At 74.7% G+C, this 56,011-nt stretch carries 50 protein-coding genes and 2 pseudogenes (1 of these 52 cut by a window edge); 18 read left to right on the plus strand and 34 right to left on the minus strand.

Annotated elements, in window-relative coordinates; all coding sequences use genetic code 11:
• The first annotated feature begins 399 nt into the window (after positions 1-399).
• Entirely contained in the window at positions 400-987 is a 588-nt protein-coding gene (locus AB0M03_RS07460; RefSeq protein WP_363489469.1) for a hypothetical protein, read from the plus strand.
• Here the strand turns inward: AB0M03_RS07460 and AB0M03_RS07465 are convergent.
• A complete protein-coding gene (locus AB0M03_RS07465; RefSeq protein ID WP_363489471.1) occupies positions 974-1,558 on the minus strand; it encodes a GNAT family N-acetyltransferase in 585 nt (194 codons plus the stop codon). The two genes, AB0M03_RS07460 and AB0M03_RS07465, sit on opposite strands and share 14 nt — an antisense overlap.
• Before the next feature lie 519 nt (positions 1,559-2,077).
• Here AB0M03_RS07465 and AB0M03_RS07470 point away from each other — a divergent pair.
• Positions 2,078-2,377, plus strand: a complete 300-nt coding sequence (locus AB0M03_RS07470) for a hypothetical protein (RefSeq protein WP_363489473.1) — start codon at positions 2,078-2,080, stop codon at positions 2,375-2,377.
• 16 nt (positions 2,378-2,393) lie between these two features.
• Here the strand turns inward: AB0M03_RS07470 and AB0M03_RS07475 are convergent, their stop codons facing one another.
• The 7 genes from AB0M03_RS07475 to AB0M03_RS07505 all read right to left on the minus strand — a co-directional run bounded on the left by AB0M03_RS07475 (position 2,394) and on the right by AB0M03_RS07505 (position 11,085).
• Complete coding sequence (locus AB0M03_RS07475; protein ID WP_363489475.1) at positions 2,394-3,248, minus strand: protein phosphatase 2C domain-containing protein; 855 nt, start codon at positions 3,246-3,248, stop codon at positions 2,394-2,396.
• 74 nt (positions 3,249-3,322) lie between these two features.
• Positions 3,323-3,826: a methylated-DNA--[protein]-cysteine S-methyltransferase gene (locus AB0M03_RS07480; protein ID WP_363489477.1), complete on the minus strand. Its 504-nt coding sequence runs from the start codon at positions 3,824-3,826 to the stop codon at positions 3,323-3,325.
• 144 nt (positions 3,827-3,970) lie between these two features.
• A complete protein-coding gene (locus tag AB0M03_RS07485) occupies positions 3,971-6,415 on the minus strand; it encodes a SpoIIE family protein phosphatase (RefSeq protein ID WP_363489479.1) in 2,445 nt (814 codons plus the stop codon).
• 123 nt (positions 6,416-6,538) lie between these two features.
• Positions 6,539-7,060, minus strand: a complete 522-nt coding sequence (locus AB0M03_RS07490) for a hypothetical protein (protein ID WP_363489481.1) — start codon at positions 7,058-7,060, stop codon at positions 6,539-6,541.
• A 134-nt stretch (positions 7,061-7,194) separates the two neighbouring features.
• Complete coding sequence (locus tag AB0M03_RS07495; protein WP_363489483.1) at positions 7,195-8,712, minus strand: alkaline phosphatase; 1,518 nt, start codon at positions 8,710-8,712, stop codon at positions 7,195-7,197.
• 206 nt (positions 8,713-8,918) lie between these two features.
• Positions 8,919-10,121, minus strand: a complete 1,203-nt coding sequence (locus AB0M03_RS07500; protein WP_363489485.1) for a serine hydrolase domain-containing protein — start codon at positions 10,119-10,121, stop codon at positions 8,919-8,921.
• Between the two features lie 67 nt (positions 10,122-10,188).
• The gene (locus AB0M03_RS07505; protein ID WP_363489487.1) at positions 10,189-11,085 is read right to left on the minus strand and encodes an alpha/beta hydrolase; all 897 of its coding nucleotides are present in this window, start codon (positions 11,083-11,085) and stop codon (positions 10,189-10,191) included.
• 117 nt (positions 11,086-11,202) lie between these two features.
• Here AB0M03_RS07505 and AB0M03_RS07510 point away from each other — a divergent pair, with 117 nt between their 5' ends.
• From AB0M03_RS07510 to AB0M03_RS07525, 4 genes are all read left to right on the plus strand, one after another.
• Complete coding sequence (locus AB0M03_RS07510; RefSeq protein ID WP_363489489.1) at positions 11,203-12,243, plus strand: helix-turn-helix domain-containing protein; 1,041 nt, start codon at positions 11,203-11,205, stop codon at positions 12,241-12,243.
• A 193-nt stretch (positions 12,244-12,436) separates the two neighbouring features.
• The gene (locus AB0M03_RS07515; RefSeq protein WP_363489491.1) at positions 12,437-12,658 is read left to right on the plus strand and encodes a hypothetical protein; all 222 of its coding nucleotides are present in this window, start codon (positions 12,437-12,439) and stop codon (positions 12,656-12,658) included.
• Positions 12,659-12,723: 65 nt separating this feature from the next.
• Positions 12,724-14,079 (plus strand): dipeptidase, encoded by a 1,356-nt coding sequence (locus AB0M03_RS07520; RefSeq protein WP_363489493.1) that lies wholly within the window; start codon positions 12,724-12,726, stop codon positions 14,077-14,079.
• Between the two features lie 24 nt (positions 14,080-14,103).
• Positions 14,104-15,225, plus strand: a complete 1,122-nt coding sequence (locus tag AB0M03_RS07525; RefSeq protein WP_363489495.1) for an aminopeptidase P family protein — start codon at positions 14,104-14,106, stop codon at positions 15,223-15,225.
• Positions 15,226-15,254: 29 nt separating this feature from the next.
• Here the strand turns inward: AB0M03_RS07525 and AB0M03_RS07530 are convergent, their stop codons facing one another.
• Positions 15,255-15,626, minus strand: a complete 372-nt coding sequence (locus AB0M03_RS07530) for a hypothetical protein (protein WP_363489497.1) — start codon at positions 15,624-15,626, stop codon at positions 15,255-15,257.
• 180 nt (positions 15,627-15,806) lie between these two features.
• Between AB0M03_RS07530 and AB0M03_RS07535 the strand changes: the two genes are divergently transcribed.
• Positions 15,807-17,507 carry a SpoIIE family protein phosphatase gene (locus AB0M03_RS07535; protein ID WP_363489499.1) on the plus strand — a complete coding sequence of 567 codons (1,701 nt, stop codon included), beginning with the start codon at positions 15,807-15,809 and terminating at the stop codon, positions 17,505-17,507.
• A 9-nt stretch (positions 17,508-17,516) separates the two neighbouring features.
• Here AB0M03_RS07535 and AB0M03_RS07540 read toward each other — a convergent pair.
• Together AB0M03_RS07540 and AB0M03_RS07545 are read right to left on the minus strand one after the other, a co-directional pair.
• A pseudogene (locus tag AB0M03_RS07540) lies at positions 17,517-18,611 on the minus strand (ATP-binding SpoIIE family protein phosphatase); the annotation flags it as partial.
• A gap of 228 nt (positions 18,612-18,839) precedes the next feature.
• Positions 18,840-19,382, minus strand: a pseudogene (locus AB0M03_RS07545) (ATP-binding cassette domain-containing protein); the annotation flags it as partial.
• A 561-nt stretch (positions 19,383-19,943) separates the two neighbouring features.
• On the opposite strand from AB0M03_RS07545, the gene AB0M03_RS07550 reads away from it, so the two are divergent.
• Positions 19,944-20,135, plus strand: coding sequence for a hypothetical protein (locus AB0M03_RS07550; RefSeq protein ID WP_363489501.1), 192 nt, complete (start codon positions 19,944-19,946; stop codon positions 20,133-20,135).
• A gap of 14 nt (positions 20,136-20,149) precedes the next feature.
• Here the strand turns inward: AB0M03_RS07550 and AB0M03_RS07555 are convergent, their stop codons facing one another.
• A complete protein-coding gene (locus AB0M03_RS07555; protein ID WP_363489503.1) occupies positions 20,150-21,079 on the minus strand; it encodes an aminoglycoside phosphotransferase family protein in 930 nt (309 codons plus the stop codon).
• A 96-nt stretch (positions 21,080-21,175) separates the two neighbouring features.
• Here AB0M03_RS07555 and AB0M03_RS07560 point away from each other — a divergent pair, with 96 nt between their 5' ends.
• A complete protein-coding gene (locus AB0M03_RS07560) occupies positions 21,176-21,400 on the plus strand; it encodes a hypothetical protein (RefSeq protein WP_363489505.1) in 225 nt (74 codons plus the stop codon).
• Positions 21,401-21,419: 19 nt separating this feature from the next.
• On the opposite strand, the gene AB0M03_RS07565 is transcribed toward AB0M03_RS07560, so the two are convergent.
• Entirely contained in the window at positions 21,420-22,199 is a 780-nt protein-coding gene (locus tag AB0M03_RS07565) for a peptidoglycan recognition protein (protein ID WP_363489507.1), read from the minus strand.
• Between the two features lie 348 nt (positions 22,200-22,547).
• Between AB0M03_RS07565 and AB0M03_RS07570 the strand changes: the two genes are divergently transcribed.
• Positions 22,548-23,555 carry an endonuclease/exonuclease/phosphatase family protein gene (locus tag AB0M03_RS07570; RefSeq protein ID WP_363489509.1) on the plus strand — a complete coding sequence of 336 codons (1,008 nt, stop codon included), beginning with the start codon at positions 22,548-22,550 and terminating at the stop codon, positions 23,553-23,555.
• A 125-nt stretch (positions 23,556-23,680) separates the two neighbouring features.
• Positions 23,681-25,147, plus strand: a complete 1,467-nt coding sequence (locus AB0M03_RS07575; RefSeq protein WP_363489511.1) for a S28 family serine protease — start codon at positions 23,681-23,683, stop codon at positions 25,145-25,147.
• 69 nt (positions 25,148-25,216) lie between these two features.
• Here AB0M03_RS07575 and AB0M03_RS07580 read toward each other — a convergent pair whose 3' ends face one another.
• The 5 genes from AB0M03_RS07580 to nhaA all read right to left on the minus strand — a co-directional run bounded on the left by AB0M03_RS07580 (position 25,217) and on the right by nhaA (position 31,987).
• Complete coding sequence (locus AB0M03_RS07580; RefSeq protein ID WP_363489513.1) at positions 25,217-26,029, minus strand: hypothetical protein; 813 nt, start codon at positions 26,027-26,029, stop codon at positions 25,217-25,219.
• A gap of 272 nt (positions 26,030-26,301) precedes the next feature.
• Positions 26,302-27,159 carry a YhjD/YihY/BrkB family envelope integrity protein gene (locus tag AB0M03_RS07585; protein WP_363489515.1) on the minus strand — a complete coding sequence of 286 codons (858 nt, stop codon included), beginning with the start codon at positions 27,157-27,159 and terminating at the stop codon, positions 26,302-26,304.
• A 213-nt stretch (positions 27,160-27,372) separates the two neighbouring features.
• Positions 27,373-28,395, minus strand: a complete 1,023-nt coding sequence (locus tag AB0M03_RS07590) for a YihY/virulence factor BrkB family protein (RefSeq protein WP_363489764.1) — start codon at positions 28,393-28,395, stop codon at positions 27,373-27,375.
• Positions 28,396-28,470: 75 nt separating this feature from the next.
• A complete protein-coding gene (locus AB0M03_RS07595; protein ID WP_363489517.1) occupies positions 28,471-29,958 on the minus strand; it encodes a DHA2 family efflux MFS transporter permease subunit in 1,488 nt (495 codons plus the stop codon).
• 142 nt (positions 29,959-30,100) lie between these two features.
• Positions 30,101-31,987 carry a Na+/H+ antiporter NhaA gene (nhaA, locus tag AB0M03_RS07600; protein WP_363489519.1) on the minus strand — a complete coding sequence of 629 codons (1,887 nt, stop codon included), beginning with the start codon at positions 31,985-31,987 and terminating at the stop codon, positions 30,101-30,103.
• Positions 31,988-32,139: 152 nt separating this feature from the next.
• Between nhaA and AB0M03_RS07605 the strand changes: the two genes are divergently transcribed.
• Positions 32,140-33,006 carry a hypothetical protein gene (locus AB0M03_RS07605; RefSeq protein ID WP_363489521.1) on the plus strand — a complete coding sequence of 289 codons (867 nt, stop codon included), beginning with the start codon at positions 32,140-32,142 and terminating at the stop codon, positions 33,004-33,006.
• Positions 33,007-33,091: 85 nt separating this feature from the next.
• Entirely contained in the window at positions 33,092-33,274 is a 183-nt protein-coding gene (locus AB0M03_RS07610) for an antitoxin (protein WP_363489523.1), read from the plus strand.
• A 144-nt stretch (positions 33,275-33,418) separates the two neighbouring features.
• Here the strand turns inward: AB0M03_RS07610 and AB0M03_RS07615 are convergent, their stop codons facing one another.
• The 3 genes from AB0M03_RS07615 to AB0M03_RS07625 form a co-directional block, all read right to left on the minus strand.
• Positions 33,419-34,240, minus strand: a complete 822-nt coding sequence (locus tag AB0M03_RS07615; RefSeq protein ID WP_363489525.1) for an SDR family oxidoreductase — start codon at positions 34,238-34,240, stop codon at positions 33,419-33,421.
• A 187-nt stretch (positions 34,241-34,427) separates the two neighbouring features.
• Positions 34,428-35,327: a hypothetical protein gene (locus tag AB0M03_RS07620; RefSeq protein WP_363489527.1), complete on the minus strand. Its 900-nt coding sequence runs from the start codon at positions 35,325-35,327 to the stop codon at positions 34,428-34,430.
• Complete coding sequence (locus AB0M03_RS07625) at positions 35,324-36,370, minus strand: SPFH domain-containing protein (RefSeq protein ID WP_363489529.1); 1,047 nt, start codon at positions 36,368-36,370, stop codon at positions 35,324-35,326. The genes AB0M03_RS07620 and AB0M03_RS07625 overlap by 4 nt, the downstream gene beginning before the upstream one ends.
• Positions 36,371-36,591: 221 nt before the next feature.
• Here AB0M03_RS07625 and AB0M03_RS07630 point away from each other — a divergent pair, with 221 nt between their 5' ends.
• Entirely contained in the window at positions 36,592-36,972 is a 381-nt protein-coding gene (locus AB0M03_RS07630; RefSeq protein WP_363489531.1) for a hypothetical protein, read from the plus strand.
• Positions 36,973-37,051: 79 nt separating this feature from the next.
• Here the strand turns inward: AB0M03_RS07630 and AB0M03_RS07635 are convergent, their stop codons facing one another.
• The 6 genes from AB0M03_RS07635 to AB0M03_RS07660 all read right to left on the minus strand — a co-directional run bounded on the left by AB0M03_RS07635 (position 37,052) and on the right by AB0M03_RS07660 (position 44,599).
• A complete protein-coding gene (locus tag AB0M03_RS07635; RefSeq protein ID WP_363489533.1) occupies positions 37,052-38,608 on the minus strand; it encodes a serine/threonine-protein kinase in 1,557 nt (518 codons plus the stop codon).
• Positions 38,605-39,381, minus strand: coding sequence for a serine/threonine protein kinase (locus AB0M03_RS07640; protein ID WP_363489535.1), 777 nt, complete (start codon positions 39,379-39,381; stop codon positions 38,605-38,607). The genes AB0M03_RS07635 and AB0M03_RS07640 overlap by 4 nt, the downstream gene beginning before the upstream one ends.
• 147 nt (positions 39,382-39,528) lie before the next feature.
• The gene (locus tag AB0M03_RS07645; RefSeq protein WP_363489537.1) at positions 39,529-40,728 is read right to left on the minus strand and encodes a PP2C family protein-serine/threonine phosphatase; all 1,200 of its coding nucleotides are present in this window, start codon (positions 40,726-40,728) and stop codon (positions 39,529-39,531) included.
• Positions 40,729-40,833: 105 nt separating this feature from the next.
• The gene (locus tag AB0M03_RS07650; protein WP_363489538.1) at positions 40,834-41,433 is read right to left on the minus strand and encodes a DUF1349 domain-containing protein; all 600 of its coding nucleotides are present in this window, start codon (positions 41,431-41,433) and stop codon (positions 40,834-40,836) included.
• Positions 41,434-41,496: 63 nt separating this feature from the next.
• Positions 41,497-43,407, minus strand: coding sequence for a protein kinase (locus tag AB0M03_RS07655; RefSeq protein WP_363489540.1), 1,911 nt, complete (start codon positions 43,405-43,407; stop codon positions 41,497-41,499).
• Positions 43,408-43,636: 229 nt separating this feature from the next.
• Positions 43,637-44,599: an NAD-dependent epimerase/dehydratase family protein gene (locus tag AB0M03_RS07660; protein ID WP_363489542.1), complete on the minus strand. Its 963-nt coding sequence runs from the start codon at positions 44,597-44,599 to the stop codon at positions 43,637-43,639.
• A gap of 172 nt (positions 44,600-44,771) precedes the next feature.
• Here AB0M03_RS07660 and AB0M03_RS07665 point away from each other — a divergent pair, with 172 nt between their 5' ends.
• The 3 genes from AB0M03_RS07665 to AB0M03_RS07675 all read left to right on the plus strand — a co-directional run bounded on the left by AB0M03_RS07665 (position 44,772) and on the right by AB0M03_RS07675 (position 48,730).
• Positions 44,772-45,479: a TetR/AcrR family transcriptional regulator gene (locus AB0M03_RS07665; RefSeq protein ID WP_363489544.1), complete on the plus strand. Its 708-nt coding sequence runs from the start codon at positions 44,772-44,774 to the stop codon at positions 45,477-45,479.
• A 164-nt stretch (positions 45,480-45,643) separates the two neighbouring features.
• Positions 45,644-46,543, plus strand: a complete 900-nt coding sequence (locus AB0M03_RS07670; RefSeq protein WP_363489546.1) for an aldo/keto reductase — start codon at positions 45,644-45,646, stop codon at positions 46,541-46,543.
• A gap of 606 nt (positions 46,544-47,149) precedes the next feature.
• The gene (locus tag AB0M03_RS07675; RefSeq protein WP_363489548.1) at positions 47,150-48,730 is read left to right on the plus strand and encodes a M4 family metallopeptidase; all 1,581 of its coding nucleotides are present in this window, start codon (positions 47,150-47,152) and stop codon (positions 48,728-48,730) included.
• A gap of 168 nt (positions 48,731-48,898) precedes the next feature.
• Here the strand turns inward: AB0M03_RS07675 and AB0M03_RS07680 are convergent, their stop codons facing one another.
• The 5 genes from AB0M03_RS07680 to AB0M03_RS07700 form a co-directional block, all read right to left on the minus strand.
• Positions 48,899-49,801, minus strand: coding sequence for a hypothetical protein (locus tag AB0M03_RS07680; protein ID WP_363489550.1), 903 nt, complete (start codon positions 49,799-49,801; stop codon positions 48,899-48,901).
• A 148-nt stretch (positions 49,802-49,949) separates the two neighbouring features.
• Positions 49,950-50,330 carry a hypothetical protein gene (locus tag AB0M03_RS07685; RefSeq protein WP_363489552.1) on the minus strand — a complete coding sequence of 127 codons (381 nt, stop codon included), beginning with the start codon at positions 50,328-50,330 and terminating at the stop codon, positions 49,950-49,952.
• Between the two features lie 200 nt (positions 50,331-50,530).
• Positions 50,531-50,944 (minus strand): cytidine deaminase, encoded by a 414-nt coding sequence (locus AB0M03_RS07690; protein ID WP_363489554.1) that lies wholly within the window; start codon positions 50,942-50,944, stop codon positions 50,531-50,533.
• Positions 50,945-51,097: 153 nt separating this feature from the next.
• Complete coding sequence (locus tag AB0M03_RS07695) at positions 51,098-51,661, minus strand: DUF305 domain-containing protein (RefSeq protein WP_363489556.1); 564 nt, start codon at positions 51,659-51,661, stop codon at positions 51,098-51,100.
• A 67-nt stretch (positions 51,662-51,728) separates the two neighbouring features.
• Complete coding sequence (locus AB0M03_RS07700) at positions 51,729-53,042, minus strand: DUF1996 domain-containing protein (protein ID WP_363489558.1); 1,314 nt, start codon at positions 53,040-53,042, stop codon at positions 51,729-51,731.
• A 309-nt stretch (positions 53,043-53,351) separates the two neighbouring features.
• Between AB0M03_RS07700 and AB0M03_RS07705 the strand changes: the two genes are divergently transcribed.
• Entirely contained in the window at positions 53,352-54,326 is a 975-nt protein-coding gene (locus tag AB0M03_RS07705; RefSeq protein WP_363489560.1) for an MBL fold metallo-hydrolase, read from the plus strand.
• 4 nt (positions 54,327-54,330) lie between these two features.
• Here the strand turns inward: AB0M03_RS07705 and AB0M03_RS07710 are convergent, their stop codons facing one another.
• Positions 54,331-55,224 (minus strand): protocatechuate dioxygenase, encoded by an 894-nt coding sequence (locus tag AB0M03_RS07710; RefSeq protein WP_363489562.1) that lies wholly within the window; start codon positions 55,222-55,224, stop codon positions 54,331-54,333.
• Positions 55,225-55,321: 97 nt separating this feature from the next.
• Positions 55,322-56,011 carry the 3' portion of an endo alpha-1,4 polygalactosaminidase gene (locus AB0M03_RS07715; RefSeq protein WP_363489564.1) on the minus strand. The gene runs 258 nt beyond the window's last position, so 690 of the gene's 948 nt are visible here — the last part of the coding sequence; the start codon falls outside the window, past its right edge — the gene reads right to left on this strand; its stop codon occupies positions 55,322-55,324.

The following is a 56,011-nucleotide window of genomic DNA, read 5'->3' on the forward strand; positions in this document are numbered from 1 at the left end:
GCCAGGCGGTCCGCCGCACTGGTTTCGAAGGTAGGGACCCACCACCCACGAAACAAGGTTCGACCACAAACCAGCAGGTCAGGACACCGTTACCGCGGGTATCCGGCTTCGGAGAACCCCGAAGGCACGGGCCCGAGGACCGCCGGAGGCCCGCCGATGTGACCGGCGCCACCCGGATTCCGGCGTGAGGCGGGGCACATTGTCGGCGCTCGGTGAAGGCCCGCCGACACCCCGCGAGCATCCGGCACCCCGGTCGGCGCCTCCCGGATGGCCTGGGTCACACCGACTGCGCACGGTGGTGTTCCGGCTGCTCAGCGGTGCCGCGGCGGCCCTCCGGGCGGTGCTGCGGGGCTCCGTTCCGGGTCCGCCCTGTCAGTGGCGGGCCCTACCGTCCCGGCCATGGGCATCTACCTGGTCGACATCGGGACGGCGGACTGGTTCGGCAGCCACGAGGGCGGCTGGGCCGGGACCGCCACCGCACTGGACGCCGAACTCCTCCGGCGCGGCCTTCCCCCGTACCGCCCCGCACCCTCGGCGCCCGGCGTCGGCCCGCGCACCGGCACGGACTTCGAGGAGAAGATGAGCCCGCCCGTCGAGGGCTTCGTCCGACTGTGCGAGGCGCACCTCTCCCCCGCCGAGACCGCGGCGCTCCACGACTGGACGGTCCTGGTGCCCGTCCCCCTCGAAGCGCCCGTCACGCTGCCGATCGGCTGCGCCTTCGACGACGAGACCGTGATCGCCGGCGCCCCCGCCTCGCTCGCCGCCGCCGAGCGGCTGGCCGCGGCGATCGGGCTGCCGCCCGAGACCCCCACGGCGAGCAGCAACCTCCGGATCACCTCCTGGTTCCTGGACGGCCCGGCCGCCGCCCTGGCCGGGACCCGCCCGGGCCCGTGGAGCGAGGACCTGTCCGCCGCCTTCCACACCGCCGTCCACCTGCGCGCCGCCCAGTACGTGCTCCGCACCGGCCGCCCGATCACCTACTGCTGACCGGGCCCTCCCGGCGGGCCCACTCCTGCCGCGTCAGCGCGTACTCCACATCACCGTGCTCGGCACCCTCGATGTACTCCGGCCACTCCTCGAAGAACGTCCGGACGAGCACCAGCCCGGCCTTCTCCAGCACCCGGCGGGAGGCGGTGTTGACCGTCATCGTGGTGGCCACCACCCGCTCGGCCCCCAGGTCGCGGAAGGCCGAGCCGACCATCGCCCGCGCCCCCTCGGTGGCGAGTCCTCGCCCCCAGCAGGCGGGCCGCAGCCGGTAGCCGAGCTCCGTTCCGCCGGCCAGGCCGCGGCTGGCCGCCGGGCGCAGCGAGAACCACCCGAGGAAGCCGCCGGTCGACCTCGCGACCGCCGCGAAACAGCCCGCCCCGGCCGGGAGTTCGCGGTACTCGCGGAGCAGGGCGGGCAGCGTGTCGTGCTCCGTGACGGCGCGCGGGACGGGGCGGCCGTCGTCGATCCGGCGCATCACCCCGGGGTCGCCGTGCAGGGCCGCGAGGTCGTCGAGGTCGGCCTCGGTGAAGGGGCGGATCAGCATGCGCTCGGTCTCACGGTGGTTCGGCACCGTGCGATTCGACCACCGGCGCCGGGCCCGGGCAACCGGATTCCCCGCCCCTGCGGGACGTTCGCCCTCCGCAGATCCGGTGGCCGCGGGCCGGGCGCGCCGCCAGGATGCTGCCATGCAGCAGCCGGTCTTCGTCCTGGTCCACAGTCCGTCCGTCGGCCCGGCCACCTGGCGGCCGGTGGCCGGGCAACTGGCCGCGGCAGGGCGCCCGGTGCACGTCCCGTCGCTGCTGCACGTCGCCGAGGGCGGCCCGTTGTACTGGCCCCGGATCGTCGACGCGGTCCGCGACGGTCTCACGGGCGTCCCCGCCGATGTGCCGGTGGTCCTGGTGGCCCACAGCAATGCAGGCCTGTTCCTGCCGGTGATCCGGGCGGGCCTCGACCGTCCGGTCGCCGCCTCGGTCTTCGTCGACGCCGCGCTGCCGGCCCGGGTCGGGCCCACCCCGGTGGCCCCGCCCGAACGGCTGGACGTCCTGCGCACCATGGCCGTCGACGGCCGGCTCCCCCGCTGGACGGACTGGTGGGACGAGGGGACGTCGCCCCGATGTTCCCCGATCCGCAGCTGCGGCGGACGGTCACCGAGGAGCAGCCCGCACTGCCGCTCTCCTACTACGAGCAACGGATCCCCGTCCCCGCGGGCTGGGACGACCACCCGTGCTCCTACCTGCTGTTCGGCCCCCCGTACGAGGACGTGGCCGCCGAAGCACGCGACCGCGGCTGGCGGGTGGCGCACCTGCCCGGCGCCCATCTGCACCAGATCGTCGATCCGGCCGGCACGGCCCGGCTGGTCGTCGGGCTGGCCGCCGCCCGCCGACCCTGAACCGCCGGGACTCCGCTCAGGACGGACCCGGCGCCGCGGGCCGGGCCGGCGCGGCGGCCGCGACCGGGAGGAGCAGGGCGGTGACGTTGTCCTGGCCGCCGGCGGCCAGGGCGTGTTCCACCAGCGCGCGGGCGGCGGGCAGCAGGCCTCGCCCGGGGCGGGCGTCCGGCCGGGGGCCGGCCGCGTCCCGGAGTTCGCCGACGGTGGGCAGGTAGCGCGACAGTCCGTCCGTGCACAGCAGCAGCCTGCCGGGCACCGGCGGCCGGTAGCTGCGCACCCTCGGTACCGGCTCGCCCGCATCGGCGCCCAACCAGGCGGCAAGGACGCCGAGTTCGCCGCTGTCGTCCTCGGTGAGCGCCATCCCCGGACCCTCGTCGGGCAGCCAGTACGCCCGGCTGTCGCCGACCCAGGCGCTCCAGATGCCCTCCGGCCCGCTGATGCCCGCGACCAGGGTGCAGGCCGGGGCGGCGTCCGGTGAGGCGGCGAGCGCGCTCACCGCCCGGCCCGCGCGGACCACCGCCTCGGCGAGCGCGGTCTCCGGCAGGACGCCCTCCGCCAGCCGGGCGGCCAGCGCCGACGCCCCGACCTCGGCCGCCACCCGGGCCGCCCGTTCGGCCCGCGGCGCCATCGACACCCCGTCGCAGACCACCCCGATCGTCCAAGGCCCCACCCCGGTCAGCGCCATGGCGTCCGCGTTCACCCCGCGGTGCCTGCCGCGGTCGCACACCCCCGCGGCCCCGCCGTCCGCGACCAGCTCCACCCGCGACCTGAACTCCGGCTGCTGCGCACCGCAGTCCCAGCACCGGCCGTCGGGGGCGACCGTCCCCCCGCACTCCACGCACTCCGTCTCGGTCATCGGTGTCCCAGTCATCGCGGGCCATCCTGCCAGACGGCCGCGGAACCGTCCGACCGTCAGCGCGCCCCGGAACGACCCGCGTTGCCGCCTCAGCCGGCGGGCCGGGTGCCCTCGTGGGCGAGCAGGTGCTGCTTGGCGGGGAGGCCGCCCGCGTAGCCGGTGAGGGAGCCGTCGGCGCCGACCACGCGGTGGCAGGGCCGGACGATCAGCAGCGGGTTGGCCCCGATCGCGGCGCCGACCGCACGCATCGCGCCGGGCGAGCCGGCCGCCGCCGCGATCGCGGTGTAGGTCGTCGTGGTCCCGTACGGGACGGCGTCCAGGGCGGCCCACACCCGGCGTTGGAAGTCGGTGCCGCGGGGGGTGCACTCCACGTCGAAGCCGGTCGCCTCACCCGCGAAGTAGGCGCGCAGCTGGGCGGAGATCTCGCCGAAGGCCGTGTCGTCCCGCCGCCAGCCCTCCTGGACGACCGCACCGCGCTTCTGCCCCGGCAGCGACACCGAGGCCAGCGCAACGCCGCCCGCCGCGGTCGCCGACTCCTCCCCGACCAGCAGCAGCGCGCCGACCGGGCTGTCGACAGTGGTGTACAGCGTCATGTTCCCGTTCCTCTCCGATCCTCCCGGCAGCCCCGCACCCTGGGTGCATCCGGCCGCCGACCTCCACTGTGCCGTCTCCCCACCCCCGCCGACCGGCGGATTTCGGACACGGCACTCGGCGGCCACACCGAGGGGTCGGCCCCTTTACCCCGCGGGGAGTGTCTGCTCGGTCCAGATGGTCTTTCCGAAGGGCGTGTGCCGGGTCCCCCAGCCCTGGGTCAGCTGGGCGACCAGCAGGAGGCCGCGGCCGCCTTCGTCGAAGGTGCGGGCGCGCCGCAGGTGGGGGGCGGTGCTGCTCATGTCGGAGACCTCGCAGATGAGGCTGCTGTCGTGGATGAGCCGCAGTTCGATGGGCGGGCGCCCGTAGCGGATGGCGTTGGTGACCAGTTCGCTGACGACGAGTTCGGTGACGAAGGTGGCGGTGCCCAGCCCCCAGGCGGCGAGTTGCCGGGCGGCGAGCCGGCGGGCGTGGGAGACGGCGGCGGGGTCGGGGGGAACGTCCCAGGTGGCCACCTGGGAGGCGTCGAGGGCGCGGGTGCGGGCGAGCAGCAGGGCGATGTCGTCGGAGGGGGTCTCCGGGAGCAGCAGTTTCAGGATGTCGTCGCAGGTCTGCTCGAGGGAGGGCCCACCGCGGGCGAGCGCGCGGGTGAGCCGGTCGATGCCGTTGTCGACGTCGTGGTCGAGGGATTCGACCAGGCCGTCGGTGAAGAGGGCGAGGACGCTGCCCTCGGGCAGGTCGAGTTCGGCGGATTCGAAGGGCAGGCCGCCGAGTCCGAGCGGTGGCCCGGCGGGCAGTTCGGGGAAGTGGACGGCGCCGCCGGGGCGGACGACGGCCGGCCCGGGATGGCCGGCCCGGGCGAGGGTGCAGCGGCGGGCGACCGGGTCGTAGACGGCGTAGAGGCAGGTGGCGCCGATGTCGCTGGCCTCGCGGCCGCCGGCCTCGGCGGTGCGCGGGTCGGCCTCCCGGTCGAGCCGCAGGACGAGGTCGTCGAGGTGGGTGAGGAGTTCGTCGGGCGGGATGTCGACGTCGGCGAGGGTGCGGACGGCGGTGCGCAGCCGGCCCATGGTGGCGGAGGCCTGGATGCCGTGGCCGACGACGTCGCCGACGACGAGGGCGACGCGGGCACCGGAGAGCGGGATGACGTCGAACCAGTCGCCGCCGACGCCGGCCTGCGGGCCGGCCGGCAGGTAGCGGGAGGCGACCTCGACGGCGGCCTGCCGGGGGGCGCGGTGCGGCATCATGCTGCGCTGGAGGGCGAGGGCGGTGTTGCGTTCGAAGGTGTAGCGGCGGGCGTTGTCGATGCTGAGGGCGGCCCGGGCGGTGATCTCCTCGGCGAGGAGCAGGTCGTCGGCGTCGAAGTCCTGGTCGGTGCGGTGCCGGACGTAGAGGACTATGCCGAGGGTGGTGCCGCGGGCGAGCAGCGGGGCGACGATCATCGAGTGGCTGCCGGCCTCGGCGGCGCGCCGGGCCCGGAGGGGGTCGACGGCGAGCCAGCGCCGGACGTCGGGGTCGTCGATGTGGTGCCGTGAGGGCCGTCCGGTGACGAGGGCGCGGGACATCGGGGAGTCGGCGGGCAGGTGGTCGGTCTGGCCGTGCGGGACGGCGGACTCGGGGCAGCCCTCGAGGACGGACTGTTCGGCGGCCCGGCGGAAGACGGGCGGCCCGAGGGCGGGGTGCGGGCCGTGCTCGCTGCCGTGGAAGGCCTCGGTGCCGTGGAAGACGCCGTCGAGCAGGTCGACGCTGACGAAGTCGGCGAACCGCTCGGTGGCGACGTCGGCGAGTTCCTGGGCGGTGCGGGTGACGTCGAGGGTGGTGCCGATGCGGACGCCGGCCGCGCTGACGACGGCGAGCCGCTGCCGGGCCCGGTACTGGTCGGTGGTGTCGAGTCCGCCGATGGCGACGCCGCGGACGCCGCCGTCGGGGCTCTTGAGCGGGTAGAGGACGGTCGTCCAGGCCTGGGCGCCGGCCTCGCCGGGGGTGCGGACGAAGTTCTCGGCGCGGACGGTCTCGCCGGCGGTGAGGACGTGGCCCATCAGGTCGCGGAGCCGGTCGTGGGGCAGTCCGGAGCAGCGGCCGACGACGTCCGCCATGAGCCGGCCGAGGGGTTCGTCGACCTCGCCCATGATCCGCAGCACTTCGTCGTTGGCGCCGACCAGGCGGGTGTCCCGGTCGTAGACGCCGACGGCGATGGGCAGCTGGGCGAAGGCCCATTCGCGGAGCTGCTGCGCGCCGGCGGCGCCGTCGGCGGCCGCCGGGGAGGCGGTGACGGCCCAGGCGGGCGCGGTGCCGGCGGTGTGCAGGGGGGTGGCTCGGAGGTCGGCGTGGACGGTCCGGCCGTCGCGGTGGCGCAGGGCGATCCGGCCGCTCCACTCCGCGCCGTCCTCGATGCGGCTGCGGGCGGCGGGGGGCGGCGGTGCGGCGAGCAGGTCGGCGGCGGGGCGGCCGAGGACCTCGTCCGGGCGGTGGCCGAGCAGGTGCTGCGCGCCGGGGCTCCAGGCGGTCAGCACGCCGTCCGGGCCGACGACGGCCGCAGCCGTCCCCGCCGGGGAGGGATGCCAGCTCTCCGGTGCGTCGGCTGTTTCGTGCATCGATGCTCTTCCCGCCGTCGCCGAAGCCCCCGCCGGTCGTCCCCGCGGACCGGGCTTCCACGCGTGCACCCTCCAGCATGGCCCGTGGGCCGGTGGCGATCAACCGAGCGCCGGGCCGGGCGGCTACTCGTTGACCAGGACGGGCAGCGTGAGGACGGCCCCGCTCGGGGTGCCGGTGAGCTTCTCCGCGGGGACGGTGATGTCGATGCCGTCGCCGCTGGCGCGGGGGCCGTCGTGGCGGCCGGAGGACTCGTCCTCCTCCTGGTAGTGGAAGGCGCCGGTGCCGACGAGGGCGCCGTGCGCGTCGTAGAAGGCGGCGCGGAGTTCGAGGGCGAGGACGTCGCTGACGTCGGAGGTGACGGCGAGGTGGCCGGTGACGGCCCTGCCGCCGTCGAGCCGCAGGCCGGTGAGGCGGACGCGGTCGGTGAACGGGCCGTCCTCGATCCTGACCTCGCCGGGGCCGGGCGGTGCGCTCAGGACGGCGGCGGGGGCGGCGGCCCGCTTGGGGGCGGGCAGCGAGAGCGAGGGGACGGGGGCGGGCTGCGGGTCGGCGGCCGGTGCGCCGGAGCAGCCGGCGAGCGCGCCGAGCAGCAGTGCCGAGAGCAGGACGGCCGTGGCGGGGCGGACGGGCGGACGGGCCTTCATGGTGCTCCTGGGGTCGGCACGGCGGTGTCGGGTGTCGGTGGGGCGGGTGCCGGCGGGGCCGGGGGTGTCTTCCTCCCGGCCCCGCCGTGGGCCGCGCGCCGCGGGCCGGGGCCCTCGGCGCGAGGCCGTGCGGGTCAGTGCCGCGGTGCCTTGCGGAAGAGCGCGGCGTACATCTTGCCGTAGAGCTCGGTGTTGTCCTGGCTGGCGGCGAACCGCTGGCCGCCCGGGCCGTAGGCGAAGATCGGCACGTCGGCGCCGGTGTGGTTGCCCGACAGGTAGGTCAGCCAGAGGCTGGCGTCGGCGCTGCCGTCGGTGACGCCGGCCGGGTCGTCCGGGGTTCGGAACGTCGCCGGGGCGAAGTTCTTCGGGTCCTTGGCGCCGGCGCCGTTGACGATGCCGCTGGAGCGGGCCGGGTCCTTGGCGCCGCTGGTGGAACGGCTCGGGGTGCTGTTGTTGGCGGTGTTGCCGCCGTCGGTGTTGGCCGGCGGGGCGGCCGCCTCGGCGTTGGCGTAGGAGCCCTTCTCGATGATGTTGAAGCCGGCGCACTCGTGGTCGGCGGTGACGATCACGAGGGTGTGGCCGTCGCGCTTGGCGAAGTCCACGGCGGCGGCGACCGCGTCGTCGAAGGCCTTGACCTCGCCGAGGGTCTGCGCGGCGTCGTTGGCGTGCGAGCGCTTGTCGATCAGCGCGCCCTCGACCTGCAGGAAGAAGCCCTTGCGGTTGTTCTTGCCGAGCAGCGAGACGGCCTTGTTCGTCATCTCGGCGAGGGTGGGCTCCTGGCGCTGCGGGGCGTCGGCGGGCAGGCCGGCCTTGGCCTGCTCGACCGTCAGGTTGCCGCGGTTGAACAGGCCGACGACCTTGCGGCCCTTGGCGGCGGCGAGGTCGGCCTTGGTGGCGGCCTTCTGGCTGGCCGCGGTCTGCGCGGGCAGTGCCGGGTCGCCGAAGCTGCCGAGCACCTGGTAGCCCTGGGCCTGGAGCGCCTTCTGGTCGTCGGGCTCGAAGCGGGCGAGGCCGCCGCCGAGGACGACGTCGGCGGTGCCGTTGCGGGCGATCTGCTCGGCGATCGGGGTGATCAGCGTGCGGTCGGCCGGGGCGGACTCGTACGTGCCGTCGGCCTTCTTCGGGAGGCAGGCGGCGTCGGTGTAGACCGGGCCCTGGCAGCCGCGCAGCAGGGCGTGGCTGAACTGGGCGGCCGGGGTGGCGTCAGTGATCTCCGCGGTGGAGACGTTGCCGGTGGCGAAGCCGGCCGCCTTGGCCTGCTCCATCAGCGTGGCGACCTTCTTCTCGTACGCGTCGACGCCGATCGCCGCGTTGTAGGTCTTCACGCCGGAGGACCAGGCGGTGGCGGAGCTGGCCGAGTCGGTGACCAGGGCGGGACGGGTGCTGTCCTTCTCGACGGCGTACGTGGCGACGGCGCCGGTGAAGGGCAGCTTCTCCATGTTCAGCCGGCCGGCCGCGCCGTAGTAGCGCTCGCGGCCGGCGGTGACGTGCGTGCGGCCCATGCCGTCGCCGAGCAGGTAGATGACGTTGCGGATCTCCGCGTGCCGCTCGCTCTGCTCGGCCGGCTCGGAGTGGGCGGTGACCGCCGCACCGCCGACCAGGCTGCCCGAGAGTGCCAGCACGGTGGCGGCCTTCAAGGCCCTGCGCTGCATCAGGGTGTCTCCTCGACACATCGGCGCGCCCGGCGGGTTGCGGCCGTGGCGCACACCCGGGGATCGCCCGGGCGGTGTGAAGATAGGAGCACGAAGTGAATCGAATCCGCCGTGAACATGACGTACGGTCGAACATCTGACCCTGCATCAAGGGTCAACCCCCAGGGGCGCGGAACCGCCCCTGGGTGGTGCCCCCGGCGGTGTCCCTACGGGGTCTCCCCGCACAGGGCCTGGTGGTACAGCGCCGTCAGCGCCTCGTCGACGGGGTGCGGCTTGCCCGAGGAGTCCGGTGCGCCCCACCGCATGAGGTTGATCGCGACGGACATCCGGCGCCGGCCGTCGGCCCGGGTCAGGGACATCGTCCCGGCCCCCCAGACCGTGCCGTCGTGGCCCCAGAAGGTGCCGCACCCCGGGATGTCGACCCGGTGCAGCCCGAAACCGTACTGGACCGTCGTGCCGTCCAGGGCCAGGACCGGGATCGTCCGCTGCATCTGCTCCAGCGAGGACCGGCCGACGATCCCGCCGTCGAGCAGCCGGCCGTAGAAGCGGTTGAGGTCCTCCATGGTGGACACCAGTCCGGCCCCGGTCGTCACCCAGGACATGTCGTAGACGCTGTAGTCGCGCGGCGGGTCGAGCACGCCGAACAGCGCCTCGTACATCCGCGAGTGCGGCCCCTCGATGCGCGGCCCGGTCGGGAACCCGGTGTGCCTCAGGCCCGCGCGCTCGATGACGTTGCGGGTGATGTACTCCTCGGCCGGTGTGCCGGTCACCCGCTCCAGGAGTTGGCCGAGGAGCAGGTAGTTGGTGTTGGAGTACACCCCGGTCGGGCCGCCCGGTTCGCCGGTCGGCGGGGCGGAGAGCCCCAGCTCGATCAGTTCGGCGGGGCGGAAGTGCCGGAAGCGGTTCTCGTCCAGGCTGTCGGCGGAGACGGGCTGCGCCGTCAGGGACGGGAAGGCGTAGCGGATGTGGTCGGGGATGCCGCTGGTGTGGTTGAGCAGCATCCGGACGGTGATCCGCCTGCCGCGTTCTCCCGGCACCAGCTCCGGCAGGTAGTCGCCGATCGGCGCGTCGAGGCCGATCCGGCCCTGCTCGACCTGCTGCATGACCGCGGCGGCGGTGAAGGTCTTGGTGACACTGCCGACGCGGTGCCGCATGTCGGGCGTGACCGGGCGGCCCGTCCGGACGTCGGCGACCCCGGAGGCGCCGCGCCAGGTCCGGCCGGAGTCGCGCACCTCGGCGAACACCCCGGGGATTCCTGCGCGGTGGACACCGTCCAGCGCGGACTGCAGCGCCGCGCGGTCGGGAGCGGCCGGGCCGGTACTGCCGGCGGACACGGGCACGGCGGCCGCCGTGCCCGCGCAGAGACTCAGCGCGGCCGCGCTTCCGCACAGCACCATTCGGATCTTCAAGACGTCCGTCCTTTCAGGTCGGGGAGTACGGTCAACGGGTACGGCCGGGGGTTCGGGCCGGCACGGCTCAGTCGGCCAGCGCACGGCGCAGTACGGCACCGAGTTCGGCGTTCTGCCGCTGCGAGATCTCGGCGGAGAGGATCGCCTGCGACCCGTGGAAGGTGCCGGGCCACTGGTGCAGTTCGACCTGCACGCCCGACTGCAGCAGGCGCAGCCCGTAGCCGAGGGCCTCGTCGCGGTTCGGGTCGAACTCCGCGGTGGCGATGTAGGCCGGCGGCAGTCCGGACAGGTCGGCGGCCCGCGCGGGCGCGGCGTACGGGGTGGCGGGCCGGGAGCCCAGGTAGTGCCCCCACGAGGCGGTGACCTTGTCGCGGGTCATCCAGGGCGTGTCGGTGAAGTTCCGCTGCGACCAGGTCTCCTGCCGGTCGTCGAGCCCTGCCTGGTTGAGCAGTTGGAAGCGGATCGCCGGGCCCTGCTCGTCGCGCGTCCGCAGCGCCACCGCGGCCGTGAGTGCGGCACCGGCGCTGTGGCCGCCGACCGCGATGCGCTGCGGGTCGACGCCGAGCCCGGCCGCGTTGTCGGCCGTCCAGGCCAGTACGGCGCAGGCGTCGTCCAGGGCGGCCGGGTACGGGTGCTCGGGGGCCAGGCGGTAACCCACCGAGACCACCACCGCGCCGGAGGCCTGGGCGATCCGGGCGGCCCACGGGTGCTCGGTGTCCAGGCCGCCCATGACGAATCCGCCGCCGTGCAGCCAGACGACGGCGCCCTGCGCCCGGTGCGGACGGTAGATCCGCACCGGCACGTCCGGATCACCGGGCACCGTGCGGTCCTCGACCTCCAGGCCGGACGTGTCCGGTGCCGGCACCGCGGCGGCCAGCCCGGCGAAGCTCTTGCGGGCGGCGAGCGGGTCGGTGAGGTCCGACCGGGGGAACAGCGGGACGAATGCTTCGGGTTCGGGATCCATGCCGACCATCCTCACGGCCGCCCGCCCGCGGGTCAGCCGCCGTCCGTCGCTCGTCCCGCCCCGATCGCGCGACGATCGGCGCCCCGGACCGTCCGTCCGCCCTTCTATCCTTCTGCCATGGAGGCATTGGCCGTTCGGCTGTCGGGGCTCGATCCGTACGTCGACGGCGCGATCCGCATCGTCACGTTCTACGACACGCTGATGCGTCGCCGGGTGGACCTCCCGGCGCTCGCCCGCGCCTCGGCCGGCCTGGCCGAGTGCGTCGCCGGTGTCCGGCTGCACGGTACCGGACGGACGATCCGCGTCTCGCCCGCGGGCACCGAGGCGTCCGACCCGCCGTCACCCGCCACCGCCACGGCGCCGATCACCCTCGACGACGAGCAGATCGGCACGGTCTGGCTGGAACGCCCCGGCCCGCCCAGCCCGCTCGACGACGTGCTCCTCGACCGGCTCGCCATCGCCGCCGCGGCAGCCCTCGAACGGTACGGCCCGGCCCGCACCACCATGGCCGACCCCGCTCTCGTCGAACTGGTCGTCAGCTCCGACAGCGACGAGGCGGCCAGGGCCCGGGCGCTGCGCCTGCTGGGCTTCCCCGCCGACCGGCCGGTGCACGTCGCCGCGGTGCGCTCACGGACGCCGCTCGACCGGGTCGGCGCACTGGTCTGCCCGGCCCGCCCGGTGAAGGCCGCACCGCTGGCCGGCGTCGGCGTCGTCCTGGCCGCAGCCATCGACCCGGCACTGTTCCCGGCAGGCGTACGCGCGGGCATCGGCACCGCCGACAGTCCCGACCGCGCATGGCGGGAGGCCCGGGCCGCCCTCCGCTTCACCACCCCGCGCGAGCCCGTCGTCCGCCACGCCGATCTGGGTGCACTGGCGCTGCTGGCCGAGCTGCCGCGGGAGGTTCTGCAGGCCAACGCCGATGTGGTCGCGATCGCCCGGATCGCCGGGCAGCCGGACGACCTGGAGACGCTGGACACCTACTGCACCACCGGCTCCCTGCGCCGGGCCGCCGACCTGCTCCACCTGCACCACAGCAGCGTCGCCCGCCGCATCGACCACATCGGCCGGACCTTGGACATGGGCCTCACCGACCCCGCCGGCCTCACCCGCGCCAGACTCGCCCTCGCCGCCTGGCGACTGCTGGAATCGGCCCCCTGACGGGCAAACCCATCAGGGCGCGGGGTGGTCAGGGCACGACCCGCAGCCATCCTGCCCCGGCTCGCGTCACGCCGCCCGTCCCGGACGGCCGTCCGGGCGGGCATCGTCACACGAACGGCCCGAGGCGGGTGCGTGCGGAGCGGGCCGCGCGGACGGTGGGAGGGCAGCCCGACGCTGCCGGAAGGAGAGCGCGATGGGCGCCGTCTGCGAGAACCCGGCCGGGGCGCTGAAGAACGCGCCGTGGAAGGTCGACCCGGCGAACGGCGCGGGCGACCCCGGCCGGCGGCCGATCGTCGCCGACGCCAAGGCGGTGGAGGCCGGGGCGATCGTGCTGAACGTCCACTGCCCCGACAAGCTCGACGAGTTCCGCGACGAGCTCGACGACCTCGAGACCGCCAGGACCGTGAACACCTGACCCGACCGACGGCCGTGCCGCCCGCCCCGGGCGGCACGGCCGTCGCGCGAGACCCGGGAGCCCGCATGCCCGACCCCGCCGACGATCTCGCCGGACGGATCGCCGCCCTGATGCCCCGCGCCAGGACCGACCTCGCCGAGCTGGTCGCCATCCCCTCGGTCGCCGACCCGCGGCAGTACCCGCCGGAGCACTGCCGGCGGGCCGCCGAGTGGGTCGCCGCCTCGTTCACCGAGGCCGGACTGCGCGACGTCCACCTCGCCGAGACCCCGGACGGCAGCCACGCCGTGATCGGCCACCGCCCTCCCCCGCCGGGCGCCCCCACCGTGCTGCTGTACTGCCACTACGACGTGCAGCCGCCGATGGACGACGCCGCCTGGACCTCGCCGCCGTTCGAGCTCACCGAGCGCGGCGGCCGCTGGTACGGGCGCGGCGCCGCCGACTGCAAGGGCAACATCGTCATGCACCTCACCGCGCTGCGGGCGCTCGGCGAGGACGTCCCGGTCGGCCTCAAGTTCGTCGCCGAGGGCTCCGAGGAGCAGGGCACCGGCGGGCTGGAGGCGTACGTCCGGCAGCACACCGACGAGCTGCACGCCGACGCCCTGCTGATCTGCGACACCGGCAACGCGGCGGTCGGCGTGCCCACCGCCACCACCAGCCTGCGCGGCCTGGCCAGTGTGGTGGTCACCGTGCGGACGCTGGCCGGCGACATGCACTCCGGGATGTTCGGCGGGCCGGCCCCGGACGCCCTCGCCGCACTGATCCGCATCCTCGACTCGCTGCGCGACGCGAACGGCGGCACCCGGATCAAGGGCCTGGACGGCGACGGGATCTGGCCCGGCGTCGGCTACGACGAGCAGCAGTTCCGGGCGGACGCCGGCGTGCTGGACGGTGTGGCGCTGACCGGCTCCGGCACCGTCGCCGACCGGCTGTGGGCGCGGCCCGCGGTCACCGTCCTCGGCATCGACTGCCCGCCGGTGGTCGGCTCGGCCACCGCCGTCCCGGCCACCGCCCGTGCCCGGGTCAGTCTGCGGGTGCCGCCCGGCACCGACCCGTACGCCGCCCGCGACGCGCTCGCCGCCCACCTCCGGGAGGCCGCCCCCTGGGGCGCCCGGGTCGAGGTGGAGAGCGAGAGCACCGGCGCGCCGTTCCGCGCCGCCACCGACGGCCGGGCGTACGCGGCACTCGACCGCGCCATGCGGCAGGCCTACGGCCTGCCGATCTCCTACCTCGGCCAGGGCGGCTCCATCCCGCTGTGCAACGTCCTCGCGGACACCTACCGCGAGGCGGAGATCGTCCTGATGGGCGTCGAGGAGCCGCGCTGCCTCATCCACGCGCCGAACGAGAGCGTCGATCCGTCCGAGATCGAACGCATGGCCCTGGTCGAGGCGTTGTTCCTGCGGCACTACGCCGACCGTTCCTGACCGTCCGTCCGAGAGGCCGCACCCATGCCGAAGCCGTTCACCACCGAGGACTTCGTCCACCGGATGGCCCGCGCCGTCGAGTCCGCCGCCCTGGCCGGGCTGTCCGGCCTGGTCGTCACCCCGGGGCCCGACCTGGTCTACCTGACCGGCTACCGGCCGACGGCCGTGACGGAACGCGTCACCGCACTGCTGCTCGCCCCCGACCGCGAGCCCGTCCTGGTGGTGCCCCGGCTGGAGCGGCCGGACGCCGAGGCGGCCCCCGGCGCCGGAGCCGTCCGGTTCACCGACTGGACGGACGGCAGCGACCCGTACCGCGAGACCGTCGCCCCCGCCCTCGACCCCGAAGGCCGGTACGGCATCTCCGACTCCGCCTGGGCACTGCACCTGCTGGCCCTCCAGGAGGCCCTGCCGGGCAGCAGCTACACCTCGCTCACCCGGGCGCTGCCGATGCTGCGCGCCGTCAAGGACGCCGACGAACTGGAACGCCTGGCCGCGGCCGGCGGTGCCGCCGACGCCACCTACCGACGCATCCTGGAGGTCCCGTTCGCCGGGCGCACCGAGAACGAGGTCGCCGCCGACCTCGCCTCGCTGCTGCTCGAGTACGGCCACAGCCAGGTCGACTTCGCCGTGGTCGGCTCCGGGCCGAACGGCGCCAACCCGCACCACGAGGCCGACGACCGGGTCATCCGGGAGGGCGACACCGTCGTCCTCGACTTCGGCGGCCTCAAGGACGGCTACGGCTCCGACACCACCCGCACCGTGCACGTCGGCACGGACGCCCCGGCCGAGGTCCGGGAGGTGCACGAGGTGGTGCGGCACGCCCAGCAGAAGGCCTTCGAGGCCGTCCGTCCCGGCGTCGAGTGCCAGGAGATCGACCGGGTCGCCCGGGCGGTCATCACCGACGCCGGGTACGGCGAGTACTTCATCCACCGGACCGGCCACGGCATCGGGCTGACCACCCACGAACCGCCGTACATGGTCGAGGGCGAGCAGCAGCGCCTGGTGCCCGGGATGTGCTTCTCCATCGAACCGGGCATCTACCTGCCCGGCCGGTTCGGCGTACGGATCGAGGACATCGTCACGGTGACGGAGGCCGGCGGCCGCCGCTTCAACAACACCCCCCACGCCCTCGGCACCGTCGCCTGAGGGGCCGGCCGACAGGGGCGCCGGCGCCCCTACGGGTTGCCCTGCTGCGGCAGGTCGTCGGGGACGATGTCGTGGGCCGGGGCGAAGCGGGTCAGGTCGACGCGGCGGCGGGAGCCGGCCTGCATCGGCGGCACGATGCCGCGCTGCAGCTCGGAGCAGAGCACCACGACCTCCAGCCCGCGGGCATTCAGCCGGTGCACCACCGCGGCGAGTTCGGCGGGTGGTAACCGCAGGTCGAGCAGGACGACGTCGCCCGGCTGCAGGGCGTCCTCGGCCTCGTCCACGGACGGCGCTCCGACGGTGCACTCGAGGTCGTCCGCGGCGCCGACGACCTGGGCGAGGCCGCGCCGGAAGAGCGGGCAGTCGCCGATCACGGCGACACGGCTCGGTGGTGCGCTCATGGCGTGGTCCTCGGGATGCGACCGTCGTCGGGCCGCGGCCCGGGGCTCGCGGTCCGCACTCCTCCGGTCTTCGCCCCGCCGCTTCCTCCGGCACCCGGAGGGCGGAACCGGGATGTGGTGCGGTCCGCACCGGCCCGCGTGATCCTGGGGCTGTGGCACCGGCACGGCCGAGGAGGCGGGTTGCACGCGGAGGCTTCGGGCCCGGACGCCGCCGACGCCTCGATCGACCGGGCGGCGGCCGCCCTGGCCACCCACGGCGAGGAGCTGCTGCGGTACGTCCTGGAGGACGCCCCCGTCGGCCTCGCCGTCCTCGATCCGGAGCTCCGCTGGCAGTACGGCAATGCGGCCTTCTTCCGCACCGCCGGCCTCGCCCCCGGCGACCTGCTGGGCCTGCCCGCCGCCGACACGCCGCTGGCCGCCGCCGCACCCGCCCTGCGGGCCGTCCTCGGCGGAGGACCACCGCAGGAGCCCCCGGCCGGCCACCCCGCCGCGCCGGGGCTGCGGCTGCGCGCCCGGAGGCTGGAGATCCGCGGCCGGACGGCCGGGCTGGTGGTCGCCGCCCTCGGCCCCGGGAACGGTGACGGGCAGCGGGCTCCGCACGAACTGGAGCAGGCCCGCGCCCGGCTGGCCGTCCTGGACGCCGCCGCCGGCCGGATCGGCACCACCCTGGACGTCGACACCACCTGCGTGGAGCTCGCCGAGTTCACCGTGCCGGCCATGGCCGACGCGGCCGTCGTCGAGCTGCTGCCGCCGGACGCCGTCGAACGCGGCGCGCACAGCGGGACGCTGCGGCTGCACCGGGCCGCCGTGGTCTGCGCGCCGGCGCTGCGGCCGCACCTGGCGCCGCTCGCCAGGGCCGGCGAGTCCGTGCGCTACCCGCCCGGCTCCGCGGCGGCGCACAGCCTGCACACCGGGGCGCCCGTCCTCGTCCGGCCGTCCGACGGGCCGTGGCCGGGCTCCGCCGAGAAGGGCGCCCCGGAGGCGTACCGGGCAGCCGGTCTGGACACGATGCTGACCGTGCCGCTCACCGCCCGGGGCCGGACGCTCGGTGTGCTGACGCTGGCCCGCACCCGGGAGCCGGTCCGCCCGTTCACCGAGGACGACACCGTGCTGATCGGCGACCTGGCCGGCCGGGCCGCGGTCGGCGTCGACAACGCCCGCCGCTACACCCGCTCCCAGGGGATCGCGCTGCAGCTCCAGCAGGCGCTGCTCGCCGAGCCCGGCAACCCGCACCCCAATCTGGAGCTCGCCTCGCGCTATCTGCCCTCCGGCAGCAGCTCGGTGGTCGGCGGCGACTGGTACGAGACGGTCAGGCTGCCGTTCGGACGCACCCTGCTGGCGATGGGCGACGTCATGGGGCACGGCGTGGAGGCCGCCGTCGACATGAGCACGTACCGCTCGATGCTGCGCGACGTGGCCGGCATGGACCTGCCCCCGCACCGCATCCTGCGCCAGTTGGACACCCTGATCTCGGAGAACGAGTCCTCCCGTCCGGCGACCTGCCTGCTCGCCCTCGCCGACCCCGGCCGCAGCCGCTGGACGTTCTCCAGCGCCGGCCACCTGCCGCCGGCCCTCGTCCTGCCGGATGCGCCGACCGACCTGGTCGCGGTGCCCACCGGGCCGCCGCTGGGCACCGGGCTGGGCGGCTACGAGCAGCAGGCCCGCGAGCTGCTGCCCGAGCAGGTGCTGCTGCTGTACACGGACGGGCTGGTGGAGCGGCGCGGCGAGGACATCGACGTCTCGCTCGCCCGGCTGGCGGCGCTGCGGCTGCCGGCCGCCGGCGAGCTCGACGACCTGCTCGACGCGGTGCTGCACGCCCAGACGCCGCAGGCCGCGGAGGACGACGTCGCGCTGCTCGCCGCCCGGGTGCGCCGGCGGTGAGGACACGCCCTAAGGCACGACCTGCTCGGCCCAGATCACCTTGCCCTCGGCGGTGTAGCGCGTCCCCCAGCGCTCGGCGATCTGCGCCACCAGGAACAGGCCGCGGCCGCCCTCGTCGGTCGAGGAGGCCTGCCGAAGCCTCGGCGAGGTGCTGCTGCCGTCCGAGACCTCGCAGATCAGCGCCCGGTCGTAGAGCAGCCGGACGCCGATCGGGCCCGCGGCGTGCCGGATGGCGTTGGTGACGAGCTCGCTGAGGATCAGCTCGGTGCCGGGCTCCAGCAGATCCAGGCCCCAGCGCTGCAGCTGGGCGGTGGCGAAGGCCCGGCTCTCGGCGACGGCCGCCGGGTCGGCGGGCACCTCCCAGGAGGCGATCCGGTCGGCCGGCAGGGCGCGGGTACGGGCCACCAGCAGCGCCACGTCGTCCTCCGGGCGGTGCGGGAGCATGGCCTCCAGGACGACCCGGCAGGTCTCCTCCGGGCTGCGGTCGGGGTGCGAGAGCGCCTCGCGCAGCAGGTCGAGCCCGATGTCGATGTCCCGGGTCCTGGCCTCCACCAGCCCGTCCGTGTACAGCACCAGCTGGGCGCCCTCGGGGATCTCCAGCTCGGCGGTGGTGAAGGGCATGCCGCGCAGGCCCAGCGGCGGGCCGACCGGCGTGTCCGGGATCTCCACCGTGCCGTCCGGGTGGACGAGCACGGCCGGCAGGTGCCCGGCCCGGGCGAGCTGGCAGCGCCGGGAGGCCGGGTCGTAGATCGCGTACAGGCAGGTGGCGCCGATGATCGCGCCCTCCATGCCGCCCGCCGCCTCCTCCTGGTCGATCCGGCTCACCACGTCGTCCAGGTGGGTGAGCAGCTCGTCGGGGGCGAGGTCGAGGGCGGAGAAGTTGTGCACCGCGGTGCGCAGCCGGCCCATGGTGGCGGCCGCGTGCAGGCCGTGGCCGACGACGTCGCCGACGACCAGGGCGACCCGGGCGCCGGAGAGCGGGATGACGTCGAACCAGTCGCCGCCGACTCCGGCGTGGGCCGGCAGGTAGCGGTAGGCGGCGTCCACCGCGTCCTGCTCGGGCAGGCCGCGCGGCAGCAGGCTCTGCTGCAGGGTGACGGCCATCGGGTGGCTGCCGGTGATGGCGGCGGTGATCTGCTCCTGGGTGCTGTACTTCGCCTCGAACACGCCGTTGTTGCGGCCGAGCCGGAGCACGGCCACCCGGTCGGCGACGGCCTGCACGTCGTCGAGGTTGTGGCTGATCATGATCACTGCGTGGCCCTGCTCGCGCAGCCGCCGGATCAGGTCGAGCGCCTGCGAGCTCTGCTCCAGGCCGAGCGCGGCGGTCGGCTCGTCGAGCATCACCAGGTGCGGGCGGCCGATCAGCGAGCGGGCGATCGCCACCGCCTGGCGCTGGCCGCCGGAGAGCGACAGGACGGGGATGCGCACGCTGGGCAGCCGCACCGCGAGCCGGTTGAGCAGGGCGAGCGAGCGCTTCTCCATCTCCACCTCGCGGAGCAGGCCGTAGCGGCGCAGCTCGCGGCCCAGGTAGAGGTTGGCGACGACGTCGAGGCTGTCGCAGAGCGCGAGGTCCTGGTAGACGGTGGCGATGCCGAGCCGCTGGGCGTCCCGGGGACGGCGCAGCTCGACCGGGCGCCCGTCCCACTCGATGGTGCCCGAGTCGGGCGGGCTGACCCCGGCGATGGTCTTGATCACGGTGGACTTGCCGGCGCCGTTGTCGCCCACCAGGGCGAGCACCTCGCCCCGGTCGACCTGCAGATCGATGCTGCTGAGCGCCTGCACCGTGCCGAACCGCTTGGAGATCCCGCGCAGCGACAACAGCGGCACGCGGGCCACGCGGCCACCTCCTCGTCCCCGATCCGTCGGCTGTGGCACGAGTCTGCCGCCTGGCCGGGCCCGGGTGTGTCACCAACGCGCTGCGACACCGGGATACCCCGCACGGCGGGTGCGGCCGTCGGGGTGCCCGCGGGCCGGTCGGGGACCAGCGGTTGCAGGGGTCGCGGAGAGGGTTCACGGTGTTACACGGTGCGCCCGAGCCCGCGCATCCCGCGCAGCGCGCCGCGTCCACGCCGAGCCCGCCGCGAGATCCCCTGTTTCCCCTGCGGAGGCCCGCCATGGCCGAAACTCCGTGCCCTGTCGCCTTCTTCGACATCGGGAACACCCTCGCCCGCGTGAGGGTGTCCCCGGACGGCCAGGACATCACCGACCTCACCCCCTTCCCGGACGTGCCCGCGGTGCTCGAGGCGCTGCGCGGCCGGAACGTCCGACTCGGCATCCTCTCCGACCGCGGCCCCGTCCCGGCCGACCGGATCGAAGCGGCCCTGGAGCGGGCCGGGCTGCTCGCCTTCTTCGAGGAACCGCTGATCCGCTTCGGCCGGAAGGACTCCGCCCTGGTGTTCCAGCAGGCCGCTCCGGTGGAGCGAGGTCGCGGAGCCGGTGGCCGTCGAGGAGTGGACCACCCGGACCAACCTGCGCTTCCTGGAGCTCTCCGTCCGTACCGGCGCCGACGCGGCCGCCGACGTGCAGGCGCAGCTGGCGCGGGCGCTGCTCGCCGGGAACGTCCCGCTGCCGCAGTTCGGGCAGACCAAGACCCGGGCCGTGCTGATCGCGCTCGCCGCCTGCCCGTAGCAGGCCCCCCCGGCTCAGCCGTGGGCGGTGTGGTCGGCGAGGACCTGCTCGACGACGCGGCGGTGGACGGCGGCCCGGGCCGGGTCGGTGCCGAGGGACTCGGTCATCATCAGCAGCGCCTTCCACAGGGCCCAGCCGCGGGCCCGCGCCCAGGTGGCCGCGGGCTGCCGGACGGCGTGCCGGAACGCCTCCCGGCCGGCCCCGGCGAACATCGTCCAGGCGATCACCAGGTCGCAGGCCGGATCGCCGACCCCGGAGGTGCCGAAGTCGATGACGGCCGCGAGCCCGCCGTCGGCGACCAGCAGGTTGCCGGCGGCGATGTCGCCGTGGAACCACACGGGTTCGCCCGTCCACTCGGCGGCGAGCGCCGCCTCCCACACCTCGGTGGCGAGGGCGGTGTCGACCTGCCCCTCGAGGGCCGCCAGACAGCGGCGGGTCTCGGCGTCGTAGTGGGCCGGCGGGGCACCGCGGTACCAGCTGTGCCCGCCGGCCGCCGGGCCGCCGGCCGGGTCGCAGGCCTGCAGGGCGATCAGGAACCCGGCCACCGCGACGGCGAACTGCGGCAGGTCGGCGATGTGCCCGCGGTCGGCCGTCTCCCCGGGCAGCCAGCCGCGGACCGACCAGGGGAACGGGTACCCGTCGCCCGGGGCGCCGACCGCGAGGACCTGCGGCACCGCCACCGGCAGCGACGGCGCGAGCAGCGGCAGCCACCGGTGCTCCTTGGCGACCGCCGGAACGTACCCGGCGGCGGTCGGCAGACGGACCGTCATGGCGTCGCCGAGGCGGTACGTGCGGTTGTCCCAGCCGTCGACCTCCACCGGCCGCACCGGCAGGCCGCCCCACTGCGGGAACTGTGCCGCGAGCAGCCGCCGCACCAGGGCGGCGTCGATCCCGGCCCGGCCGTCCGGGCCCGGGGCGGTGCTGTCCGGCGGGTGTGCGGTCATCCCCCGATCGTCGCCCCGATCCCCGGGTCCGGCAACGGAATTACGGTTCGCCGCCTCCCTGCCGGGGTGTCGGGGCGCTCTCCTAGACTCCGTGGTGTGGAGAACCTGAAGTGCACGCAGTGCGGTGTCGTCGGGCTGGAGCAGGGGTTCGTGGAGGACACCGGGGAGGGCTCCCGCGGGTATGCGCGCTGGATAGCCGGTGCCCTGGAGCGCGGCATCTTCGGCGGTGCCAAGCGGCTGGGCCGCCCGCGGTGGCAGATCGACGCCTTCCGCTGCCCGTCCTGCGGGCACCTGGAGCTGTTCGCCGTCAAGCCGGTCTAGGGCGTGTCACGGGCGGTCTTCACTGGACCACGGGTGCCGTCAGGGCGTCCTGCTGGAGGTGGGCGGCCCGGTCGATGATGCCGGGGATCTCGGCGTAGAGGGACTCGCCGGGGCACAGGGTGCAGAAGGCGTCGCGGTGCCCGGAGACGGCGTTGAAGGCGTGCCTGGCGCCGACCGGGAAGCGGCTGCCGCTGTTGGTCGAGGTCAGCTCGGACCGGTCGTCGGCCCGGATCCCGTGCAGTCCGAGCTTCCAGGCGGCCAGTCGGGCGATGGCGTCCACGACGGGCGGGGGGACCTCCGTCCCGGAGTTGTAGGTGCCGATCGCCGCGATGCCGACGGTGTCCCGGTTGAAGCCCATGGTGTGGGCGCCCACGACCGGGCGGTCGACACCGCCGAGGCGGCCCTCCCAGATCGTGCCGAAGCGGTCGACCAGGAAGTTGTAGCCGATGTCGTCCCAGCCGCGGAACTCCAGATGGTCGCGGCGGATGGCCCGCAGGATGTCGGGTACGTCGCAGGCGTCGTAGGAGTTCGGGTCGTCCGTGTGGTGGATGAGCACGGCCCGCACCGCCCGGTCGTACTGCACCTGTGCGACCGTCTCCTCGCTCTGCCAGGTGGAACGCAGCACGATCGGCGGGGCGGCCGGGGCGGCGAGGCGGACGGGGGCGGGCGCAGCCACCGCGACGGGTGCGTCGGCGGCGACCGAGCGGTGCGGGTGGGCCGCCGCAGGCAGTGCGGTCACGGCCCCGGCGGCGACGGCTTGCAGCGCGCGGCGCAGCACCAGGCGGCGGTTGATCTCCATGCCACGGAAGTTACGGGCAGTGCGACCGGCCCGCATTCCGTCACCCCGCGTGTTCGGCCCGTCCGCCGTACTCCATACTCCGACCGGGTTCGTTCGTAGTCGGTCGACCTGTCGTCACCTGTCGGCGTGCCGGGCTGCGGACCCTGCGGAGGGGGCGGGCCGACCGGGCGTCATACGCGGCCGGCCCCGGTCGTCCGCGGGACCCTCGGGCATGCCCGTGGGAACCACTGCCTCCGGCCGGACGTCTCCAGTCGACGTCGCCCCACGGCGATCACAGCCGTCGGCGGCCGGCCCCGAGCAGGGTCCGGCGGGCGGCGGGGAGGACGGGAGTGTCGGATGGTCGGACTAGTGACAGGGATCGGGGCTGCCGCTCCGCCGCCCACGCCGGAGCCGTCCGGGCGCGGGTGGCTGCGTGCGCTGCGGGCCGTCGTGCTGTTCGTGTGCGCGGTGCTGCTGCTCGCACCCGCCGGACTGGTGGTGGTGCGGCTCCGGGGGCTGGACGACGGCACCGACCTGGCGATGCCGGTCGCGGCGGTGCCGTACGCGGCGCTGCTGAGCGTACTGCTGCTGTTCGTGACGGCGGTGCTGCGGGCGCGGCTGCTGACGGCGGTCGCGGCCGCGCTGACCGTCGTCCAGCTGTTCTGGCTGGTGCCGCGGTTCGTGGGGGACGGCGAGGCCGTGCCGACGTCGGCGCCGCGGCTGCGGGTGGCCACCGCCAATGCGTACGTGGGCCGGGTCGACCCGGCGGCGGTGGTGCGGCTGGTCCGCGACGAGCGGGTGGACGTCCTCGCCGTGGAGGAGGCGAATCCGACGCTGGCGGCCGCCCTGGACCGGGCCGGCATGGCCGAGCTGATGCCGTACCGGGTACTGCCGACGTCCTCCGACACGGCGCTGTACTCCCGGCTGCCGCTGACCGGGACGCGGGCGGCCGGCGCGGGCGTGTCGGCTCCGCCGACCACGGCCGAGGTGTCCGTCGACGGCCGGCCGGTGCGCCTGGTCGCCGTCCACACCTTCTACCCGCTCGGTGACTCCCGGCTGTGGGCACAGGGCTTCGACGCGCTGGAGACGGACGTGCAGGGGCGGGCCCGCAACGCCGTCCTGCTCGGCGACTTCAACGCGACGCTCGACCACACGCCGATGCGGCGCCTGCTCGACCACGGGCTGACCGACACCCATGCGGAGCTCGGACGCGGCTTCGACGGCACCTGGCCGGCCGACCGTCCCGTCCTGCCGCCCGTGCTCCAGCTCGACCACGTGCTGCACGGCGACGACCTGGTCGCCGTCACCGTCTCCGAACACACCCTCCCCGGCACCGACCACCTCGCCGTCGTCGCCGAACTCGCCGTCACCGGCTGAACCACGGGCGGGTGCCGGCATTTCGTCAAAATGGTTGTGGCGGGTGCATGTCAGCCTTAGGTTGTGCGGTGGATTAAACGAACTTGTGCCGTCGCTTGATTCGCCGCTGCCCCGGGAGGGCCCTGTTGCGCAGTCGCAGCCGCCTCTGGACCATCGTCGCGGCGGGCCTGGTGTCCGCCTGCCTGCTCCCCGCGCCCGCCTGGGCCTCACCCGCACCGCCGACCGCACGGTCCGCTCCCGCACAGGACGCCGACGTCAAGGACCGGCTCGCGGCCCTCCCCGGGATGCACCTCGTCCAGGAGAAGACCGTCACCGGCTACCGCTTCTTCGTCCTGACGTACACCCAGCCCGTCGACCACCGGCACCCGGAGCGCGGCAGCTTCCAGCAGCGGCTGACCGTGCTGCACCGCGGCCTCGACCGGCCGACCGTCTTCTCGGCGAGCGGCTACGGCCTGCCCGCAGACCCGGGCCCCTCGCGCTCCGAGCCCACCCGGCTGCTGGACGCCAACCAGGTCTCCCTGGAGTACCGGTTCTTCCGCGGTTCGGAGCCGGCCACCGGCGGCGACTGGTCCACCCTGAACGTCCGCCAGGCCACCGACGACCAGCACGCCGTGTTCACCGCGCTGAAGTCGGTCTACACCGGCCGGTGGATCGCCACGGGCGGCAGCAAGGGCGGCATGAACGCCGCCCACTACGAGCGCTTCCACCCCGGCGACATGGACGGCACGGTGGCCTACGTGGCCCCGGACGACGCCGCCCGCCCCGGCGACCGGGCCTACGCGGAGGTGATCCGCAGCAACGGCACCCCCGAGTGCCGCGCCGCGCTGGCCGCCGTGCAGACCGAGACGCTGCGCCGCCGCACCCGGTTGGCGGCCCGCTTCGAGCAGTACGCCGAGGACAACGGCCTGACCTTCTCCGCCGAGTACCTGGGCAGCGCGGACAAGGCGCTGGAGGCGCTCGTCATCGACACCCCGTGGGCGTTCTGGCAGTACGGCACCGCGGCCGACTGCGCCGCCGTCCCCGGCAAGGACGCCACCGACCAGCAGCTGTGGGACTGGCTGGACGGCGTGGAGGGCTTCTCCTTCTACACCGACCAGACGCTGTCGTACTACGCGCCGTACTACTACCAGGCGGCCACCGAACTCGGCGCCCCCGAAGTGGCGTACCCGCACCTGAAGCCGCTGCTCAAGTACCGGATCTCGGTCTGGGACTACATCCCGGACAGCGTCGCGCGGCGCGGCTTCGACCCCTCGCTCACCCGTGACGTCGACCGCTGGATCAGCCGCAACGCCCGGCACACCCTCTTCGTGTACGGGTCGGCGGACCCGTGGAGCGCCGAGAAGTTCGGCCTCTCCTCCCGGGCCCGGGACAGCTGGGTGATGACGGTCGCGGGCGGCAACCACGGCGCGTCCATCGGCGCCCTCGCCGACGCCGACCGTGCCACCGCCACCGCGGCGCTGCAGCGCTGGGCCGGCCTCGCCCCGGCCGGCGGGCCGGGCATCGCCGCCCCGCAGGCACCCGCCCCGTACGACGCCGTGCTCGACCGGCCCGGGCAGGCGGAACGCCACCGCCTCCCCGGTCTGCCCGGCTGAGCCCGAGCCGCGCGGCGCGGGTCCCGTCCGGGCCGGACGGGACCCGCGCCGCGGGAGACGGAGCCCGGGTCAGGCCGTCTTGAGCTTCTCCTTGAAGAGGGTGAAGTCGATGACCTCGTCCGCCGGCGGGGCCTGGACGGTGATCGGCTTGTCGAACTCGCTGAAGTCCATCCGGCCGGGCTCGCTGCCGGTGGTCTGCTCCATGCGGACCAGGTACGGCTTGCCCTGGGTGGCGATGTAGGCGGTGGTGCGGGAACCGTCGGGGTCGGTCCCGACCAGGCTGAAGGTCTTGACACCGTTGGTGGTGCCGGCCGAGCCCTTGGTGACCTTGGTGTCCGGGTCGTCGCCGCCCTGGGTGATGCCCTTGATGAGATCGCACATGCCCGCGATCTGCTTGATTTCGGTGTCGTCCTGGCCACCGGTCAGGTAGCGGCCCTTGAACAGCTCGGCAGCGGCGGCGCCGGCCTTCGGGTTGGCCTTCTCGCTGCCGATCTTCTTCCAGAAGGCGGCGTCCGGCTTGATCCAGGTGCCGGTGCCGTTGTGCAGGATCTCCACCTGGCCCTCGCCGCCGACGGCGACGGTGCCCTTGCAGTTGCCCGCCTTGTCGGCGGCCAGGTGCATGGTGATCTTCTGGCCGTCGGTGGTGATGGAGCCGTCCAGCTTCAGCGCGGTCAGCGCGGACATCGCGGTGTGGGCCTGCTTCATGATCTCGTCGCCCGACAGCTTCTCGGTGTCGAGGGTCTGCACCGGGCTGGCCGAGGGCGAGGCCGGGGCGGCGGCGGGGGCCTTGGCCGCAGGCTTGCCGTCGCCGGCGCAGGCCGTGGCACCGGCGGCCAGGACCACGCAGACGGCGGCGGTACGGACAAGACGCGTGGAGAACATGGATCTTCCTTGCACGGAGAAGTGGGCTGGGGCCGCCCCGCCGGAGGCGTTCGCGGCGGTGATCAGTATGGAGTCCGGCACTGACACGCCCGCCCGCGGGGCCTCTCGCGTTACCTCCTCGTGCTGCGATCGAGACCCGGCACCCGACCGGCCATGACGGGCCATCGACCCGGCACACCGGGCCGCGCTGCACGGATCGGGTGTCAGACCCCCCCCACCGCAGGCATCCTTCGCGCACGAGCGACAGGAGCGGGCAGGCCGGACCCCGCCGGTCAGCGCGGGCCGCGGCGGCGCGGGGTCGGCGCCCGGTGCAGTGCACGGCCCGTCAGCGCCCCCGCGTACACGCAGTAGCCGACCCCGATCAGCCAGGACTGCACCACCAGCACGGTGCCGATCACGCCGTAGGACACCGCGTTGGAGACGATCAGCGGCGCGAAGGCCAGCCGGGAGAACACCCGCAGGCCGACCAGTGCGAGCGCGGTCGCGACCGCCCCCGGCAGCAGGGTGCGCCACGGCACCCGGGAACCCAGCAGCAGCCGCTGCAACCACCAGAAGAACAGCACCCCGCCGATCAGCGTCGCCACCACCCGCAGCGCCGGCTGGGCGCTCGAACGGTGCCACGGCACCCCGCTCCAGGCGGCGAGCAGTACATAGCCGATCAGCCCGCCCAGCCCGACCACCTGGCGCCACACGGTGTGCCAGGCGCCCGGCGGCAGCTGCCAGATCCGCTCGTACGCGTTCTGGACGGCCGCCATCAGCGAGACGCCGAACACCGCCAGGGCGGCAAGGCTGAGGCCGGTGGTGGTGCTGACGACCTCCCGGCGGGAGGCGAACAGTGCGTCCACCGCCGCGGCGGAGCGGCCGGACAGCCCCAGGCCGTCGATCATCCAGTCGGCGATGCCGCTACCGCTGGTCGGCGAGGCCGCCGCGATCACCACCAGCAACGGCACCACCGTCACGAAGCACAGCGCGGCGAAGGCCATCGCCCGGTGCAGCAGCTCGATGTCCCGGCCGTGCCGCCACACCTCGCGGGCCACCTCGGCCAGCCTGTGGCGCAGGCCGCCGGACGGGCCGCGGCCGTCCTGCTCGGGCAGCGGCCGGTCGTCCAGCGGCGAGCCGCTGCCGATCACCGGGACCTCCCTCCGTCGGTCGGCCGGCCGCGCGCGCAACGCCCCCGTCCGGACGTCGGCCGACCGGCCCGCCGCGCCGCCGCGGACGCGGGAGCGCGCCCCTGCGGGCGCGGCATCGACCGTACGGCCCCCGGCCCCCGTGCGCTCGCCGATCTTCCGCCCGATCCTCCTGCCGCCGCTGCCCGCCACGGTCTCCGCCTCCCGTCCGCCGGGTCAGGGTTTCCCGCCCCGCGGGCCGTGCCGTCGGCGGTCGGCGCCGTCCGCCCAGCTGTGGGTGGAGCGGGGCTCCACGTACGGCTCCGCGTCCCGCGGCAGTCCGCCCTGGACGGCGCGGGCCCGGGACAGCTCGGCGTCGAACTCGAGGCCGAGCAGGATCGCCAGGTTGGACAGCCACAGCCAGATCAGGAAGACGATCACTCCGCCGAGGGTGCCGTAGATGCGGTTGTACGAGGCGAAGTTCGCCACGAAGGCCGCGAAGCCGCCGGACAGCGCCAGCCAGAGGCCCACCGCCAGGAAACTGCCGGGCGACACCCAACGGAACCCGCGGCCCCGGACGTTCGGCGCGGCCCAGTACAGCACCCCGATCATCACCGTGACCAGCAGGAGCAGCACCGGCCACTTGGCGACCGACCAGACCGCGACCCCCGCGTCGCCGATGCCCAGCGCCTCCCCGGCCCGCCGCGCGACCGGTCCGGTGAAGACCACGATGACGGCGCTCGCGGCGAGCAGCAGCATCAGCAGCACGGTCAGGCCCAGGCGCAGCGGGGTCAGCTTCCACACCGGCCGGCCCTCGCGGATGTCGTAGACCGCGTTGGAGGCGCGGATGAAGGCGGCGATGTACCCGGAGGCGGACCACAGGGCGCCGGCCAGGCCGACGACGGCGAGGGCGCCGCCGGCGGCACGGCTGCCCTGCAGATCGGTGAGGCCGCCGAGCAGGATGTCGCGGGCCGGGCCCGGGGTCCACGTCCGGAGGTTGTCGAGCATCTGCTCGGTGGCGGTGCGGCCGACCAGGCCGATGACGGAGACCAGCAGCAGCAGGGTCGGGAAGATCGCGAGGACACCGTAGTAGGTCAGCGAGGCGGCCCGGTCGGTGAGCTCGTCGTCGAGCATCTCCTTGACGGTGCGCCGGAGGGCGTCCTTCCAGCCGCGCCGCCGCAGCCGGGTCGGCCGGTCGGGGGCGCGCCGTCGCACCCGTGCGTCGGGGCCGGGGCGGGCGGGCGTCCGGCGGCGAGCCAGCGTGTGCCTGCGGTTGGTGTCCACGCTGCGCGTCTGTCCGCTGCGGCGGCGGCCAATCGCGGCGGCGGGCCGGACTCAGTCCCGGTCGGCGGGCTCGCGCCGGCCGCGGCGGATGTCGGCGGTGGCCACGGTGAGGGAGACGAGGACGAAGCCCGCGGAGACGGCGATGCCGGTGTCGAAGGCGGTGGACCAGGCGTGCGGGCCCCCGGCGGCGTGCGAGAGGAAGACCGAGCCGACCACGGCGATGCCGACGGCGGACCCGAGCCGCTGCGCGGTCTGCAGGACTCCCCCGGCGCTGCCGGCCCGTGCGACGGGCACCTCCTGCAGGGTGACGGTCACGTTGGGGGCGATGACCAGGCCGCTGCCGATGCCGGCGAGCAGCAGCGGGCCTGCGGTGGCCCAGCCGACGGCGGGGCCGGAGCCGAAGTGGGCCGCGAGCGCGGCACCGGCCAGCCCGGCGAGGACGGTGGCGAGACCCACCGCCACCAGCCGGCGCCCGTGCCGGGCGACCATCCGCCCGCCGAGCGCGGCCGCCGCACCGGAGCCGAGCGCGAACGGGGTGATCGCCAGCCCCGCGGCCAGGGCGCTGTAGTGCAGGCCGGCCTGCAGGTAGAGCGTGAAGACGAAGAACACCGAGGTGAACCCGGCGAAGTAGGCCAGCGAGATCAGGGTGCCGGCGGCGTACGAGCGGCGGGCGAAGAGATCCATGCTGACCAGCGGCTCGCGGCTGCGCCCGTACCGGGTCTCCCAGGCGACGAAGGCGGTGAGCACGCCGAGGGCGGCCGGCACCAGCAGCCAGCGGGCGGTGCCGTGCCACTGCTCCTGGACGAAGGGCAGCAGCAGTGCGGTGGTGCCGGTGCCGAGGAGCAGGACGCCGACCGGGTCGAGGTCGCTGTGCCGGCGGCCGCCCGGCGGCGGTCTGCGGGCGGGCAGCAGGTGGTGGGCGACGGGGAGCGCGGCCACGCCGATGGGCACGTTGACGAGGAAGACCCAGCGCCAGCCGTCCTGCGGGCCGAAGACGTGGATGAGCAGGCCGCCGAGCAGCGGACCGACGGCGGTGGAGACGCCGATGACGGCGCCGAGCATGCCGAAGGCCCGGCCGCGTTCCGGGCCCGGGAAGGAGGTCTGGATGAAGCCGGACACCTGCGGGACGACGATGCCGCCGGCGAAGCCCTGGACGAGGCGGGCGACGATCAGCCAGGCCTCGTTCTGGGCGGCACCCGCCAGGGCGCTGGCCGCGGTGAACAGGGCGAGGCCGAAGAGGAAGACGGACCGGCGGTCGCGGGCGTCGCCGATGCGCCCGGCGGGCACCAGGGCGAGGCCGAAGGCCAGTGCGTAGCCGCTGACCACCCACTGCAGGCCGCTCTGGCCCATGTGCAGGCCGGCGCGGACGGTCGGCAGGGCGACGTTGACGATGCTGACGTCGAGCAGGGTCATGAAGCCGGCGATCAGGCAGACGACCAGGGCCCGCCAGCGCTGGGGATCCGGCTCGGCGGGCCCGGGCGGGCGGGCCGTCCGGGCACCGGGCTGCGGGCCCCCGGTGCCGTGGCCGGCATCGGCCAAGGGGCCCTCCTTCCGGCTGCCGCGGCGGGCGGAGGGCGCCCCGGGTGCGTCACGGCGCTCCCCGCCCCTACCGACCAGGGTGCACCCGGCGGCCGGGCATGTCCGACCGGGGGCGGTGCGGGGCGGCCTCCCCGCGGCCCGGTCAGCGGATCAGGGCCGCCCTTTCGCGGGCGGCGCGGACCGCCTCGGTGAGCCCGGCGATGTCGTAGGCGCCGTGGTGGCGCCGGCCGTTGACGAAGAAGGTCGGGGTGCCGGAGACGCCGCTGAGGTCGGCGGAGTCCACGTCCTCGGCGACCCGGCCGGCCCCGGCCCGGGCCCGCAGGTCCCGCTCGAAGCGCTCCGCGTCGGCCCCGACGGCCTCCGCGTACCGCAGCAGGTCGGGGATCTTCAGTGCGCCCTGGTGGGAGAGCAGCAGGTCGTGCATCTCCCAGTAGGCGCCCTGTCGGCCGGCGGCCTCCGCCGCCTCCGCGGCCAGCTGGGCGTGCGGGTGGACGTCGTTCAGCGGCAGGTGGCGCCAGACGTAGCGGACGTCGCCGTGGCCGGCCAGGAGTTCCCGGACGACGGGCTCGGCCTGCCCGCAGTAGGGGCATTCGAAGTCGCCGTACTCGACGACGGTCACCAGGGCGTCGAGCGGGCCGCGGATGTGGTCCCGGTCGGTGTCGACGGAGGCGGCGAGGTCGACGATGCTCTCCGAGGTGCCGAGCAGGGCGCGCATCCGGCCGCGCTGCGGCATCAGGCCGATGGCGCGGGTGACCGCCCAGGTGGCGGCGGAGGCGCAGACCACCGCGGCCAGGATGCCGACCTTCGCCTCCTCCAGGCGCGGCCCGTCGAAGGCGAGGGTGGCGATCAGCAGCGAGACGGTGAAGCCGATGCCGGCGATGCTGCCGCCCGCGGCGACCGCGCCCCAGCCGACCGGCGGGCGCAGCCGGCCGCGGCTGAACGCGGTGGTGAGCAGCGCCGAGCCGAGGATGCCGACGGGCTTGCCGAGGACGTAGCCGAGCACGATGCCGAGGGTGACCGGCGAGTGCAGGGCCCGGGTGAGCTGCTCGGAGCCGAACGTGATCCCGGCGTTGGCGAGGGCGAACAGCGGCACGATGACGTAGCTCGTCCACGGGTGGTAGACGCGCTGGAGGCGCTCGTTCGGGGAGATCGCGGTGGCGAGGCCGACCCGCAGCGAACGCTCCAGCTCGGGCGTGGGCTGCTCGCGGAACAGCCGGAACAGGTCGGTGGCCCGCTCCAGGTCGCCGCGGGAGGCCGGGTAGGCATAGGTGAGCAGGCCCATGGCGAGGCCGGTGACGACCGGGTCGACGCCCGACTCGAGCAGGGCGACCCACAGGGCGACGCCGAGCAGCGCGTACACGCCGCCGCGGCGGACCCCGGCGGCCCGGACGAGCAGGATCACCGCGAAGACGCCGAGGCCGGCGAGCAGCGCGGGCAGGTCGATGCTGCCGCTGTAGGCGATCGCGATGACGCCCAGTGCGACGAAGTCGTCGACCACGGACACGGTGAGGATGAAGGTGCGCAGCGCCTCGGGCAGCCGCCTGCCGAAGAGGGCGAGCATGCCGAGGGCGAAGGCGGTGTCGGTCGACATCGCGGTGCCCCAGCCGCCCGCCTCGCCGTCGCCGGCGTTGACGGCGAGGTAGATCGCCACGGGCACGGCCATGCCGCACACCCCGGCGATCAGCGGGACGGCTATCCGCCGTCGCTCGCGGAGCTCACCCATGTCGAACTCGCGGCGGGCCTCCAGGCCGATCACGAAGAAGAACAGCGTCATGAGCCCGCTGTTCACCCATTCGCGCAGGTCGAGGGAGACCCCGGCATCGCCGAGCCGCACCGCGAGAACGGTCTCCCAGAAGGAGTCGTACGACCCCGGGGCGGCGTTGGCCCAGATCAGCGCGGCCAGGGTGGCGGCGAGCAGGACGGCGGCGCTGCCGGTCTCCGTGCGGAGGAAGTCCCGCAGCGGGGTGCGCATGTCGGTGCCGCACGCGGTCTGGCCGGAGTGGCCCGGCAGCTCGGGGTGAGCGGGCATGTGATCATTCTCGCCCCGGCCGGGCGCTCCGCGCGGCGCACCGCCGGGGCCGGGGCCGTGACGGCGGTCACAGCCGTGCCGGGGTGGGCCGCTCGGGCGGCTCGGCGGCCGGAACGGCGTACCCGCCGGGGGCACCGGGTAGGTGACCTGCCATGGGACTGCTGCGCAGACGACGCCGCGTGCCGCCGGGCGAGGGCGCTGCGGTGGGCGCCCCGGACGTGCCGGAACTGACGCCCGAGGAGGCGGCCGAGGAGCTGGCCTCGCTCTCCCGGGAGATGGAGGAGGGCTCGCAGGCGGGCCGGCGCCGGGCGGTGGGCCGCGCCGGTGCGCTGGTCGGCTCCACGGTCCGGCTGCTGCTGCGCGGCGGGGCCGCCACGGCCCGGGTGACCTGGGTCGGCGGCCGGGCGCTCACCGAACGGCTGCTGCAGACGGCGCCGCGCATCCCCGTCCGGGACCTGGCGACGCTGCGGGCACAGCACCCGGGCGTCGGCGACCCGGACGCGCTGGCCGACCTGCTGGTCGCGGGCGCCCTCCGGGCTTCCGCCTCGGTCGGTGCCGGGGTCGGTGCGGCGGCGATGCTGCCGGTGCCGGCGGCGATGGCCGCGGAGGTGGCGGCGGAGACCCTGGTCGTCGCGGCCCTCGAGATCAAGCTGATCGCCGAACTGCACCAGGTGTACGGCGTGCCCGCGGGCGGGACCCCGGCGCAGCGGACGGCGGCGTACGTGAACGCCTGGGCCGACCGGCGCGGACTGAGGGCGATGGCGCCCGAGCATCCGGTGGGCGTGGCGGCGGTGACGGGGCTGGCGGTGGGCAGCGAGGTGCGGCGGAAGGTCCGCAAGCGGCTCACCCGGAGCACCCTGCGGAAACTTCCCTCGCTGTTCCCGCTGCTGGTGGGGGCGGGGCTGGGCGCCGTGGTGAACCGGCGGGACACCCGTCGGCTGGCCGTCCGCGTCCGGGCCGACCTGAAGCGGCGCACGGACGCCGTGCCCGGGTACTGGGCGGCCGCCGCACCGCCCTGAGCCGGGCCCGCCCGCCGCCGGAGATGTGGATCTCGTCCGGGTCGGCGATGGTGAGAGGACCGGCAACTCCCGAGGAGGAAGCCAGATGTCGATGCTGGACAAGCTCAAGAACATGATGAAGGGCCACGAGGACACCGCTCAGAAGGGTGTCGAGAAGGCCGGTGACGCGGTCGACGCCAAGACCCAGAACAAGTACCGGGATCAGGTCGACGCCGCCCAGCAGAAGATCAACGATCACCTCGGCGAGCAGCCGCCCGAGCAGCGGTAGGCCATCCGGAGCGGCCCGCCTGCCACGGGCCGCCCGAGGGGCGCGTGGAGCTGCGCGGGGCGGGAGGTGCAGCGCCGCACCTTCCGGATCCGCGCAGTTCCCGCACCCCTTTTTTCGGGTGCTCCAGTGGCCGGAGGTGGGCCGTTACTCGTCGAGGATGAAGGTGCGGGCGGCGGTCAGTTCGGTGCGGGCGGCTTCTTCGACGGCGGCGAGGTAGGCGAAGGCGTCGGTGCCGACGGGGACGCGGAGCGGGGTGCCCTCGGCGGTGACGATCCGCAGGACGTGGTGGGCGAAGTCCTCGGGGCGGCCGAGGTGCGGGTTGTCCCGCATGCCGTGCATGCCGGCCCGCATCGGGTCGGTGACCGGGGCGTAGGCGGGGATGCGGGCGGAGGCCGCGGTGACGGCGTCGCCGTACCCGGTGGCGTAGCCGCCCGGCTCGACGGCCGTGACCCGGATGCCGAGCGGGGCGGCCTCGGCGGCCAGTGCCTGGCTCATCCCCTCGAGGGCGTACTTGCCGGCGACGTAGGCGCCGAGCCCCGGGAAGGCCATCCGGCCGGCCAGCGAGGAGACGTTGACGATGTGGCCGGAGCCCTGGGCGCGCATCACCGGCAGGGCGAGGCGGGCGAGCCGCCACGGTGCGACGACCAGGATCTCCAGCTGGTCGCGCAGCTCCTCGTCGGAGACCTCCTCGACGGCGCCGAAGAGCCCGCTGCCGGCGTTGTTCACCAGGACGTCCAGGCCGCCGAGCCGGTCGACGGCGGCGGTGACGGCGGCCTCGCACTGACCGGGGTCGCGGATGTCGAGTGCCGCGGTGACCACCCGGCCCGGGTGGCGGGCGGCCAGTTCGGCCAGGGTGTCCGGCTTGCGGGCGGTGGCCAGGACGTGGTCACCGGCCTCGGCCACCGCGGTGGCGAGGGCCAGGCCGAGACCCGACGAACATCCGGTGACCAGCCAGCGACGTGCCATGTATGCCGCCTTCCCGTGGGTGGTGGGGGCTTGCGGATCGAGCCCCGCGGCCACTGTGGCAGAGCCGTGCGCGCCGACGCGCCGTGCGCGACCCGTCGTGCGGGCGCGCAGGGGGGCTCGCGGGAGCACGGGCCACGGGCGCCCGCACACCGGTCCGCCGGTCCCGTCGGGGCCGGGAAGCCGGCCGTCAGGCGACCAGGCGGAGGCGTTCGGCGGCGACGCCGACCGTCAGGCGCTGTCCCCAGCCGAGCTGGAGGGCGTCGGACTCCACGCCGTCGCCGAAGACCACCAGCCGGTCGGACTCGACCGTGACCTCGAGGCGCTCCCGCCCGTCGAGCAGGCCCTGGACGCGGTCGGTGCCGGTGGTCGGGGACGGCCAGGCCTCCCGGACGAACCAGGCCACGGCGGAGCCGGTGGGTTCCGGCAGGCGCAGCGTGCTGCCGCGCTCGAGCCAGGCGGAGCGGCACCAGCCGGTGGCGCCCGTGCCGGTGCCGACCAGGATGCCGGAGGAGGCCTGCGCCTCCGGGGCGGTGCCCGGGGCGGTGAGGCGGTAGCGCGCGGTCTGGTGGCCGCTCTGCCCCAGGTAGACCTCGTTGAGGGCGAGCAGCCGCTGGGTGTCGTCGGCGACCGCCTCGACCATCGTCCGCTCCTCGACGAGGGCGTCCGCGCCGGGTCCGGCGGCCGCCCGGAGCAGCCGGGCGGCGTCGTCGGGGCGGTGGCGGACGAGCACGCCGGGGTTGCGGCCCGGGTCGGTGTCGATGCCGACGACCGGCTGGCCGGCCAGGTACTTGGCGGCGTTGGCGACCAGGCCGTCCTGACCGACCACGACCACCACGTCCTCCGGGGTGAACAGGAAGCGGTCGAGGTCTGCGCGCTCGACCCGGCTGCGGCGCCAGTCGGTCGGGATCGCCCCGGCGACGGCGGCGAGCGCGACCCCCGCCCGGTTGTGGCGTTCCTCGGCCTCGGCGAGGGAGCGGCCCCGGGACTCCAGGAAGAACGCGGCCTGGCCGCGGGAGCCGTGCCGGGCGAGGAGTTCCTCGTACTCGGTGCGGCGGTGGACGAGCACCGCGCGGGGGGCGAGGCTCATCGGGCGCCGCCGTCGCCGCCGGTGCCGAGTCGGGTGAGCAGGCCGGTGAGGACGTCCGGGGTGAGGGTGATGCTGTCGATCCGCGGCAGGTGCTCGGCCAGCCGGATCATCGCGAGGGCGCGCAGCACCTCGGGGCCGGCCTCCTGGTGGGCGGCGAGCCAGGCCTGCTCGGTGGCGGCCTTGGCCTCGCCGAGGGCGCGTTCGGCCTGGGCCCGGGCGGCGGCGAGGACGCGGTTGGCCTCGGCCTCGGCGGTGGCGAGCCGGGTGCGGCGGACCGATTCGGCCTCGGCGCGGACGGCGTCCGCCTCGGCGTCCTGCTCCGCGCGGCGGCGGGCGTTGGCGCCCTCCTGGCCGACCAGTTCCTCCTCGCGGCGGGCGAGTTCGATCCGGTTGGCCATCTCGTTCTCGGCGATGGCGCGCTCCCGCTCGACGGCGAGGGCCCGGCGCTCGTAGGTGGCGCGGTCGGCCTCCTGCTGCACCTGCTCGCGGGCCGGGGTGCGCAGGGCGCGTTCGGTCTCGGCCTCCGGGCGGAGCGCGGTGACCCGGACGGCGATCACGGTGAGGCCGATCTCGGCGAGCCGGGCCTCGGTGCCGAGGCCGTCCGCGATCCGGCGGCGGACGGCGGTGACGCCGTCGACGAGGGCGGCCGCGAGCGGGGTGCGGGCGATGAACTCGAGGGCGTGCTGCTGGGCGGTCTCGGTGAGCAGGGTGCCGAGCTGTTCGAGCGGCTCGGCCCGCCAGGCGCCGGTGTCCGGGTCGATGCCGAAGTCGAGGCGGCCGGCGGCGACCACGGGGTCGTCGATCCGGTAGGTGACGGTGGCCTGGACGGCGAGGTCCTGGAAGTCGGCCGTCCTGGCGTGGAAGAGCATGGCCAACTCGCGGTCGTCCAGCGGGACTTCGGATATCGCCGCGGTGAGCGGACGGAACCAGAAGGCCAGGCCGGCGCCCTCGTGGGCCGGCTTGCCGCCGCGCAGGTGGCGGATGTGGGAGGTGGGCGCGGCGCGCAGATGCCGGAACCCGAGGCGCCTGGTGATGTCGGCCATGGTGGTGGACCCCCTTCGCAGTTCTTTTCGTCGCAATGACGATAACCGGCGGCAAGGGTTGTCGTCAATACGACGAAAAGAGGGTGCCGCGGACCTGCGCCTGACGCCCTGACAGATGTCAGGTACCGGGCGGACCGCGGGCGGGGTTTGCTGGTGGACGACGGGGCGGCCGGTGCGGCCGACCACCGTCGGATCCCTCGACCACCCTGCAAGGAGCACCCATGTCCGCTGTGTCCACTGTCCGCAAGTTCGTCCTCGCCGGTGCGGCTGCCGCCGCCGGCCTCGCCCTGACCGGCCTCGTCCCCGCGACCGCCGAGGCCGCCAGCGGCTGCTACGGCATCGGCGGCGGCAAGTACAACTGCAACGTGTGGAAGACCGCGCCCTCGTACTTCGCCGGCAACGTCCGCGCCGGCACCCTCAACGCGGGCACCAACTACTTCTACTGCCAGGCCGTCGGCAGCGAGGTCGTCGAGGGCCCGTACCGCAACAACTGGTGGGCCAAGACCGACGACGACAGCGGCAACAAGGGCGTCTGGGTCAACGTCGTCTACCTCTCCGGCGGCGGCAACGACCAGCCGGTGCCCGGCCTGCCCGGCTGCTGACACCCCGCCGACGGGGCCCGGGCGGGCCCACCGGGCGCACTGGCCCACCGGGCGCACTGGCCCACCGGGCGCACTGGGCTCATCGGGTGTACTGGGCGAGGTACTCCAGGACCCGGTCCACGTGCGCCCGCACCCGTTCGGGCACCCCGCGCGCCTCCGCGATCGTCTTGTCGCTGGTACGGTAGCCGGCCGCCAGCAACGCCGGCAGGTCCTCGTGCATCCCGCGGCGCTTGAACTGCTGGGCCAGCCAGCACACGTACGAGCCCATCGAGATGATCGCGTCCGGCGGCGACATGTAGTCCTTGCGGCCGTCCAGGTCGCCGTCCTGCGCCCAGGCGTTGAACACCGCGGGCGTCCACATGGCGATGCCGTACTCCTGTGTCTCCGGGCGGGCGGCATCCGGGTCGAAGCCGCTCTCGGCCTTCAGCATCGCGGCGAGCAGCACCGGCGTGACCTCGGGCTCCGGGCAGCGGCGGGCCGCCCGGGTGATCGGCTCGCGCAGGGCGGCAGGGACGTCGGAGCCCGCCGGAACGGCACCCGGCAGCGCACCCGCCGCGTCGGCGGCCGGGGAAGCGGGGGACGCCGGGGAGGCGGGGGACGTGGCAGCCGCACGGGGGCGGTCGGCCGCTCCCCCGCCGTCCGGCAGCACGGCCGGCAGCACGGCCGCCGCCGCGCAAACCGCGACCGTCGCAGCGGCGCCGGCGAGCAGGGCCGTCCGGCGCCGGCCCGGGGTGCGCCGTACCGGGCCGGGCAGACGGGCGGCCACCGCGGCGGCATCGGCCGGGCGGGCGGCCCGGTCCGCGGCCAGGCAGTCCGCGACCAGCGGCCGCCAGCGCTCCGGCACCCGCTCGTCCAGCCGCAGCGGCTCCCGCCCGCGGGCGTACGACTGCGCGGCCAGCGCCCGCGCCCGGGCCGCCGCCCCGGGGAAGGGGTGCGCACCCCCGGCGAACAGCTGGTGCGCCAGCACCCCGAACGCCCACACGTCGGACGCCGGACGCAGCGCCACGCCGCGCACCCCGCTGCGTTCCGACCACCACTCCGGCGGCACGTGGTCGAGCGAGCCGAGCGGCGGCACATAGGCGTGGGTGCCGTCGAGTTCGGCGGTGAGGCCGAAGTCGGCGAGCCGCACCGAGCCGTCGGCCATCAGCAGCACGTTCGCCGGCTTGAGGTCGCCGTGCACCCAGCCGTGACCGTGCATGTGGACGAGGCCCTCGCAGACTTCGGCGAGCAGCCGCTCCGCCTCCCCGGCGGGCACGGCCGGGCCGTCCTGCAGCCGGTCCAGCAGGCTCCGCTCGGCCCGTTCCATCACCAGCACCACCGCGCCGTCCAGGCCGGGCCGGCCCGGGTCGCGGACGACCGCCGTCCGGAAGGTTCGGATCAGCCGCGGATGCCCCGCCGACCGGCTGAACTCCGCCTCCCGGCGGGCGAGTTCGGCTGCCTCCCGGCGCCGGCCCGGGGCGAGGCGGCCGGCCGGGAGGAACTTCACCGCCGCCGGGGCGCCGTCCGAGCACCGCACCGCCGCGTACACGGCGCCCCAGCCGCCCGCGCCGATCGGCCCGGTGACCCGGTGCCCGGCCACCCGGTAGCCGGGCGGCACCTCCGGCGGCAGGTCGGCCGGGAACCCGGTGCTGCTCACCCGTCCGCCCCTCCCGTCGGTGCCCTGCGGGCGCCGCGCGGCGGCAGCAGGGCCAGGTGCTCCTCGCGCACCAGGTCGAAGCGGAGCGCCAGGCCGACCAGCTCCTCGCGCTTGCGCAGCGGCCCGTCGCCCGCGGACGCCCCGTCAGGACGCAGCCTGAGCTTGGACTCCGCCAGGTAGTCGATGTGGTAGTTGACCGCGGAGCGGGTCGGGGCGGAGCTGCCAGGGCCGGTGCGCAGCCGCTCGACCACGTCGCCGACCCCCGGGACGGCCGCCGAGGTGCCGCGCAGTCGCGGCTCGCAGAGCGCCACCAGGACGAGGAAGTACTTGGCGGTGGCGTCCAGGGCGAACGGGCTGACGGTGTGCTCGCCGCGCGGTGAACCGGGGCCGCGGTCCAGGTAGGCGTGGAGCGGGGCGAACACCTTGAAGTGGCAGCCGCCGCCGAGCGAGGGCAGCACCACCCGGGAGAACTCGAACGGCACCGGCGCGCCCAGCCGGCCCGGCGCCACCTTCAGGTGCTCGCCCGCGCCCTCCAGGTTCTCCACCACGTACGTCGCCGAGCGACTGAAGTTGGACAACCGCCAGTAGTCGGCCGCGGCGGTGAGCTCGCCGGCCCGGCGGGAGACCCCCTGGTCCGGCAGCGGGATCGCGACCGGGCAGCCCGGGGCGCCGCGGCCGAAGTCCGCGGTGTCGTCCGGGCCCATCCTCAGCAGCCGCGGCGCACCCGGCGGAGCCCCGCCGGCGTCCGGCAGCTGCACGATCACGGTGTCCATCACGCCCCCTCGACGGCCTGCGCACGGCACGGCGGACCGCCCCGGGATCGGCACCCCGGGTGTCCGGCACGTCACGCACAGTGTTCCAGAAAAGGCATGCTGCGTGTGCGATGCTTCGCCCGTTGCGCACGTCCGGCGGCCGGCGGCTCAGCCCCGCGGGTGCCACTCGGCCAGCACGATCGTCGCATCGTCGTGCAGCCGGTGGTCCTGGTGGTCGAGCAGGGCCAGGACCAGCCGCCGCAGCGCCTCCGGCGCCGGCTCGCCGGCCGCCGCGGAACGCACCACCAGGTCCACCAGCCGCTCCTCGCCGAAGAGTTCGCCGTCCGCGGACCGCGCCTCCGTGACGCCGTCGGTGTGGACCAGGACGCGGTCCCCCGGCTCCAGCTGCGCACGGTGAACGGTCGCCGGCTGCCGCGAATAGCCCGGGCCCAGCCCCAGCGGCAGCTGCGCCGGGCGTTCCAGGGCGCCCGGGACGACGTGCTGCCGGCGGATCAGCAGCGGCGGCGGATGCCCGAAGTTCACCCAGGTCAGCCGGCCGGTGGCGATCTCCAGGTCGGCGAAGACCGCGGTCAGCAGGCGGTCCGGAATCCAGCGGGACAGCGCCTGGTCGACCGCCTCCGCGATGTCCGGCAGGCCGCCGCCCGCCCGGCGGGTGGCCCGGCAGCCCGCCACGGCCACCGCAGAGGCCCCGCCGGCCGCCAGGTCGTGGCCCATCGCGTCGACGACCGTCAGGTGCAGCCGGTCGCGCAGCAGGCTGTGGTCGAAGGCGTCGCCGCCGATCTCGTAAGCCGGTTCCAGGGCCGCCGACGAGGTGACATGGCGGGTACCCAGGGTGCGGGGCGGCATGAACGCCCAGGCCAGCTCCGCCTGGAGGGACATCGGCCGACTGCGGACGGCTTCCGCCATCACGTCGCTGAACGCCGACTTCGAAACGACCAGCAGCGCCGTGAGCGAGGCGAGCGCCCGGCACCGGTCGGTCACTTCCGGACCCGAGGAGGGTGCTGTCGCACGCAGCACGCCGATCCGCTCCACACCGTCGACCAGGGGCACCCACAGCTCGACGTGCCCGTCGGCCGAAGCCTCCCGCGACTGCACCGTCCGGTACGCCCAGCCCGCCAGCGTGCCCTCCACCGGCACGGCGCCCGCTCCCGGAACAGCGTCCGCCTTCCGGTCGTCCGGCAGCGGCACCAGCCGCACCTGCTGGACGTCGGCCAGATAGACGCCGGCGCCGTGCAGGCCCAGCGCACGGGCGGTGTCGTCCACCAGCCCGGCGATGTCCCGGGGCCCGATGTGGTGCGACTCCTCCAGGAAGGTGCCCATCACCTGCCCGATCCCGTCCACGTCCACCACCGCCTTCTCCGGCGCGCCTGCCCGCCCACCCACCGCGGCCAAACACCGATCGGCGGCGGCTGCCGCCGTGCGCCCGGCGATCGGATGCCGTGCGCCCGGCGGTCAGATGCCGGGTGCGTGGAGGGAGGCGTCGGCGGGGCCGAGGGTGAAGGCGGTGAAGCGGACCCGGAGGCCCTTGCGTTCCGGGGAGCAGCAGAAGGGGCCGGCCAGGGCGGCGGCACCGGGGTCGAGCGGGGCGTAGCGGACGAGGCGCCAGGGGCCGTCCTCGCAGCGGGCGCGGACGGTGAGGGCGTCGCCGCTGCGGCTGGCGCGGACGGTGACGAGGCGGCCGTGCCAGTCCGGGACCGGGGCCAGGGACCAGTCGGAGACGTCGCGGGTGACGACCGCACCGAGGTGGGGGACGCCGTCGGACATCTCGACGCCGGCCTTCGTCCAGGTGCGCTCGTCGACGCGGACCATCAGGCCGGCCTGGTCGTAGAGGGCGTCGAAGGCGGCGAGGAAGGTCACCTCTGCGGCGGTGCCGTCCGGCAGCGGTGCGAGCAGGGCGTGGCCGTCGTCGCGGACGAAGCCGTAGCCGGTGGTGCGCCAGAAGTCGCTGCGCTCACGGGTGGTGACGACGAGGGCGTCGCCGTCCCGGACGGCGGACTCCGGCGGGTTGAACCAGTCGGCGTCGGGCCGGTCGACGGGGTGCGGGGTGTCCAATGCCTCTCCTCGGTGGGCCCGGCCGCGCAGAACGCGGCCGGGGTTCGGTTGCGCCGGGGCCGGTCACTCGTGCGGGTAGGCCTTGATGACGTTGCCCTTGGTGTCGGCCGAGAGGTAGCCGCTGCCGTAGTCGTCGGAGAGGTAGACGCGGATGGTCGGGCTGCCGTCGAACATGTCCGGGCCGATGATCAGGTAGCGGCTCGTCGGGTTCTTGACGTTCAGCTTCGCCTCGGCCTCCTTCAGCAGGCCCGGGATGACGTCCCAGTTGTAGACCTTGAGGTCGACCGGCTTGTCGTCGCCGATGGTGGTGCCGCCGGCCTTCTTGCTGGTCCGGCCGTCGCGGTAGTCGATGCGGTCGTAGAGCTTGGCGTTGTCGGCCTTCGGGGTCTCGGCCATCGCGTAGGTGGGGTAGACCACCAGCTCGTTGATCATCGTGGTGCCGGCGGTCGGGGTGATCGCGGCCACGACCGCGCGGACGCCGTCCGCGGTGAGCAGGTCCTTCGGGGCGGGGGCGTTCTTGCCGGCGGACCCGGTGGTGGTGGCCGCGGGCGAGGCCGTGCCGCCGCTGCCGGTCGCGGTGGTGCTGCCGGTGCCGCCGGTGGTGGTCACCGTGTTCGCGTTGCTCTTGCCGCCGTTGGTGCCCTGCGCCGCGTTCCAGGCCAGCGTGCCGGCGAGGGCGGCGCCGGCCACCGACACGGTGAGCAGCACGACCCGGCCCCGGCGGGCGGGCGTGGGCAGGTGGCCGGGGTGGCCGCCCTGCGGCGTCCAGGCGCCGGTCGGGCCGGTCGGCGACTGCGGGTGGCCGTAGCCGCCCGTCGGACCGGTGGGCGACTGCGGGAAGCCGTGGCCGCCGTTGGGCCCGGTCTGCGACTGCGGGAAGCCGTAACCGCCGTTCGGGCCCGTGGAGGGCTGGGGGAAGCCGTAGCCGTTGTTCGGGCCGGTGGAGGGCTGGGGGAAGCCGTAGCCTCCGGCGGGCGCGCCGAAGGCACCGGGCACGCCGGGGGCACCGTACGGCGCCGGGGAGCCGGTCGCGGGGGCACCGAAGGCGCCGGGGGTCGGCGCCTCGGGCGGGCCGGGCTGCTTGAAGGTCTCCTTGACGGTCGGCGCCCAGCCGGAGGGCGGGGCGACCTGCTCGCCCTGCTCGGCCGCGGCCAGCAGCCGGTCGAGCATCTCGGCGTCGGGGCGGAGGGCCGGATCCCGGGAGAGCAGGGAGCCGAGCAGCGGGCCGAGCTGGGCGCCGCGGACGGGCGGCGGCAGCGGCTCGTCGAGGACCGCGGCCAGGGTGGCCAGGGTGGTGGAGCGGCGCAGCGGGTGGTGGCCCTCGATCGCGACGTACAGCATCATGCCGAGCGACCACAGGTCGGAGGAGGCGTCGCCGGCGCCGCCGCGGATGCGCTCGGGGGCGATGTACTCGGGCGAGCCGATGAGCGAGCCGGTGGCGGTGAGCGCGGTGGCGTCCTGCATGGCGGCGATGCCGAAGTCGGTGAGGACGGGCGTGCCGTCCTGGCGCAGCAGGACGTTGCCGGGCTTGACGTCGCGGTGCTGGATGCCGGCGGCGTGCGCGGAGCGCAGGGCGGCGAGGACGCCGCGGCCGATCCTGGCCGCCTCGGGGACGCTCAGCGGACCGTTCGCCAGCCGGTCGGCGAGGCTTCCGCCGCTGACCAGCTCCATGACCAGCCAGGGGTGCGGCTGGTCGGGGGTGTCGACGATGTGGTGGATGATCACCACGTTGGGGTGCTGGAGGCGGGCGAGGGCGCGGGCCTCGCGCAGGACGCGCTCGCGGAGCTCCTGGGCGGCGACCGGGTCGGCTGCGAGCATCGCCGGGTCCGGCGGGCGGACCTCCTTGAGGGCGACCTCCCGGTGCAGGGCGTTGTCGCGGGCGCGCCAGACCAGGCCCATGCCTCCGCCGCCGAGGCGCTGCAGCAGTTCGAAACGGCCGTCGATGAGCCGCGTCTCCGGCCCCCCAGTGTTCATGCCCGTCATCGTAGGGGGCGGGACGGACTGTCCGGACCGCGGGCGGATCACGATCGGGATGCGCGGCCCGGGCCCGCCGACGGTGGCCGGCGGGCCCGTGGAACCGGATCTGGACGAACCGTCCGGGCGCCCGTAGGCGGAGGTGGTGCGGCACCGGCCCTTCAGGGGTGCGGGGCCGACCGCTCGGGTACTCGGCGCCGGCCGGTCGGGCGGCCGGTCGGGCGGCCGGTCAGGCACGCGGGGCGTGCGCGGCCAGCAGGTCCCGGTACCAGTCGAGGGTCTCGTCGAGGGTCCGCTCCAGCGGGATCGGGGTGGCACCGAAGGCCTTCTCGAAGTCGCCTGAGTCCACCACCTGCGGCTCGGTGTGCTGGTAGAACATCTCGGCGTACTCGGCCATGAACACCTCGTCGAAGGGGCCGAAGGGCCGCGGCGTGTCCAGGACGAAGACGTTCAGCGGCCAGCCGATCCGCTCCTCGATCATGGCGTGGACCTTGCGGGGCGTCCGGGCCGGTGCGGTCGGCAGGTGCCAGACCCGGCCGTCGGCCTCGGGGTGCTCGCCGAGGGTGGCGAGTCCGGCGGCGACGTCCCGGATGTCGGTGTGGCTGTGCGGCAGGTCGATGTCGCCCAGGCCCAGCACCTCGCCGCCGGTGAGCGCGGCCGGGAAGACGGCGCCGCCGAGGGTGGAGTTGAGCACGCCGGGGCCGACGAAGTCCGCGGAGCGGCCGAGCACCACCCGGGCGCGGCCCTCCCGGTGCGCGGCCAGGTAGGCCTCGTCCAGTTCGGCCCGCATCCGGCCCTTGCGGCTGACGGCGTTCCACGGGGTGCGCTCGGTCATCGGCGCGCCGCCGGTCGGGCCGTACGGGTAGAGGGTGTCGAGCACGACCAGGCGGGCGCCCGTCTTCTCGACCGCGCCGAGCACGGCCCGCTGGATCTGCGGCATCAGCTCGACCTGCAGGTGGTAGCCGACGTTGACGCAGTGGTAGACGACGTCGGCGCCCTCCACGGCGGCCAGCGCGCCGGCCGGTGTGGCGACGTCGCCGGCGCGGCGCTCGACGCCCTGCGGCGCAGGGCCCTCCCCCGCACGGTCGACCAGGCGGACGGCGTGGCCACGGCGGGCGAGCTCCGCCGCAAGGGCCGTGCCGGCCGGGCCGGCGCCGAGCACGACGTGCAGCTGCTGCTCCTGGGTGTTCATGGTGTCCCCTCTCTTCGGTCCGCACGGGCGGGCCGTTCTCTCCGCGAGCGCCTCTCGCTTCTGTTATAGACTATAACTGTTGCGAGTGTCAATCGCAAGCGCGATGGCGAGTCGATCGTGAGAGACTCTTACTACCACGACAATCAGTAACGAAGAGGAGAGGGCGGCCGAGATGGCAGAGGCCCGTACGACCGGCCCGCGCGCCCGCTACCGGGAGCAGACCCGCGCCGAGATCAAGGACGCCGCACTGCGGCAGCTGGCCGAGGGCGGCACCGACGGCCTCGCCCTGGTGAAGATCGCCAAGGGGCTCGGCATGTCCGGGCCCGCGCTGTACCGCTACTTCGCCAGCCGGGACGACCTGCTCGGCGCCCTCATCTCGGACGCCTACGGGGACGCCGCCGCGGCCGTCGCCGCCGCCCCCGACCCGGGCACCGGCCCGCGCGCCCGACTGCACGCCCTGGCCACCGCGTACCGCGGCTGGGCCGTCGCGCAGCCGCACCGCTACCTGCTGATCCAGGGCACCCCGACCCCCGGCTACACCGCTCCGCCCGAAACCCTCGCGAGCGCCCGGGCCGTCCTCACGCCCTTCCTGCCCGTCTTCGCCGCCGGCACCCCGGCACCCGCCACCGCCCCCGTGGTCGCCCAGATGCGGGCCTGGCTCGCGGCGGACGCGGCCGTCGCCGCCTGGGTGGCCGCCAGCGCCCCCGACGGCACCGAGGCCGTCGCCACCGCCCTCACCGGCACCGTCCTCGCCTGGAGCACCCTGCACGGCACCATCGGCCTGGAGGTCTCCGGCCACTTCACCGGCATGGGGCACACCGGCGACACCCTGCTCACCACCCAGATCGAACTGCTCGCCGAGGCCTTCTCACTGGGGTGATGCACTGTCACGGTTGCTCCGCAGCCTCGAAAAGGACAACGGTTCGTCACATCCCTGCGTTCCCGTACGGGATGTGACATTTCCGGTGGCCGCCGGCCCTTCTCCACCCGGCGGACGGGCCGCCATGATGCCTCCCCCGTCAGCATTCGGAGGGGACAGCACAGTTGAACCACACCGCCACGGGCATCGACGCCACCGCCGCAGGCACCTGGACACTCGGCGACCTACGGGTGAACCGCATCGGCCTCGGCGCCATGCGCCTCACCGGCAGCGCGGCGTTCGACGAGGGCACGCCCAGTGACCGCGACAGGTCCGTCCGGGTCCTGCGCCGCGCGGTCGAACTCGGCGTCAACCACATCGACACCGCCTCGTTCTACTTCTCCCGGCTGCGCTCGGCCAACGAGCTGATCGCCACCGCCCTCTCGCCGTACCCCGACGGCCTGGTCATCGCCACCAAGGTGGGCCCGGGCCGGGACCCGTCCGGTGCGTGGTACACGGCCGAGCCCGAGCAGCTGCGCGGGCAGGTCGAGGAGAACCTGCGCCAACTCGGCCGCGACCACCTCGACCTGGTGTACCTGCGGCGGATGGGCCAGTCGTCGATCGCCGAGCACGTCGGCGCACTGGCCGAACTCCGCGACGCCGGGCTGATCCGACACCTCGGGGTCTCCAACGTCACGCCCGCCCAGCTGGCCGAGGCCCGGGCCGTCGCGCCGGTGGTGGCCGTGCAGAACCGCTTCACCCTCGACGGGCGGCCGCACGACGAGGTCCTGCGGCACTGCGCCGACGACGGCATCGCCTTCGTACCGTACTTCGCGATCGCCGGGTCCGGACGCGAGCAGGGCGCCACCGCCGCCGGGCCGGAGAGCGCGCAGGTGCTCGCCGTCGCCGCCGCGCACGGCGCCTCGGCCGCGCAGGTCCGGCTCGCCTGGACGCTGCAGCAGGGCCCGCACGTACTGGCCATCCCGGGGACGGGCGATCCCGACCACCTGGAGGCGAACGTCGCGGCAGGAGCACTCCGGCTCAGCCCCGCGGAGATGAACCTGCTCGCCGCCGCGGCCCGGTGACTCCCAGGACCGGAGAAGGTACGGCGCCCGGAACATGCTGCACGCGCAGCCCGGAGACGGCGTACCCAGGGCGGGTGGGGGGCACCCCCGTGCGGGTGGGTGTGACACCGGACGGCGTTTCGGCGCTGAGTCAGGTGCGGCCCGCGATGTCACCGGTCCCACGGCGAGGCGGATGCCCCTCCCGGCATTCGCCCCCGAGCCTTGCCCGAAATGCATTTCCGACGCAAGGCCAATTCGCTTCCGACGCATACTGAATCAATTCCCTCCGGGCAAGGGGCGTTCGTGGCGAGGCTGCGCCACCCACCCTGGCACGCGCCCCGCCCCGCACGCCGACCGGCCGGATTCCGGCACGCGGAGCCCCCGGGCCGCCGAAGGCCGGTCTGCCAGCAGATATGCGCCCGACAATTCCCGTCCAAATTCCGACAGGACGGCCGATCGAAGTGGCGAAGTCCTGCCACTTGTGCGGACGCCCTTTTCCCGGCACCTGATTCTTCGCCATGATTCCGGCCACGCCAGCGCCCCGCTCCGCACCCAGCCAGCGCCAACCCGGCGCCTCGGAGCCCGGCGCGACCGCGCACCCGCGGTTGACCCCGGAAGGAACCGTACGTGAAGCGAAAGCTCGCCCTCGGAGCCGTTCTGTCCGCCTCGGCCGTCCTGGCCGGCGCGATCCAGGTCAGTGCCGGAGCGGCACAGGCAGCCCCGGCCCCCACCGCAACGGCCCGGGCCCTGGGCCTGTCGGCCCAGGAGCAGCTGATCGTGAAGGACACCGTCGTGGACGGCGACGGCACCCGGCACGTGCGCTACGAGCGCACCTTCGCCGGGCTCCCCGTCCTCGGCGGCGACCTGATAGTCCACCAGAGCGCGCAGGGCGCGATCCGGTCCGCCGACCGCGCCGTGCAGGGCTCGATCGCCCCCGCCTCGCTCACCCCGAAGCTCACCGCCGCGCAGGCCGCCGCAAAGGCGCACGGCGCGGTCGCAGCCACCATCGGCGTCTCCGACGGGGACGAGCCCGCCCTCGCCTCCGTGGATGCGGCCGGTGCGGCGCAACTGGTCGTGTGGGCGGCCTCCGGGAGGCCGAGACTGGCCCACCGCACCACCGTCGAGGGCGTCCGCACCGACGGAACCCCGAGCAGCCGGGTGGTCGTCACCGACGCCGCAACCGGCGAGGTGCTCTCCACCCACGAGCAGGTGCAGACCGCCAACGCCACCGGCTCGGGCACCGGCGTCTTCGTCGGCGGCGTCACGCTCACCACCGACTACACGGGCTCGACCTACGCACTCAGGGACAACACCCGGGGCGGCCAGTACACCGTCTCCATGAACGGCAAGCAGGGCGGCAAGGGCACGCTCTACACCGACGCCGACAACGTCTGGGGCAACGGGTCCGTCTCCGACAGCCAGTCCGCCGCCGTGGACGCCCAGTACGGCGCCGCCGCCACCTGGGACTTCTACAAGAACACCTTCGGCCGCCTCGGCATCCGCAACGACGGTGTCGGCGCCTACAGCCGCGTCCACTACGGCAAGAACTACTCCAACGCCTTCTGGAGCGACAGCTGCTTCTGCATGACGTACGGCGACGGTGCGAGCAACACCCACCCGCTGACCTCCCTGGACGTCTCCGGCCACGAGATGAGCCACGGCGTGACCGCCAACACCGCCGGCCTGAACTACTCGGGCGAGTCCGGCGGCCTCAACGAGGCCACCAGCGACATCTTCGGCACCGGCGTGGAGTTCTACGCCAACCTCGCCTCCGACAAGGGCGACTACCTGATCGGCGAACTCATCGACATCCGCGGCGACGGCACCCCGCTGCGCTACATGGACAAGCCCTCCAAGGACGGCCGCTCCGCCGACTACTGGTCCTCGAGCGTGGGCAGCCTGGACGTCCACTACTCGTCCGGCGTCGCCAACCACTTCTTCTACCTGCTGTCCGAGGGCAGCGGCGCGAAGACCATCAACGGCGTCAGCTACAACTCCCCCACCTACAACGGCTCCACCGTCACCGGCATCGGCCGCGACAAGGCCCTGCAGGTCTGGTACCGGGCGCTCAGCGTCTACATGACCTCGACCACCGACTACAAGGGCGCCCGCACCGCGACCCTCCAGGCCGCCACCGACCTCTACGGTGCCGGGTCCGCCGAGTACGCCGCCGTCGCGGCGGCCTGGACGGCGGTCAACGTCAGCTGACCTGCCGCGCACGGCTCCCGCAGGCCGGTGGCCGTCCGGTACTCACCGGACGGCCACCGGAGGCTGCGGGCCCGCCGCCCGTTCGTCGTGGGCATCGCGGTGACCACTGAAGCCCTCGGCATCCGGGACGGCGGCTGATCCGCCCGGCCATCGGAACGGCCGGGCGGATCAGCAGTGGCAGTCGACGGTCACCAGCAGGACGTCGCCGTCCAGCGCGTCCAGGTACGCGTTCGCCTCCCGCGCGTACGCGGCGCGGTCCTCCTCCGTGTCGCTGCCGGGCTCCGTCCACGTCCCGTCCAGGCGCAGCAGGGCGTAGTTCGGGACGGCCTCGGCCCGGGCCCGCGCCACGTACTCCGCACGGTCCGTCGAGAACCCGCCGTCCCAGTAACGGAATTCCTCGCTGCCGTGCGCGGCCCGACACCTGGCCTGCGTCCGGTGGTCGTCCCGGGCCTGCTCCATCGGGTAGCCGTCCGGGTCCGCCAGGTGCCGGGCCTGGAAGTGCCGCCACGGCTGCGCGGCAGGCAGACCGCCGACGAGTTCCGTCCAGCGGTCGTGGCGCGCGGCGGCCTCGCGTTCCTCGAGATCGCGCATCGCCTCGAAGTCGAGCAGGGCACGGGGGCCGCCGTCGCAGCGAAGCGCCCCGCCCGCCCCCTCCTGGTGATCGTCGATCAGGCGGGGATCCCCGGCGGCGTCGGGGCGGTGCACGAAGTGGTCCGGCCAGCGGCCGCCGACCACCCATCCGTCCCACTTCGCGTCGGGGTTGCAGGTGCTCATGAAGTAGGCGCGGCCCTCCCCGTCGACGTGCAGGGCGTCCTCGCTGCCCGGTTCGGTGCCGAAGTGGCGGTTGTGGGCATCGGCGACCTCCTGCCAGGTCAGGTCGTCGCCGGCGGGCAGCAGCCCGCTGCGGCGCAGCGCGGCGATGCACCCGATCCCGGCCGGGGCGCCGGTCAGGTACTCCCGGTACGCCTCCACCTCCCGGTTCTCGTCGAACGGACCGAGGGCGGCAACGAGCGCCTTCGCGACGTCGCCCCGGGCGGTGGGCGGGAGAGCGACGATGACGCCGAAGTGCATGTGCGCGCACCTTTCGGTACCGAGAGCGTGCCGGGCCCCACGGAAGGGGCAGCCGGGGCGGGAAGCTCCCGCCGCGCCCGGCATCCGACCCCCGCACCGTCCGCCGCCAGCGGTTTACGGTCCGGCCCGTGTCCGGGTCCGGTCGGTGTCAGGGCCGGTCCACGTTCCACTCCCGCGGCAGAGACCCGTCGCAGAAGACGCAGACGAAGTCCGCCTCGCGCACGATGTTCAGCTGCTCGCAGGCAGGGCAGCGCCGGAACACCACTTCGTGGGTGAAGCCGGACGGAGCGGAGATCCCGGCCCGGTCGAGCGCATCGGCGACGGCCTGCCACGAGCAGGCGTCCGGGCAGTAGCCGGTCGACTGATTGCTGACCTCCTCGGCCACCCACCGGCCGGAGTCCGCGCGAAAGCCGATCTCACCGGCGCTCAGGACCGCTTCCCCACCGGCACACACCACGTGCTCGCTGCGACGCGGCGAGAGCCGCAGGATCCCGGCCCCGTCAACGACGTAGGTGAAGGGCTCGGACAACTCCTCCGCCGGCCGGGCCGAGACCCACACCTCGAAGTCCGCCGGCGAATGCACGCCGAAACCCTCACCGCCCGGCCGGACGAGACTCCTCGGCCCGGTCGGCCCGACGTAGCGGTAACTCCGTCCGCGCATGCACAGAAGCGTCGACCCGGGACGTGTCCAACAGCATTCGCCGCGCCGTCCGCACCGGGCGGTGGGGTTCACTCGGTGTCGAGCTGGTGGTCGGCCCAGACGTAGCTCTCGGGCAGCAGGTCGGTGATGAGAACGGTCCGGATGCGGTCGCCGGCGCCGACGATGACCTTGAGGGCGGGGAAGTAGTCGAGGAGGACCTGACGGCACCGCCCGCACGGGGGAACGACCCCTCGGTTGCGGTCGCCCACGGCGACGATCGTCTCCAGCTCGTACGCGCCCTGGGCGGCCGCCGTGCCGATGAGGACCAGCTCGGCGCAGGGACCTCCCGTGAAGTGATAGGCGTTCACCGCGGTGACGATCCTGCCGTCCCGGGCACGGGCCGCGGCCGCCATGGTGTGGTTGTCGCCCCGGCACCGCGTACGGGCGACCTCGGCCGCGGCCCGGACGAGTTCGTGGTCGACGTGCTGGGTCTGCGCGGTCATCTGCTCTGCCTTCTCCGGAGGGTCAGGCCACGTTGGCCCGCGTGACGAGGACGCGCAAGCGAATATCGGCGGTCGGCCCGACTCCACCGACCACCCGATCCGGCTGCTGCCGGACTCCGCGGACCCGACTGACCACCGCGCAGGAACGGCCGGTCAGGGACCGAGGCGGGTGAGTTGGGCGGAGCGGGTGCGGTGGAGGTCGGCGGCGAGACGGCGGGCGGCGTCGGCGCTGCCGGCCGTGGACTCGGAGGCGGCGAGACGGACGGACTGCTCCAGGTATTCGCGCAGGTGCAGGGCGGCCAGGCGGTCGAAGTCGGCACCGGTGGCGTGCTCGGCCTCGATGTACTCGGCGGCGGTGGTCATGCCGGGCATGTCGTGGCCGGTGTGCGGGTTGTCTCCGGTCACTCCCCCGAGGCGGGTGAGTTCCCGGAGGCGGGCGAGTTCCGTCCGGTGGCCTTCGGCGATCTCGGCGGCCAGTGCGCGCAGTTCCGGCGAGGCGGCCCGGGCGGCGGTCAACTCGGCCAGCCGGATGTTCTGTTCGGTCATCGGGACGAGGAGTTGCAGCCAGGCTGTGTCGGTCGGGTTGTACGGTGCGGGGGCCGCCACAACGGGCGCTGCCGCGGCGGGGGCGGATCGCTCGGCGGGCCGTGCCACGGCGGCCAGCCCGCCGCAGACGGCGAGTGCGGCAAGTGCCGCGCCGGCGAAGGCTCGTCTCATCGTTCCTCCTGGGTCCCGGTGCGGCGCGAACGGGTGTCCGCGCCGCACCGGGGTGGGAGTCGTCGGGTCAGGCGGTGCCGTTGGCACCGCACTTGACGATCGGGTCGATGCAGTCGCGGACCCGGCGGGCCATTTCGGCGGCCGGCCACACGTTGAAGAAGTCGCCGTGCATGGTGTAGCCGGGGCCTGAGGCCAACCGCAGCCGGGACGGGTCGCCGGTCACCGGGTAGCGCAGCACCTGGCGGAGCTTGGGCACCGGGATCGGGTGGGTTGCCGGGCAGGCGCCGTTCACGGGGTAGGACATGTGGCTCTTGTGGTCGGCGGAGTCGAGGTCCTTGCCGTTCCAGCACTGCGGGAAGTCCAGGTAGGACTCCAGCATGGAGCCGGCCGGGCAGTTGACGAAGTCGTGCGAGGGGTTGACCTCGCCCGCGTGCAGGCAGGACCAGCGGGCGATGCTGTTGTCGTTCGGGCCGGTCGCCCTGGCGTTGCCGGCGACGATCCGCAGGCCGCGCGGGAAGGGCTGGGTCTGTGCGATGACGTCGTCGCGGACGCCCTCGCCGAGGTAGTAGAAGGTGGTGCCGGTCGGCTCCACGGGGGCGTTGTCGGCGTACAGGGTGGGCACCCAGTAGGAGGAGACGTCGGCGGCCGGGTTGCAGGTGCCGCCGGACTTCTCCAGCCTGCCGAGGTCGGAGTCGGCGTCGGTGGCGGCGTTGCCGAAGAAGCTGTGCATGTGGGAGGCGCCGGGCAGGCCGGGGAAGACGATCGGGTCGTCGGGCAGCCGGTGGCTGTACGGGCAGTCCGCGAGGAACTCGGCGACCCGGACGGCCCCGGGCGGCACGCCCTGGGTGCCGAGCGCGCCGTACACCTGGAACTCCCAGAGCGAGACGCCCCAGACCGTGGCCCGCGCGGTGGCCAGCACCCGGACGTAGCGGCCGGTCGCGGAGAGGTCGAGGGTCTGCCGTCCGCCGGTGGAGCCGGTGACCTGGCGCACCGTCAGCCAGTCGTTGCCGTTGGCCGAGACCTGGATCTGGTAGGCGCTGGCGTACGCGGCCTCCCAGTTGAGCACGATCCGGTCGATGGCGGCGTTGCCGCCGAGGTCGACCCTGATCCACTGGTTGTCGGCGGCGGCGCTGGACCAGCGGCTGCCCTCATTGCCGTCGACGGCGAGCGAGGCCGGGTAGGCGGCGTTCTCGAGCGAGGACGCGGTGACCGGCCGGCCCTGCGAGATCGGCTGGTCGACGGCCTGCGCCGGGCCGGAGGTGCCGGTCAGTACGGCGCCCGCGGTGAGCACGGCGGCGGCCAGGGCGACCAGGCGGTGGCGCCGGACGGCGCGTCGGCGGGCGTGCGGGCGCGGTCGGGACCGCATGGCGATGGGACTCATGGCTCTCCTGTCGGGTGGGGGTCGGAGCCGAGCGCGCGGTGCCCGAGGTGGGGTGGCGGCACCGCATGAGAGAGCGCTCTCTCACGGACGATAGGAGCGCCCGTCGAGTAGTGTCAAGACATCGTCAAGGTGCTCCGTCAACGCACCGGTCGGGGCGACGGGCTTGGCGGACCTGTCATCAGAGAGCGCTCGCTCAGCGGGCGTTGAAAACCCCGGGCCTGCTGCACCCCCGGCCGCTACGATCGGCGCCGCACCAGACCCCGGCGGTCCGACCACCGCCGGCCCCGGCGGTCCATGGGGAGGACACCGATGACGCAGGCGCCCGAACGACAGGCCGACCATCCCGAGCGGCTGGCCGACGGCCACCCGTTCCGGCAGTGGAAGACCTGGCGGATTCCCGGCACCCGGCTGACCCTCACCGGCTACTCGCGGGCCAACGACAAGACCTTCTTCCACATCCCCGAGCTGCGGTGCAGCCTCGACGCCGGGCTCTGCGAGGGCCGGCAGCCGGACACCGTCTTCCTCACCCACACCCACGCCGACCACGCCAAGGACCTGGACTTCCTCGCCGCCAAGGCCGCCGGGGTCGACATCCACCTGCCGGCCGCGGCCGTGCCGTACGTGGAGTCCTACCTGCGCGCCTCGGCCGAACTCGACCACGGCCCTGCCTACGATCCGGCGCTGGCCGGGCACCGGCTGCACGGGGTGGCGGGCGGCGACGAGTTCGCCTTCGGGCGCGGCGGCCACCGCGTCCGGGTGGTGGAGTGCGAGCACAAGGTGCCGTGCGTGGGGTACGCCTTCTCCGAGGTGCGGACCGCCCTCGCCCCCGAGTACGAGGAGCTGCGGCGGACACTGCTCGCCGAGGGGCGCGGCGCGGAGTTCGGACGGATCGTGGCGCAGCGCCGCCGGGAGGGCGCGGAGGTCGAACGGGAGGTCCGCCGGCCGCTGTTCGCCTACCTCGGCGACACTCATGTGAACGTCTTCGAGCGGAACCCGTGGCTCTTCGAGTACCCGGTGGTGATCACCGAGTGCACGTACCTGGACGACGCCGAGCTGGAGCGGGCCGACCGGGTCGGGCACACCGTGTGGAGCCGCCTGCGGCCGGTGGTGGAGGCGTACCCGGAGACGCTGTTCGTGCTGACGCACTTCAGCCTGCGCCACTCCGACCGGGAGGTGCTGGACTTCTTCCGGTCGGAGCGGGCGCAGGGCGGGCCGGACAACGTGCTGCTCTGGGTGCACCCGGAGAGCAGCCTGCCGGAGCAGCACCGGCGGAGCGGCGGCTGACGGGCTACCGTCCGTCCCTGTCCGGGTCGGCGGCGAGGGTGATGACGCCGAGGTGGCCGTCGCCGTCCTCGGTGATCTTCAGCAGCATGGCGGGCTCGTAGATGCTGTCGCCGTCGTTGAAGGTGTCGCGGCCGGTGTGCGCCGCGTAGGGCTGTTTCGCGAGGACGGCCGAGTTGAGCTTCTCGTCCATCATCAGCTGGGTGGTGAGGGTCCGTTCGTCGTTCACGTGGACCATGGCGTGGATGTGCACGGTGCGGCCGGAGTACCAGCCGGGCCAGACGGTGGTGAAGGAGACGATGCCGTTCTTGTCGGTGACCTGGGCGCCGCGCAGGTAGCGCTTGTCGTCCTGCGGGACGAGGTCGGCCTGGCCGCCCTGGCCCCCGTTGCCGCCGCCGCCCGGGGCTCCGGACGGCGGCGGTCCCGACGGCGGCGTGCCACCCTGTGCTCCGCCGCCGGGTGCCCCGCCTCCGCCCGTGGAGAGCGCCTCGGCGCCGGAGTAGTGGCCGGCCGCGTCGCAGTGCCAGATCTCCACCACGGCGTCGGGCAGCGCCTGGCAGGTCTCGCTGTCCTGGACGCGGATCGCCAGCCGCAGCCGGGAGCCCGCGCGGTCCTCCCGGATGTCCGAGCGGATCTTGTCGGCGTCGAAGTAGTAGGGGCCCTGGGTCGTCGAGGGCGAGAGGGTGCAGGTGTTGGCGCCGGCGAACAGGCCGGTGAGGTCGCCGGTGCCGGTCGCCTGCGGCGAGACGGAGACGGTCGCGCCGTCCGAGGCGGTGGCCGTGGTGGTGCTGCCGCCGCCCCGGCCGCAGGCGGCGAGGAGTGCACCGAGCCCGATGCTGCCGAGCCCGGCCAGGGCGGTCCGCCGGCTGACCCGCCGGCCCTCGTCGTGGTCGTGTTCCATGCCACGATGCCGGGCCGCGCGGATGAGACCGGCCTGTGGACACGCTCGACCGACCATGAGAAGCCCGCCCGGGCGGCCGGGCCACCCGGTCACCGGCTCAGCAGGGCTGCCGCCAGGCGTCGAGTTCCAGGCGCTTGGTCATCGAGCTGAGGCCGATCTGCCGGCTCTTGGCGCAGTACTGGGCGCTGGGCGTCTTGTACTCGACGTGGAAGACCGCCTTGCCGGCTGCGATGAAGGGCTTGAGGGCGTCGCACTCGTCGAACTCGGCGCACTGCTCGTTGACCGCGAAGTCGAAGTCGCCGACCAGGGCCGGGATCTGGTCGAGGTCGTTCTTGAGGCCGACGGCGAGGCCGCGGTCGTGGGCGAGTTTGGCGATGGCCTTGTTGTAGGCGATCTGGTCGGCGGCGCTGATCGGGAAGCCGGTGTCGGCGCGGTAGTTCTCGACCAGGTCGGGTTCGACGGCGTCGAATCCCTTGTCGCGGCACATGTCGAAGCGCTTGGCCATCAGCGGCAGCAGGACGTCGGTGCGGCGGATGTCCAGCGAGGACTCGCCCTTCCAGCCGTTGGCCTCGCCGCGCACGGCCTTCGGGAAGGCCGCCGCGTCGGAGCGGTAGTCCTCGTAGGCGCCGACGTTGACGTAGCAGATCACCTTGCGGCCCTTGGCGTGCAGGGCGGCGACGGTGGCGGCGTCGTTCTCGAAGCCGTCGATGTCGTAGACCGGCACGTCGATGCCGGTGTCGACCCGTCCGTCGAGCTGCCACTGCCAGGCGGTGCGCGGGGCCGGCTG

This window comes from Kitasatospora sp. NPDC051914, assembly GCF_040680995.1.
Lineage (GTDB): Bacteria > Actinomycetota > Actinomycetes > Streptomycetales > Streptomycetaceae > Kitasatospora.

Excerpts from the sequence above, each read along its gene's own strand:
- AB0M03_RS07460 (WP_363489469.1), top strand. The coding sequence starts at position 400 with ATGGGCATCTACCTGGTCGACATCGGGACGGCGGACTGGTTCGGCAGC.
- AB0M03_RS07475 (WP_363489475.1), bottom strand. The coding sequence starts at position 3,248 with ATGACTGGGACACCGATGACCGAGACGGAGTGCGTGGAGTGCGGGGGG.
- AB0M03_RS07480 (WP_363489477.1), bottom strand. The coding sequence starts at position 3,826 with ATGACGCTGTACACCACTGTCGACAGCCCGGTCGGCGCGCTGCTGCTG.
- AB0M03_RS07485 (WP_363489479.1), bottom strand. The coding sequence starts at position 6,415 with ATGCACGAAACAGCCGACGCACCGGAGAGCTGGCATCCCTCCCCGGCG.
- AB0M03_RS07490 (WP_363489481.1), bottom strand. The coding sequence starts at position 7,060 with ATGAAGGCCCGTCCGCCCGTCCGCCCCGCCACGGCCGTCCTGCTCTCG.
- AB0M03_RS07495 (WP_363489483.1), bottom strand. The coding sequence starts at position 8,712 with ATGCAGCGCAGGGCCTTGAAGGCCGCCACCGTGCTGGCACTCTCGGGC.
- AB0M03_RS07505 (WP_363489487.1), bottom strand. The coding sequence starts at position 11,085 with ATGGATCCCGAACCCGAAGCATTCGTCCCGCTGTTCCCCCGGTCGGAC.
- AB0M03_RS07510 (WP_363489489.1), top strand. The coding sequence starts at position 11,203 with ATGGAGGCATTGGCCGTTCGGCTGTCGGGGCTCGATCCGTACGTCGAC.
- AB0M03_RS07515 (WP_363489491.1), top strand. The coding sequence starts at position 12,437 with ATGGGCGCCGTCTGCGAGAACCCGGCCGGGGCGCTGAAGAACGCGCCG.
- AB0M03_RS07520 (WP_363489493.1), top strand. The coding sequence starts at position 12,724 with ATGCCCGACCCCGCCGACGATCTCGCCGGACGGATCGCCGCCCTGATG.
- AB0M03_RS07525 (WP_363489495.1), top strand. The coding sequence starts at position 14,104 with ATGCCGAAGCCGTTCACCACCGAGGACTTCGTCCACCGGATGGCCCGC.
- AB0M03_RS07530 (WP_363489497.1), bottom strand. The coding sequence starts at position 15,626 with ATGAGCGCACCACCGAGCCGTGTCGCCGTGATCGGCGACTGCCCGCTC.
- AB0M03_RS07555 (WP_363489503.1), bottom strand. The coding sequence starts at position 21,079 with ATGACCGCACACCCGCCGGACAGCACCGCCCCGGGCCCGGACGGCCGG.
- AB0M03_RS07565 (WP_363489507.1), bottom strand. The coding sequence starts at position 22,199 with ATGGAGATCAACCGCCGCCTGGTGCTGCGCCGCGCGCTGCAAGCCGTC.
- AB0M03_RS07580 (WP_363489513.1), bottom strand. The coding sequence starts at position 26,029 with ATGTTCTCCACGCGTCTTGTCCGTACCGCCGCCGTCTGCGTGGTCCTG.
- nhaA (WP_363489519.1), bottom strand. The coding sequence starts at position 31,987 with ATGCCCGCTCACCCCGAGCTGCCGGGCCACTCCGGCCAGACCGCGTGC.
- AB0M03_RS07605 (WP_363489521.1), top strand. The coding sequence starts at position 32,140 with ATGGGACTGCTGCGCAGACGACGCCGCGTGCCGCCGGGCGAGGGCGCT.
- AB0M03_RS07610 (WP_363489523.1), top strand. The coding sequence starts at position 33,092 with ATGTCGATGCTGGACAAGCTCAAGAACATGATGAAGGGCCACGAGGAC.
- AB0M03_RS07615 (WP_363489525.1), bottom strand. The coding sequence starts at position 34,240 with ATGGCACGTCGCTGGCTGGTCACCGGATGTTCGTCGGGTCTCGGCCTG.
- AB0M03_RS07620 (WP_363489527.1), bottom strand. The coding sequence starts at position 35,327 with ATGAGCCTCGCCCCCCGCGCGGTGCTCGTCCACCGCCGCACCGAGTAC.
- AB0M03_RS07625 (WP_363489529.1), bottom strand. The coding sequence starts at position 36,370 with ATGGCCGACATCACCAGGCGCCTCGGGTTCCGGCATCTGCGCGCCGCG.
- AB0M03_RS07630 (WP_363489531.1), top strand. The coding sequence starts at position 36,592 with ATGTCCGCTGTGTCCACTGTCCGCAAGTTCGTCCTCGCCGGTGCGGCT.
- AB0M03_RS07640 (WP_363489535.1), bottom strand. The coding sequence starts at position 39,381 with ATGGACACCGTGATCGTGCAGCTGCCGGACGCCGGCGGGGCTCCGCCG.
- AB0M03_RS07655 (WP_363489540.1), bottom strand. The coding sequence starts at position 43,407 with ATGAACACTGGGGGGCCGGAGACGCGGCTCATCGACGGCCGTTTCGAA.
- AB0M03_RS07660 (WP_363489542.1), bottom strand. The coding sequence starts at position 44,599 with ATGAACACCCAGGAGCAGCAGCTGCACGTCGTGCTCGGCGCCGGCCCG.
- AB0M03_RS07665 (WP_363489544.1), top strand. The coding sequence starts at position 44,772 with ATGGCAGAGGCCCGTACGACCGGCCCGCGCGCCCGCTACCGGGAGCAG.
- AB0M03_RS07680 (WP_363489550.1), bottom strand. The coding sequence starts at position 49,801 with ATGCACTTCGGCGTCATCGTCGCTCTCCCGCCCACCGCCCGGGGCGAC.
- AB0M03_RS07690 (WP_363489554.1), bottom strand. The coding sequence starts at position 50,944 with ATGACCGCGCAGACCCAGCACGTCGACCACGAACTCGTCCGGGCCGCG.
- AB0M03_RS07695 (WP_363489556.1), bottom strand. The coding sequence starts at position 51,661 with ATGAGACGAGCCTTCGCCGGCGCGGCACTTGCCGCACTCGCCGTCTGC.
- AB0M03_RS07700 (WP_363489558.1), bottom strand. The coding sequence starts at position 53,042 with ATGAGTCCCATCGCCATGCGGTCCCGACCGCGCCCGCACGCCCGCCGA.
- AB0M03_RS07705 (WP_363489560.1), top strand. The coding sequence starts at position 53,352 with ATGACGCAGGCGCCCGAACGACAGGCCGACCATCCCGAGCGGCTGGCC.
- AB0M03_RS07710 (WP_363489562.1), bottom strand. The coding sequence starts at position 55,224 with ATGGAACACGACCACGACGAGGGCCGGCGGGTCAGCCGGCGGACCGCC.